44 protein-coding genes are annotated in these 40,505 nt (G+C 68.8%); 23 read left to right on the forward strand and 21 right to left on the reverse strand.

The annotated features are described in order from the left end of the window. The coding region (locus QM626_RS03895) for a Clp protease N-terminal domain-containing protein (RefSeq protein WP_415074177.1) at positions 1–546 on the reverse strand (546 nt) is incomplete at its 3' end. Positions 547–726: 180 nt separating this feature from the next. Between QM626_RS03895 and QM626_RS03900 the strand changes: the two genes are divergently transcribed. Continuing rightward, positions 727–882 (forward strand): hypothetical protein, encoded by a 156-nt coding sequence (locus tag QM626_RS03900; protein WP_415074179.1) that lies wholly within the window; start codon positions 727–729, stop codon positions 880–882. Positions 883–885: 3 nt separating this feature from the next. Here QM626_RS03900 and QM626_RS03905 read toward each other — a convergent pair whose 3' ends face one another. Beyond that, on the reverse strand, positions 886–1,341 hold the full coding sequence (locus QM626_RS03905; RefSeq protein WP_415074181.1) for a MarR family winged helix-turn-helix transcriptional regulator: 456 nt from the start codon (positions 1,339–1,341) through the stop codon (positions 886–888). A gap of 25 nt (positions 1,342–1,366) precedes the next feature. Further along, positions 1,367–3,352 carry an acetate--CoA ligase gene (gene acs, locus QM626_RS03910; RefSeq protein WP_415074183.1) on the reverse strand — a complete coding sequence of 662 codons (1,986 nt, stop codon included), beginning with the start codon at positions 3,350–3,352 and terminating at the stop codon, positions 1,367–1,369. Between the two features lie 70 nt (positions 3,353–3,422). On the opposite strand from acs, the gene QM626_RS03915 reads away from it, so the two are divergent. From QM626_RS03915 to QM626_RS03925, 3 genes are read left to right on the forward strand one after another with little or no spacing between them, the layout of a single operon-like run. Further along, entirely contained in the window at positions 3,423–4,703 is a 1,281-nt protein-coding gene (locus QM626_RS03915; RefSeq protein WP_415074185.1) for a DUF4921 family protein, read from the forward strand. Between the two features lie 15 nt (positions 4,704–4,718). Then, positions 4,719–4,871 carry a DUF4287 domain-containing protein gene (locus tag QM626_RS03920; RefSeq protein ID WP_415074187.1) on the forward strand — a complete coding sequence of 51 codons (153 nt, stop codon included), beginning with the start codon at positions 4,719–4,721 and terminating at the stop codon, positions 4,869–4,871. 50 nt (positions 4,872–4,921) lie between these two features. Beyond that, a complete protein-coding gene (locus QM626_RS03925; protein ID WP_415074189.1) occupies positions 4,922–6,058 on the forward strand; it encodes a class I SAM-dependent methyltransferase in 1,137 nt (378 codons plus the stop codon). 121 nt (positions 6,059–6,179) lie between these two features. On the opposite strand, the gene QM626_RS03930 is transcribed toward QM626_RS03925, so the two are convergent. Next, positions 6,180–6,923, reverse strand: coding sequence for a potassium channel family protein (locus tag QM626_RS03930; RefSeq protein WP_415074191.1), 744 nt, complete (start codon positions 6,921–6,923; stop codon positions 6,180–6,182). A gap of 55 nt (positions 6,924–6,978) precedes the next feature. Here QM626_RS03930 and QM626_RS03935 point away from each other — a divergent pair, with 55 nt between their 5' ends. After that, positions 6,979–7,587 carry a TetR/AcrR family transcriptional regulator gene (locus QM626_RS03935; RefSeq protein WP_415074193.1) on the forward strand — a complete coding sequence of 203 codons (609 nt, stop codon included), beginning with the start codon at positions 6,979–6,981 and terminating at the stop codon, positions 7,585–7,587. Positions 7,588–7,644: 57 nt separating this feature from the next. Here QM626_RS03935 and QM626_RS03940 read toward each other — a convergent pair whose 3' ends face one another. The 7 genes from QM626_RS03940 to nrdH all read right to left on the reverse strand — a co-directional run bounded on the left by QM626_RS03940 (position 7,645) and on the right by nrdH (position 14,412). Next, the gene (locus QM626_RS03940; protein ID WP_415074195.1) at positions 7,645–8,769 is read right to left on the reverse strand and encodes a Gfo/Idh/MocA family protein; all 1,125 of its coding nucleotides are present in this window, start codon (positions 8,767–8,769) and stop codon (positions 7,645–7,647) included. Then, on the reverse strand, positions 8,766–9,590 hold the full coding sequence (locus tag QM626_RS03945; RefSeq protein ID WP_415074197.1) for a sugar phosphate isomerase/epimerase family protein: 825 nt from the start codon (positions 9,588–9,590) through the stop codon (positions 8,766–8,768). The genes QM626_RS03940 and QM626_RS03945 overlap by 4 nt, the downstream gene beginning before the upstream one ends. Positions 9,591–9,779: 189 nt before the next feature. Beyond that, positions 9,780–10,754: a class 1b ribonucleoside-diphosphate reductase subunit beta gene (gene nrdF, locus QM626_RS03950; RefSeq protein WP_415074199.1), complete on the reverse strand. Its 975-nt coding sequence runs from the start codon at positions 10,752–10,754 to the stop codon at positions 9,780–9,782. Beyond that, the gene (locus QM626_RS03955) at positions 10,751–11,419 is read right to left on the reverse strand and encodes an NUMOD3 domain-containing DNA-binding protein (protein ID WP_415074201.1); all 669 of its coding nucleotides are present in this window, start codon (positions 11,417–11,419) and stop codon (positions 10,751–10,753) included. The genes nrdF and QM626_RS03955 overlap by 4 nt, the downstream gene beginning before the upstream one ends. 153 nt (positions 11,420–11,572) lie before the next feature. Then, positions 11,573–13,729 carry a class 1b ribonucleoside-diphosphate reductase subunit alpha gene (gene nrdE / locus QM626_RS03960; RefSeq protein WP_415074203.1) on the reverse strand — a complete coding sequence of 719 codons (2,157 nt, stop codon included), beginning with the start codon at positions 13,727–13,729 and terminating at the stop codon, positions 11,573–11,575. Then, positions 13,711–14,175 (reverse strand): class Ib ribonucleoside-diphosphate reductase assembly flavoprotein NrdI, encoded by a 465-nt coding sequence (nrdI, locus tag QM626_RS03965; RefSeq protein ID WP_415074205.1) that lies wholly within the window; start codon positions 14,173–14,175, stop codon positions 13,711–13,713. The genes nrdE and nrdI overlap by 19 nt, the downstream gene beginning before the upstream one ends. 3 nt (positions 14,176–14,178) lie before the next feature. After that, on the reverse strand, positions 14,179–14,412 hold the full coding sequence (nrdH, locus tag QM626_RS03970) for a glutaredoxin-like protein NrdH (protein ID WP_124293687.1): 234 nt from the start codon (positions 14,410–14,412) through the stop codon (positions 14,179–14,181). A 370-nt stretch (positions 14,413–14,782) separates the two neighbouring features. Here nrdH and QM626_RS03975 point away from each other — a divergent pair, with 370 nt between their 5' ends. From QM626_RS03975 to QM626_RS03995, 5 genes are read left to right on the forward strand one after another with little or no spacing between them, the layout of a single operon-like run. After that, positions 14,783–15,538 (forward strand): alpha/beta fold hydrolase, encoded by a 756-nt coding sequence (locus tag QM626_RS03975; RefSeq protein WP_415074208.1) that lies wholly within the window; start codon positions 14,783–14,785, stop codon positions 15,536–15,538. After that, entirely contained in the window at positions 15,535–16,695 is a 1,161-nt protein-coding gene (locus QM626_RS03980) for an acyl-CoA dehydrogenase family protein (RefSeq protein WP_415074210.1), read from the forward strand. Before QM626_RS03975 ends, QM626_RS03980 begins: the two co-directional genes overlap by 4 nt. 5 nt (positions 16,696–16,700) lie before the next feature. Further along, on the forward strand, positions 16,701–17,702 hold the full coding sequence (locus QM626_RS03985) for an aldo/keto reductase (protein WP_415074212.1): 1,002 nt from the start codon (positions 16,701–16,703) through the stop codon (positions 17,700–17,702). A 38-nt stretch (positions 17,703–17,740) separates the two neighbouring features. After that, positions 17,741–19,015 carry a DUF445 domain-containing protein gene (locus QM626_RS03990; RefSeq protein ID WP_415074214.1) on the forward strand — a complete coding sequence of 425 codons (1,275 nt, stop codon included), beginning with the start codon at positions 17,741–17,743 and terminating at the stop codon, positions 19,013–19,015. Positions 19,016–19,036: 21 nt separating this feature from the next. After that, positions 19,037–19,402 (forward strand): gamma-glutamylcyclotransferase family protein, encoded by a 366-nt coding sequence (locus tag QM626_RS03995; protein WP_415074216.1) that lies wholly within the window; start codon positions 19,037–19,039, stop codon positions 19,400–19,402. On the opposite strand, the gene QM626_RS04000 is transcribed toward QM626_RS03995, so the two are convergent. Beyond that, complete coding sequence (locus tag QM626_RS04000; RefSeq protein WP_415074218.1) at positions 19,399–20,400, reverse strand: LacI family DNA-binding transcriptional regulator; 1,002 nt, start codon at positions 20,398–20,400, stop codon at positions 19,399–19,401. The two genes, QM626_RS03995 and QM626_RS04000, sit on opposite strands and share 4 nt — an antisense overlap. Before the next feature lie 166 nt (positions 20,401–20,566). Between QM626_RS04000 and QM626_RS04005 the strand changes: the two genes are divergently transcribed. From QM626_RS04005 to QM626_RS04025, 5 genes are read left to right on the forward strand one after another with little or no spacing between them, the layout of a single operon-like run. Further along, complete coding sequence (locus QM626_RS04005) at positions 20,567–21,817, forward strand: sugar ABC transporter substrate-binding protein (RefSeq protein WP_415074220.1); 1,251 nt, start codon at positions 20,567–20,569, stop codon at positions 21,815–21,817. Between the two features lie 2 nt (positions 21,818–21,819). Next, entirely contained in the window at positions 21,820–22,899 is a 1,080-nt protein-coding gene (locus QM626_RS04010) for a carbohydrate ABC transporter permease (protein WP_415074222.1), read from the forward strand. Further along, positions 22,896–23,762, forward strand: a complete 867-nt coding sequence (locus QM626_RS04015) for a carbohydrate ABC transporter permease (RefSeq protein WP_415074224.1) — start codon at positions 22,896–22,898, stop codon at positions 23,760–23,762. Before QM626_RS04010 ends, QM626_RS04015 begins: the two co-directional genes overlap by 4 nt. Continuing rightward, entirely contained in the window at positions 23,759–24,478 is a 720-nt protein-coding gene (locus QM626_RS04020; RefSeq protein ID WP_415074226.1) for a Type 1 glutamine amidotransferase-like domain-containing protein, read from the forward strand. Before QM626_RS04015 ends, QM626_RS04020 begins: the two co-directional genes overlap by 4 nt. Positions 24,479–24,502: 24 nt before the next feature. Beyond that, positions 24,503–26,365: a glycogen debranching N-terminal domain-containing protein gene (locus QM626_RS04025; protein ID WP_415074228.1), complete on the forward strand. Its 1,863-nt coding sequence runs from the start codon at positions 24,503–24,505 to the stop codon at positions 26,363–26,365. A gap of 8 nt (positions 26,366–26,373) precedes the next feature. Here the strand turns inward: QM626_RS04025 and QM626_RS04030 are convergent, their stop codons facing one another. Further along, positions 26,374–26,871 carry a YbaK/EbsC family protein gene (locus QM626_RS04030; RefSeq protein WP_415074230.1) on the reverse strand — a complete coding sequence of 166 codons (498 nt, stop codon included), beginning with the start codon at positions 26,869–26,871 and terminating at the stop codon, positions 26,374–26,376. Between the two features lie 110 nt (positions 26,872–26,981). Between QM626_RS04030 and QM626_RS04035 the strand changes: the two genes are divergently transcribed. Beyond that, the gene (locus tag QM626_RS04035; protein WP_415074232.1) at positions 26,982–28,580 is read left to right on the forward strand and encodes an AMP-binding protein; all 1,599 of its coding nucleotides are present in this window, start codon (positions 26,982–26,984) and stop codon (positions 28,578–28,580) included. A gap of 3 nt (positions 28,581–28,583) precedes the next feature. On the opposite strand, the gene QM626_RS04040 is transcribed toward QM626_RS04035, so the two are convergent. Then, positions 28,584–29,465, reverse strand: a complete 882-nt coding sequence (locus QM626_RS04040; protein ID WP_415074234.1) for a LysR family transcriptional regulator — start codon at positions 29,463–29,465, stop codon at positions 28,584–28,586. A gap of 93 nt (positions 29,466–29,558) precedes the next feature. On the opposite strand from QM626_RS04040, the gene QM626_RS04045 reads away from it, so the two are divergent. Beyond that, positions 29,559–29,837: a nuclear transport factor 2 family protein gene (locus tag QM626_RS04045; RefSeq protein ID WP_415074236.1), complete on the forward strand. Its 279-nt coding sequence runs from the start codon at positions 29,559–29,561 to the stop codon at positions 29,835–29,837. Between the two features lie 83 nt (positions 29,838–29,920). Here QM626_RS04045 and QM626_RS04050 read toward each other — a convergent pair whose 3' ends face one another. Then, positions 29,921–31,165: a S8 family serine peptidase gene (locus QM626_RS04050; protein ID WP_415074238.1), complete on the reverse strand. Its 1,245-nt coding sequence runs from the start codon at positions 31,163–31,165 to the stop codon at positions 29,921–29,923. A gap of 290 nt (positions 31,166–31,455) precedes the next feature. After that, positions 31,456–31,884 (reverse strand): hypothetical protein, encoded by a 429-nt coding sequence (locus QM626_RS04055; protein WP_415074240.1) that lies wholly within the window; start codon positions 31,882–31,884, stop codon positions 31,456–31,458. A gap of 237 nt (positions 31,885–32,121) precedes the next feature. Here QM626_RS04055 and QM626_RS04060 point away from each other — a divergent pair, with 237 nt between their 5' ends. Then, the gene (locus tag QM626_RS04060) at positions 32,122–32,958 is read left to right on the forward strand and encodes a hypothetical protein (RefSeq protein ID WP_415074242.1); all 837 of its coding nucleotides are present in this window, start codon (positions 32,122–32,124) and stop codon (positions 32,956–32,958) included. Positions 32,959–33,146: 188 nt separating this feature from the next. Here the strand turns inward: QM626_RS04060 and QM626_RS04065 are convergent, their stop codons facing one another. After that, positions 33,147–33,341, reverse strand: coding sequence for an antitoxin VbhA family protein (locus QM626_RS04065; RefSeq protein WP_415074244.1), 195 nt, complete (start codon positions 33,339–33,341; stop codon positions 33,147–33,149). 183 nt (positions 33,342–33,524) lie between these two features. Here QM626_RS04065 and QM626_RS04070 point away from each other — a divergent pair, with 183 nt between their 5' ends. Both QM626_RS04070 and QM626_RS04075 read left to right on the forward strand, forming a co-directional pair. Next, positions 33,525–35,177: a recombinase family protein gene (locus QM626_RS04070; protein ID WP_415074246.1), complete on the forward strand. Its 1,653-nt coding sequence runs from the start codon at positions 33,525–33,527 to the stop codon at positions 35,175–35,177. A gap of 44 nt (positions 35,178–35,221) precedes the next feature. After that, complete coding sequence (locus QM626_RS04075; RefSeq protein WP_415074248.1) at positions 35,222–35,323, forward strand: helix-turn-helix domain-containing protein; 102 nt, start codon at positions 35,222–35,224, stop codon at positions 35,321–35,323. 6 nt (positions 35,324–35,329) lie between these two features. Here the strand turns inward: QM626_RS04075 and QM626_RS04080 are convergent, their stop codons facing one another. Both QM626_RS04080 and QM626_RS04085 read right to left on the reverse strand, forming a co-directional pair. Next, a complete protein-coding gene (locus tag QM626_RS04080; protein ID WP_415074250.1) occupies positions 35,330–36,424 on the reverse strand; it encodes a HigA family addiction module antitoxin in 1,095 nt (364 codons plus the stop codon). Between the two features lie 15 nt (positions 36,425–36,439). Further along, positions 36,440–36,739, reverse strand: coding sequence for a type II toxin-antitoxin system RelE/ParE family toxin (locus QM626_RS04085; protein ID WP_415074252.1), 300 nt, complete (start codon positions 36,737–36,739; stop codon positions 36,440–36,442). Positions 36,740–36,928: 189 nt separating this feature from the next. Here QM626_RS04085 and QM626_RS04090 point away from each other — a divergent pair, with 189 nt between their 5' ends. From QM626_RS04090 to QM626_RS04100, 3 genes are read left to right on the forward strand one after another with little or no spacing between them, the layout of a single operon-like run. Further along, entirely contained in the window at positions 36,929–37,924 is a 996-nt protein-coding gene (locus tag QM626_RS04090; RefSeq protein WP_415074254.1) for a hypothetical protein, read from the forward strand. Continuing rightward, on the forward strand, positions 37,878–38,816 hold the full coding sequence (locus tag QM626_RS04095; RefSeq protein ID WP_415074256.1) for a TIR domain-containing protein: 939 nt from the start codon (positions 37,878–37,880) through the stop codon (positions 38,814–38,816). The genes QM626_RS04090 and QM626_RS04095 overlap by 47 nt, the downstream gene beginning before the upstream one ends. 5 nt (positions 38,817–38,821) lie before the next feature. Beyond that, complete coding sequence (locus QM626_RS04100) at positions 38,822–39,289, forward strand: hypothetical protein (RefSeq protein ID WP_415074258.1); 468 nt, start codon at positions 38,822–38,824, stop codon at positions 39,287–39,289. Positions 39,290–39,342: 53 nt separating this feature from the next. Here the strand turns inward: QM626_RS04100 and QM626_RS04105 are convergent, their stop codons facing one another. Both QM626_RS04105 and QM626_RS04110 read right to left on the reverse strand, forming a co-directional pair. Further along, positions 39,343–39,813 (reverse strand): pyrimidine dimer DNA glycosylase/endonuclease V, encoded by a 471-nt coding sequence (locus QM626_RS04105; RefSeq protein ID WP_415074260.1) that lies wholly within the window; start codon positions 39,811–39,813, stop codon positions 39,343–39,345. Positions 39,814–40,099: 286 nt separating this feature from the next. Continuing rightward, positions 40,100–40,505: transposase (locus tag QM626_RS04110; RefSeq protein ID WP_415074262.1), on the reverse strand; the 406-nt coding region annotated here is incomplete at its 5' end.

The raw sequence follows: 40,505 nt of genomic DNA on the forward strand, positions 1-40,505 counted from the left end.
CCCGGCACCGGCCGGGACCGGCTCGCGCACGGCCGCGGCGAGCGCCTCCGCGGTGACGCCCGCGGCGGCGAGCACCTGGCCCGCGGGCGCGTCCTGGGCGAGCACGAGGGCGAAGAACAGGTGCTCGGGGTCGACATAGGTCGAGCCCGCGGACCGGGCGACCTGATAGGCGTGGAACAGCGAACGCTGCGCGGACGCCGTGATGACCGCGCCGTCGACGTCGGCACGCGCGCCGGCGGCGGGCAGCCGCCCCTCGGCCGCTTGTGCGATGCGGGACGGGTCCGCGCCGATACGGGTCACCGCGTCGCGGACGCCGTCGGCGCCCACCAGCTCGTGCAGGACGTGCAGGGCGTCCAGCTCCCGCTGCCCGCGGTCGAGCGCGTAGCGGCCGGCAGCCTGCAGGATCTCCTGCGTGCGGGCGCCGAGATACTGCGAGATGTCGATCGAACGCGCGGCGCGCGCCCGCTCGCCCTCGAGGTAGCGCGCGAGGAACTCGTCGAAGCTGCTCCGCGAGTCGGCGCCGTCGGGGGTGACGTCTTCGGGCATGGTCTCTCCTGGATCTGAGTCAAGTCCTGTCAAGTATAGGAACTTGACAAGATGCGTATCAAGTTGAACGCCAGATTCCGAGGACTATTCCCGGCCCCGTCTCGACATCAGCGGACTCCATTGGCACGGGCGGACGCCGACAGCCGATATCCTGTTCTGAGTCTTCGCCGAAGGAGTGCCATGCTGTACGTCATCTCACTGCTGCTGTTCCTGCTGGGGATCGCGGCGTTCGGCATCGCCTTCTCGCTCCCCGCCCTGCAGGGCGTGGTGTTCGTCGCCGGCATCCTGCTCATCGCCCTCGCGATGGCGCTGCCGATCCACCTCAAGGCGAAGTAACCTTCAGTATCCCTGAAGGTTTTCGCCGAACGGCTCCTCGTGAAGCCCTTCGAGCGCGGCCGACAGCTTCGGGATGCCCTCGGCGAAGATGCGGTCCAGCCGGGCCAGTTGCGCATCCGCCTCGTCAAGCGCCCGCGCTCCCCTCGCGGTCACGGTGAGATCGGATGCCGCGCCGGCGTGCGCGGTCGCGTCCTGCACGAGACCGTCGGCCACGAGCGACTTCACCGCGGTGTGCGCGGTCTGCACCGTGATCTGCGAGCGGCGGGCCAGCTCGGAGAACGAGATGCCCGGCGTCGCACGGATGTGGGCGAGCAGGCCGTACTTGCGGGTCGTGAGCCCCAGCTCGCGCAGCGCCGCGCCGAGCTGCCCGTCCCACACCGACGAGATCGTCAGCAGCGAGACGACAGGGCTGAACGGCGGCCGCCGCGCGGCGGGGGCGTCGTGCTCGGGAACCGGCATCCTCTCATCGTAGCCAGCACACAGGTCAGCGCCCCAGCGCGACCGTGACGACATGGGCGATCCGCGGCGGAACGGTCTCGTCCTGCAGCGAGGTGGTGTCGCCGAGGGGCCGGCCGTCGACGAGATCGACGAGCAGACGCCGCATGATCTTGCCGCTGCGGGTCTTGGGCAGGTCCGGCACGAGGAACACGTGCGTGGGCTGGGCGACGGGGCCGATGGCCTCGCGCACGTGCCGGCGCAGCGCATCCGGGTCGCCGTCGCCGGTGACGAATGCGGCGATCGCGTGCCCGGTCACCGGGTCGGCGACGCCGACGACGGCCGCCTCGCCGACGGCGGGATGAGCGACCAGGGCGGACTCGATCTCGATCGTCGACAGCCGGTGGCCGGAGACGTTGATGACGTCGTCGACCCGGCCGAGCACCCACAGGTGCCCGTCGGCGTCGAGCTTCGCGCCGTCGCCCGCGAGGAAGTAGCCCTGCGCGGCGAAGCGCTTCCAGTAGGAGTCGCGGTAGCGCTCCGGGTTCCCCCAGACCGTGCGCGCCATGCCGGGCCACGTGCCGTCGATCACCAGCAGCCCGCCCCCGCCCGGGCCGACCTCGCGGCCGTCGGCATCCACGACCCGTACGGCCAGCCCCGGCAGCGCCGTCAGCGCGGATCCGGGCTTGAGCGTCGCGACGCCCGGCAGCGGGGCGGCGATCGCACCGCCGGTCTCGGACTGCCACCAGGTGTCGACGATCGGCGTCTCGCCGCGGCCCAGATGGGTGTGGAACCACACCCACGCCTCGGGGTTGATCGCCTCGCCGACGGTGCCCAGCAGCCGCAGCGTCGACAGGTCGTACCGCGCCGGCGGCCCATCGGGGAACCGGCTCATGAGCGAGCGGATGAGGGTGGGCGCCGTGTAGTACGTCGTGACGCCGTAGCGCTCGATGACCTGGAAGTGCCGCTCCCAGCTCGGGGTGTCGGGCGTGCCCTCGTACAGCACGCTGGTCATGCCGTTCAGCAGTGGCGCGTAGGTCTCGTAGCTGTGCGCGGTGACCCAGGCCAGATCCGCGGTGCACCAGTAGACGTCCGTGTCGGGCTTGGCGTCGAAGACCGCCCAGAAGGTCCAGGCCACATGCGTGAGCCAGCCGCCGGTGGTGTGCACCAGTCCCTTGGGCCTGCCGGTGGTCCCGCTGGTGTAGATGATGAACAGCGGCGTCTCGGCGTCGAAGAACTCCGGATCGTGCACGTCGGATGCCGTGGCCACGGTGTCGTGCCACCAGACGTCGCGGCCCTCGGTCCAGGTGACCTCGGAGCCGGTGCGGCGCAGCACCAGCACGTGCTCCACGCTCGCCACGCCGGACACCGCGGCGTCCACGTTCTGCTTGACGGGCACGGCCGCGCCGCGGCGGAACTGCCCGTCGGTGGTCACCACGAGCTTCGCGCCGGTGTCCTCGACGCGGAAGCGCAGCGCATCGGCGGAGAACCCGCCGAACACGAGCGAGTGGACGGCGCCGATGCGGGCCACCGCGAGCTGGATCACGACGGTCTCGATCAGCACGGGCAGGTAGACCACGACGCGGTCGCCCTTCCCGATGCCGAGCGCGGTGAGCGCGTTGGCGGCCTTGGCGACCTCGCGCTGCAGCTCGGCATAGGTGATGGCGCGGCGGTCGCCGCCCTCGCCCTCGAAGTGGAACGCGACGCGCTCGCCGTGGCCGGCGGCGACGTGCCGGTCGACCGTGTTGACCGAGGCGTTCAGCGTCCCGCCGGCGAACCATTCGGCCGCCGGCAGGCTCTCGCCGTCGGTCGGTTCCCAGGAATGGGCCGTCTGCCACGGCTCGGCCCAGTCGAGCACCTCCGAGCGATGCGCCCAGAAGGTCTCGGGGTCCTCGCCGGCGCGCTCGACCCACTCGCGACGCAGCCACTCCTCGGTGACGTTGGCCTGCGCGGCGAACGAGGCCGGCGGCGGGAAGCTGCGACGTTCGTCGAGGAGGCTGCGGATGGTGTCGTCGTGCACGGGAAGGGTCGTCATGGCGCTTCCAGCATCCGCCCCCGATCCGGTCCGCGCCAAAACGGGTGACCGCGCGTGACACGATGTGAGGATGCCCGACATCCTGCCCCTCGTGCGCCTGGCCGACGGCACGGTCAAGCAGGTCGGGCCGCTGACGGGGACCCGGGTGTGGACGGTGCCGGGCCGGGCGAACCGGCCACTCGCGATCGACCGCGGACCGGCGCGTCGGCTGGAGCCGGGCGAGGAGACCCGGCTGTGCGCGTTCTGCGCCGCACGCTACCTCGAGACGACGCCGGAGAAGGAGCGTCTGGTCGGCCGTGACTTCGCCCGGGTGCGCCGTGTGCCCGCCGCGCGGCTGTTCGACACCGTCGCCGAGTTCCGCCGTTTCGGCAACCTGTTCGAGATCGTGTCGGCCGAGTACTGGCGCGACAACCACGGGTTCGCGCAGCCGCCATCGATCGTCGCCTGGGCACGCGCATACCTGGCCGATCCGGCGGGGCGGGCGCACGTCGAGCAGCTCGCGCACGTGCGTGCGGCCGCATCCGGGGTGGAGCAGAGCGTCGAGGCCGCGGCCCTGGATCTCGTCGGAGGCTCGCACGACGTGATCGTCGCCCGCCGTCACGTCACCGACGGCGCGGTCGCCGACGATGAGCTCGTCTCGTCCGGGGCACTCTCGGTCGCCGAGCACCACGCGTACATCCGGTTCACGGTCGACAGCCTGGCCGAGATCGCGGCCGGCCAGCCTCACGCTGCCTACGTGTCGGTGTTCCAGAACTGGCTGCGCCCGGCGGGCGCGTCGTTCGAGCATCTGCACAAGCAGCTCGTCGCGATCGACGAGTACGGTCCGCAGCTCGAGCAGGAGATGCGCCTGCTCGCCGCGGACCGGATGCTGTACCAGCGCGAGATCGCCGACGTCGCGGTGTCGCAGCGGCTCGTGGTGGCCGCCACGGACGGCGCGGTCGCGTTCGCCGGCATCGGCCACCGCTACCCGGCCTTCGAGGTGTTCTCCACGGCGACCGCGAACCGGCCGCACGAGCACTCGGATGCCGAGGTGGACGCCGTGTCCGATCTGCTGCACGCCCTGCACGCGGCGACGGGGACCCACGTGCCGACCAACGAGGAGTGGCACTATCGGCCGCCGGGGGCGCCGTGGCCCATGCCGTGGCGGATCCTGCTGAAGTGGCGCATCTCGAATCCGGCCGGGTTCGAAGGCGACACGAAGATCTACGTCAACACGATCGACCCGTGGACGCTGCACGCCCGTGCCGTCCGCTCGCTGGACGAGCTGCGCGCGCAGGGCCGCATCGCGCCGGGCATCCGCATCGGCGCGGAGTGCGGCGCCGCGGATGCGCATCTGCGATATGCCGACTGACCGCTAGCCTCGCCGGTGCAGGAGTGGCTCGATCTGGCGGTGGAGCATCTCGACGCCGGCGAGACGCACATGGCGGTCGTCGCGTGGCTGAAGGATGAGCACGGGCTCGGTCATGGGCATGCGAACGCGATCGTCGGCTACGCGAAGGCGGGGCTCGCGAAGGGCTGAGCTGTCCGCTCGACCGCGCCGAAGCATGGTTCGACGGCTACCGTGGGCGGGTGGACTTCCCGTTCGAGACGTTGCGCCGCGCGCCGGATGTCGAGGCGCCCGGGCTCGTGGCGGTCGACGCGGCCGATCGGCTCCTGCTCGACGAGTCGGCCGCAGTGCGGGCGGGTCTGTCGGGCGGCGGGCTGGTCGTCATCGGCGACACGCACGGAGCACTGACGCTCGCCGCGGCGCACGAGGGCGCCCGCGGCATCCGGGTGAACCAGGATGAGCTCACCGGCGAACGCGCGCTGGCGGCGAACGCCTCCCGGGCCGGCCTGGACCGCGCGTTCGCGTCGCTGCCGCTGACCCCCGATCTCGTGCGCGGAGCGCGGGTCGTGCTGCTGCGGCTGCCCCGCTCGCTCGACGCGCTCGACGATATCGCCGCGCTGGTCGCGGCGTACGCGGCGCCGGACGTGGTCGTGTTCGCCGGCGGCCGCATCAAGCACATGACGGTGTCGATGAACGAGGTGCTGGGCCGGCGGTTCGCCCGGCTGGACGTGAGCCATGCGCGACAGAAGTCACGGGTGCTCATCGCCCGCGACCCGCACGACGGGGCGGATCCGACCCCGCGCCATGCGCTGGTCCCCCTCCCCTCCCCCCTGCCGACGGGGGAGATCACCGTGTGCGCATACGGTGGAGCGTTCGCCGGCGCGACGCTCGACATCGGCACCCGGATGCTGTTGAGCCACCTGCCCGACACCGTCGCGCCCGACGGGCCGATCGTGGACTTCGCCTGCGGCACCGGGATCGTCGCGACGGCGCTGGCGCTGCGGCACCCGGATCGCCGGGTGCACGCCTCCGACGTCTCCGCCGCAGCGGTCGCGTCGGCTCGGGCGACCGTCGCGGCGAACGGCGTCGACGGACGGGTCGAGGTCGTGCAGGACGATCTGCTGCAGCAGCTGTCCGACGCCAGCACGGCGTTCGTGGTGCTGAATCCGCCGTTCCACTCCGGCGCGGCGGTCACCGCCGCGATCGCACCGCGGATGTTCGCGGATGCCGCCCGCGTGCTGCGCCCGGACGGCGAGCTGCGGGTGGTGTGGAACTCGCACCTGCGCTACCGATCAGCGTTGGACCGGCTGGTCGGCCCGACCCGTCAGCTCGCCCGCGACGCGACCTTCACCGTCACGGCATCCGTCCGGCGTGGCTGAGGCACGGTACCGCATCTACATGATCCTCGGGCTGGTCCTCGCGATCCTGCTCGCGCTGGCCGGCATCGTCGCGCTGGTGCGGCTGCGCCGCTCCTGACGGGGATGCGAGCCCGGCCACCGGTCAGGCGACCGGCCGGAGGTCCCGGATCATCTCCTTCATCTCGCTCAGCTCGCCCTTGAGCTCGCCGATCTCGGCTCGCAGCTGCGCCACCTGGGCCTCGCTCGCCACATCCGCGCTCTCGGTCTCGATCGAGACGCGCTGGACGATCCACGAGGCGATCGTGGCCGTGACCACACCGATCAGGGCGATGCCGCCGATCATGAGCGCCACCGCGACGATGCGCCCGGTGACGGTGACGGGGACGTAGTCGCCGTATCCGACCGTCGTGATCGTCACGAACGCCCACCACACGGCATCCCCGAAGCTCTGGATCGGGCCGCCGTTGCCCTCCTCCGCGTCGAGCACGGCCAGCCCCGCGACCACGATGGTGAGGATCGTCGCGCCGACCGTGTAGATCACGACCTTGCCGCGGAACCTGGCGCCGGCGCCCCGCTGGATGAGCGCGAGGATCGTCAGGAACCGCATGAGCCGCAGCGGGCGCAGGATCGGCAGCACGACGATCGCGAGATCGAGCAGATGACGAGAGAACCACCGCCATCGGTGCTCCGCGATCGTCAGGCGCACCGCGTAGTCCCCGAGGAACAGACCCCACGTCACCCAGATCACGCCCTCGGCGACCGCCTGCAGCACCCCGTCCGGATGCGCGAGGATCTGCGTCGCGTAGGCGATCAAGAACAGGCAGGCGGTCGCGACCAGCGGCCACTCGACAGCGCGCTCCCAGCGCGCGAGACGTTCCCCGTACATGGGGCCGATTATCCCCGGTCCGGATGCCGTCGCGGACGCTCGGTATCATCGGGGGATGGACGCCTCCGCCGATACGGCCCGGGGCGGAGGCCGCTATCCGAAGGGCATCGCCCGACGTCAGGAGATCCTGGACAAGGCGATCGAGGTCTTCGCCCGGCGCGGCTCGAAGAAGACGAGCCTGCGCGCGATCGCGCAGGAGGTCGGCGTGACCCACGCCGCGCTCACGCACTACTTCGGCTCCCTCGAGGAACTGCTCGTGGCGGTGTACCGCGAGTCGGAACGCAGGTCCGGTGAGGAGAAGCCGGTGCCCGCGGGCGCCAGTCCCGCGATGGTCATGCGCGTGTCCGCCGAGCGGAACCGCGACATCCCCGGCCTGGTGCAGCTGTATTCGACCCTCGTGGCCGCCGCGCTCGAAGAGGACCATCCGGCGGCGCAGCAGTTCGCCACCGAACGCTTCGCCCGGCTCCGTGGCGAGATGTCCGAGCAGATCCGTGAGCTGCAGTCGTCCGGCCGCCTGCGCGGGGATCTGGATCCTGCGCTCGTCGCAGCGCTCGTGATCGCGGCCTCCGACGGCCTGCAGACGCAATGGCTCCTCGACGCCGACGTCGATCACGGAGCGGCGCTGGAGATGCTCGACCGGATGCTCGCGGGAGAGCCCGCCTGATCCTGCCCCCGCGGACGCCGGGACCGTCCCGACTCGGGGGCGGTCCCGGCGTGCGCGTCAGAGCGTCGCGACGAAGGGGTCGAATCCTGCCGGCAGGAGCGGCACCGGTGCGACCGTGCTCTCGACGAGGACGGTCCGGCCGGTCGCCGCCGCGTCCTGCGCGGACAGCAGGATGTCGAGGACGTGGAAGCCGAGCTCGCCGGACGCCACGTGCGCCCGGCCCGCGTCGATCGCGCGGACCATGTCGAGCGCCCCGAGGCCACGGCCGACCTCGACGACGTCGTGCTCGATCTCGATCCACTCCTGCTCGAACGACATCCCGTCGCGGATGGTGCCCAGCGGTGTGACGTACGCGATGCGCCCGGTGAACTGGTTCGGGTCGGGGATCACGATGGTGCCCTCGGTGCCGTGGATCTCCACGACGCCGTGCCGTTCCAGCGCGGAGTCGAAGCTCAGCAGGCTCTGGGCCTGAGCGCCCGCCTCGAACGAGGTCACGATCTGGATCGTCGACGGCACCTCGACCGGGAACGTGGTCCCGACGTTCGGGCCGGTGTGGATCTGACGCTCCTCGCGTGCCTTCATGCCGACGGCCGCGACACGGTCGACGGGGCCGAGCAGGCTCACGAGGGCCGAGAAGTAATAGGGGCCCATGTCGAGCAGGGGCCCCGCGCCCTGGGCGAAGAGGAATGCGGGGTTCGGGTGCCAGAGGTCGGGACCCTGCGTCTGGAACACGGTCTGGGCGAACAGCGGCCGGCCGATGGTACCGGCCTCGATCGCACGCCTCGCCGCCTGGAACCCCGGTCCGAGAAGCGTGTCGGGCGCGCAGCCGACCCGCAGCCCCGCCGCCTCCGCCTCGCGCAGCAGCTCGGCCGCGGCCTCGCGGTCCAGCCCCAGCGGCTTCTCGGTCCACACGTGCTTGCCCGCGGCGATCGCGGCGCGCGAGACCTCGATGTGCGCCTCGGGCGTCGTCAGGTTCACGACGAGGGCGACGCCCGGATGGGCCAGGACGTCCTCGCCGGTGCCGGAAGCCGGCACCCCGTACTTCTCCGCCTGCGCCTGTGCGCGGTCCGGGAGCAGGTCGCCGACGGCCAGGACCTCCACATCGGGGAAGGCCGACAGGTTCGCGAGGTAGGTGTCGCTGATGACCCCGGCGCCGATGATGCCGATGCCGACGGCGCTCATCGGGCGAGACCGCCCTCGATGAGGAACGCGTAGCTCGCCGCGATGTCGGCGAAGACGTCGCCAGGGGCGTTGTCGTATTCGATGACGGCGTACGAGAGCCCGGATGCCGCGCGCAGCGCGTCCGCGAGCGGCACGTCGCCCTCGCCGGCGCGGCGCTGGTCGAGCGTCTCGGAGCCGAACGCGCCGGCGCCCGGGGCGAACGGGTTGGTCTCCGGCGCGACGCCGTCCTTGACGTGCGCCGCGACGAGACGGTCGCCGAGACGAGAGACGAGGCCCACGACGTCCTGCCCGCCCACGAGGGCCCAGTACAGGTCGAGCTCGAGGACGACGCGCGCATCCGTCGACGCGACGAAGCGCTCGTACGCGCTCTGACCGTCGAAGTCCGCGATGAACTCCTGCGCATGGTTGTGATAGCCGACTTCGAGGCCGAAGCCCGCGGCCGTGTCGACGAGCGCGTTCAGGCGGTCCGCGATGTCGGTGACGCCCTCGAGCGTGAGCCAGCGGTCGGGCGCCACGAAGGGATCGATGACGGTCTTCAGCCCGACCGTCGCAGCCGCCTCGAAGACGACCTCGGGCGCGGGCGTGGGGATGGCGCCGTCCGGCGTCCACAGCTCGTCGGACAGCAGCGGCGCATGCCCGGTCGGGGAGACGAGGCCCGAGGCGTCCAGCGCGGCCCGGATCTCGTCGGGGCGGCGCACGAAGTCGAACGCCTCCACATTGCGAAGACCGATCGCGGCGAGCTTGTCGAGCGATCCCTCCATGTCGGCGGAGAACTCCGTCGCGAGCGTGTACAGCTGAATCGAGGCTTCCGGCAGGGCCACGTCGACCTTCCTTCCTTGCAGGGTCAAAGGGCATCCGATGCTGCCCGCGGTCAGAATAGCAGAAACCTCCAAGTGGAGGTTATTGCTGGACGGCTGCGCCGCCACGAGCGGACGCACGAGAGAGGCCCGTAATCGCAGGCGCTTGCGATTACGGGCCTCTCTCCACTCGTCGTATGGAGCCGGACGGGGTCAGAAGTCCCAGTCCTCGTCCTCGGTGGCGACGGCCTTGCCGATGACATAGCTGGAGCCCGACCCGGAGAAGAAGTCGTGGTTCTCGTCCGCATTCGGCGAGAGCGCCGACAGGATCGCCGGGTTCACGTTCGTCACCGTCGAGGGGAACATCGCCTCGTAGCCCAGGTTCATGAGGGCCTTGTTGGCGTTGTAGTGCAGGAACTTCTTGACGTCCTCGGTCAGGCCGACGCCGTCGTAGAGGTCCTGCGTGTACTGCGCCTCGTTGTCGTAGAGCTCGTACAGCAACGAGAACGTGTAGTCCTTCAGCTCGTCGCGCTCGGCCTCGGTGACCTTCTCGAGCCCCTTCTGGAACTTGTAGCCGATGTAGTAGCCGTGCACGGCCTCGTCGCGGATGATGAGCCGGATGATGTCGGCCGTGTTCGTCAGCTTCGCCTTGGACGACCAGTACATCGGCAGATAGAAGCCGGAGTAGAACAGGAAGGACTCCAGCAGGGTCGAGGCGACCTTGCGCTTGAGCGGCTCGTCGCCCCGGTAGTAGTCGAGCACGATCTGCGCCTTGCGCTGCAGGTTCTCGTTCTCCACCGACCAGCGGAACGCGTCGTCGATCTCGCTCGTCGAGCACAGCGTCGAGAAGATCGACGAGTAGCTCTTGGCGTGCACCGACTCCATGAACGCGATGTTGGTGTACACCGCCTCCTCGTGCGGCGTGACGGCGTCCGGGATCAGCGACACCGCTCCGACCGTGCCCTGGATGGTGTCCAGCAGCGTGAGACCCGTGAACACCCGCATCGTGAGCTGCTGCTCCTCGGGGGTCAGCGTGTTCCACGACTGCACGTCGTTGGACAGCGGCACCTTCTCGGGCAGCCAGAAGTTGCCGGTGAGGCGGTTCCACACCTCGAGGTCCTTCTCGTCCTCGATGCGGTTCCAGTTGATCGCCTGGACGCGGTCCAGGAGCTTGAGTTTCTCCGTCATTCCCGTTCTCCTTCTGCGGCCAAGCGATCAGCTTGACAGTGTCTGCACGATTCTTTGAAGACGCCCTTATTGGTGTGGTGACGAGTGTGCGCGCTTCGAATACTGGAGGGCCTCGGACGCCCTTTGAGTTTCTCCGAGCGAACTCTCCTCTCCTCGTCGCTCATCACTTTGCCGAAGTTCGGATTGTTGCTCCCGCGCTTCTGCTCGGAGAGCCGGGCCTTGGTCTCCTCGGACAGTCGATGTCCGAACGACGGATGCTCCTGACCGAACTTGCCGAAATTCGGATTCGACGCACCAGTGATGCTGCCCCGTCGCTGTTCGGACCAACGCGCCTTCTGCTCATCGCTATGGATCGCCCGCCCCCAATTGGGTGAATCGGGACCTCGACGGGACACGCCAGTAGACCTACCTCGAGCACGAGAGGCCGCCGCATCCCGTTGGGGCTGCGTCCACACATAGCCGCGCGGGCCGAGACCGCCCTCCGTCAGATTCAGCAGTCGATGCCCGTCCTCACGCAAGGTCGTGATCCACCGCTGCTCAGCCCGCCCGAGATCCTCGAGATCATCGCTCATCACCAACTCGAGAGATTCGAAATACACACCTTCACGATCGGTGTGCTTTCGAAGCCAGTCGGCGAAAGGGGTCTTCTTCCCGTTCTGGGCCACCTTCCAGTGCTCCGATCGTCTCCGGAGAACGGTTTTCGTCGTCAGTCCTACATACCGATATTCGGACGAGCCCACCTCGCGAACACCGTATATCGACCCCGCGAAGGGCCAACTCGGGACATCACGCCGTGGATCGTCGAGCACGATCGACCCTCACAACTGACATGAAACGCAGCCGGCCAACTCGGTCCCCTCGAGGGCCATCTGGCGCAGGCGGATGTAGTAGATCGTCTTGATGCCCTTGCGCCAGGCGTAGATCTGCGCCTTGTTGATGTCGCGCGTGGTGGCGGTGTCCTTGAAGAACAGCGTCAGCGACAGCCCCTGGTCGACGTGCTGCGTCGCGGCGGCGTACGTGTCGATGACCTTCTCGTAGCCGATCTCGTAGGCGTCCTGGTAGTACTCCAGGTTCTCGTTCGACATGAACGGCGCCGGGTAGTAGACCCGGCCGATCTTGCCCTCCTTGCGGATCTCGATCTTCGAGGCGATCGGGTGGATCGAGCTCGTCGAGTTGTTGATGTACGAGATCGACCCGGTCGGCGGCACCGCCTGCAGGTTCTGGTTGTAGATGCCGTGCGCCTGGATGGACGCCTTCAGCTCGCGCCAGTCGTCCTGCGTCGGGATGTGGTGGCCCGCGAACAGCTCGCGCACCCGCTCGGTGGCAGGCGCCCACTCCGCCTCGATGTACTTGTCGAAGAACTCCCCCGACGCGTATGCCGAGTCGGCGAAGCCCTCGAACGCCTGCCCGCGCTCGATCGCGATCTTGTTCGAGGCGCGCAGAGCGTGGAACAGCACCGAGTAGAAGTAGATGTTCGTGAAGTCCAAGCCCTCTTCGGAGCCGTAGTGGATGTGCTCACGGGCGAGGAAGCCGTGCAGGTTCATCTGGCCCAGGCCGATGGCGTGCGAGCGGTCGTTGCCGTCCTCGATCGAGCGCACCGAGACGATGTGACTCTGGTCGCTGACCGCGGTCAGGGCCCGGATGCTGGTCTCCACCGTCTGGCCCAGGTCGCCGCCGTCCATCGCGAGCGCGATGTTGAGCGAGCCGAGGTTGCAGGAGATGTCCTTGCCGATCTCGGCGTAGGACAGGTCTTCGTTGTAGGTGGTCGGCGTGTTGACCTGCAGGATCTCGCTGCACAGGTTCGACATGTTGATCCGGCCCTTGATGGGGTTGGCCCGGTTCACCGTGTCCTCGAACATGATGTAGGGATAGCCCGACTCGAACTGGATCTCGGCCAGGGTCTGGAAGAACGCGCGCGCGTTGATCTTCGTCTTCTTGATGCGCGCGTCGTCGACCATCTCCCGGTACTTCTCGGTGACGGAGATGTCGCCGAAGGGCACGCCGTAGACGCGCTCCACGTCGTAGGGCGAGAACAGGTACATGTCCTCGTCGTTCTTCGCCAGCTCGAACGTGATGTCGGGCACCACGACGCCCAGCGACAGGGTCTTGATGCGGATCTTCTCGTCGGCGTTCTCCCGCTTGGTGTCGAGGAACCGCATGATGTCGGGGTGGTGGGCGGAGAGGTACACCGCGCCCGCGCCCTGACGCGCGCCGAGCTGGTTGGCGTAGCTGAAGCTGTCTTCGAGCAGCTTCATGACCGGGATGATGCCGCTGGACTGGTTCTCGATCTGCTTGATCGGGGCACCGGACTCGCGGATGTTCGAGAGCAGCAGCGCCACGCCGCCGCCGCGCTTGCTCAGCTGCAGCGAGGAGTTGATGCCGCGCGAGATCGACTCCATGTTGTCCTCGATGCGCAGCAGGAAGCAGGAGACGAGCTCGCCGCGCTGCGCCTTGCCGGTGTTGAGGAACGTCGGGGTCGCCGGCTGGAACCGGCCGGAGATGATCTCGTCGGTGAGGTCGCGTGCGAGCTTCTGGTCGCCGTCGGCGAGGCCGAGCGCGGTCATCACCACCCGGTCCTCGAACCGCTCGAGGAAACGCTTGCCGTCGAAGGTCTTGAGCGTGTAGCTCGTGTAGTACTTGAACGCGCCGAGGAACGTGTCGAAGCGGAACTTCGCCGCGTACGCCCGCTCGTGCAGCTCCTCGATGAAGGCGAACGGGTACTTCGCGAGCACCGCCGGCTCGTAGTACTGCTTGTCGACCAGGTAGTCGAGCCGCTCCTTGAGGGAGTGGAAGAACACGGTGTTCTGGTTGACGTGCTGCAGGAAGTACTCCCGCGCCGCGCGCTTGTCGGCGTCGAACTGGATGCGGCCCTGCTCGTCGTACAGGTTCAGCATCGCGTTGAGCGAGTGATAGTCCAGCCCGTCGTAGCGCGTGTCGGTCTTGAATCCCGTGTCGGTCAGTGCTGCGTCCACCATCGTTCCAATCCGACGCCGATGCGATCGACGTCCTCCGGCGTGCCGAACAGTTCGAACCGGTCCAAGTGCGGCACACGGCACTTGCGGCTGATGATGTCTCCGGCGACGCCGTACGCCTCGCCGAAATTGGTGTTGCCTGCGGAGATGACCCCGCGGATGAGGCTGCGGTTGCGCTCCTCGTTGAGGAACCGGATCACCTGCTTGGGCACCGCCCCCTTCTCCTCGCCCGCGCCCTGACCGCCCCCGTAGGTGGGGGTGATCAGGACGTAGGGCTCATCCACGATGAGCGGGAGATCGGTGGGATGCAGTGGGATGCGGCGCGCACGCATCCCGAGCTTCTCGACGAACCGGGCGGTGTTGCCCGACACGCTCGAGAAGTAGACCAGGAGCGGACTCGCGGTCTCGGGGTGACGGACCGCGCTGCCAGAAGCCGTCGCGGTCGTCATGGCTCAGGCCAGGCGCGAGGCGAGCTCGTCGATCTTGTCCGGCCGGAAACCGGACCAGTGGTCCTCATCGGTGATGACGACCGGCGCCTGCAGGTAGCCGAGCGCCTTGACCTGCTCCAGCGCGGCGGGGTCTTCGGAGAGGTCGTGGACCTCGTACTCGATGCCCTTGGAGTCCAGCGCACGGTAGGTCGCGGTGCACTGCACGCATGAAGGCTTCGTGTAGACGGTGATCGCCATGTTCGGGCCCTTTCCCTTCTTTTCTCCGAGTGTGTGCCGGCTCTCCGGTCGCCGGGATCTCAATACTACATATGGGGATGGACATCGGGAAGCACCACAACAGGTAGTAGTTACATCCGTGTAGTTTTTCCACCGTCCTCCCCAGGTACAACACACGTTCTCCCCCGTTTCATCCACAGACGGGCACTCCGTCGGAAGCCTGGAAAATGGCTGGACGCGGGCAGATTCCGCGCTCCGGACGCCGTCTCTCCACATGTGCGCAGGCTATTCCCGGCCGCCGACATCCACGGCCCACGCGAGCGGCGGCACCGGCGTGTCGCGGCGTGACCGCGCAGATCCGGTGCGGTCTGCGCCGCCGTAGGGTTGTCGCATGCCCACCTCCCTCGTGCTGCCGCGTCTGGAGTGGGGCTCCGCCACCGCCTCCCGGCACGCGCTCCTCGTCCACGGTCTCGGCTCGAACGGCGCCCTGATGTGGCGCTACGGCACCGCTCTGGCCGACGACGGCTGGCATGCCGTCGCCGTCGACCTGCGCGGACACGGCACCGCGCCGCGCGCCCTCGACTACTCGATCCCCGCCTACGCGGCCGACGTCGCCGCCGTGCGCGCCGCGACGGGCGCCTGGGACCTCGTCCTCGGCCACTCGCTCGGCGGCGCGGCGACGGCCGTCGCGGCATCCGACGACCCGGACTGGACGCGCCGGCTCGTGCTCATCGATCCCGCCCTGCACCTGCTGCCCGCCGACCGCGAGGCGGTGACCCGCAGCCAGGAGCAGACCTTCGCCGACACCTCCGTCGAGGCGATCCGCGCCGCGCACCCGGGCTGGCATCCGCACGACGTCGAGCTCAAGGCGCAGGCCGCCCGGCAGGCCAGCCGATGGGCGGTCGAGCAGACCGGCGTCCAGAACCCGGAATGGAACGTGGTGGATGCCCTCGCCCGGCTGCGCGTGCCGGTGCACGTCATCGCCTCCGACCCCGCGGTCGAGAGCATCTACGCCGGAAGGATCGACGCCGAGGTCCGAGCCGCCCTGCCGACGGTCACCGAGGCGATCGTCGCCGGCGCCGGCCACTCCCCCCACCGCGACGACCCGGACCAGACCATCCGACTGCTGCGAGAGGCCCTGGCATGACCGCTTTCGACCCGGCCCGGCATCTGCCCGACGATCTGCTGGAGCGCATCGGAGGACGGGCCGCCGGCTACGACGCCGACAACCGCTTCCCCGAGGACGACCTCGCCGAGCTGCGGGGTGCCGGGTACCTCGCGATCCTCGTGCCGGCCGACCGCGGCGGCGCGGGCCTGGGGCTGGCCGAGGCGTCCGTGCTGCAGCAGCGGCTCGCGTCCGCCGCCCCGGCGACGGCCCTGGCGGTCAACATGCACCTGGTGTGGACCGGCGTCGCGAAGGTGCTGCGCGACCGCGGCATCGACGACCTCGCCTTCGTGCAGACCGGGGCGGCCCAGGGCGAGCTGTTCGCGTTCGGCATCAGCGAGGCCGGCAACGACCTCGTGCTGTTCGGCAGCGACACCGTCGCCGAGCCGCAGCCGGACGGCGGCTACGCGTTCACCGGCACGAAGATCTTCACCTCGCTCGCCCCGGCATGGACCCAGCTGGGACTGCACGGCCTGGACACCATCTCGCCCGACGGGCCGAAGCTCGTCTACGCCTTCGTGCCGCGCACCGAGGCGGTCACGACCCGCGACGACTGGGACACCGTCGGGATGCGGGCCACGCAGTCGCGCACGACCGAGCTGCGCGGCGCCACCGCCCCCGCCGACCGCGTCGTGCGCCGGGTCGCACCGGGACCGAACCCCGATCCGATCGTGTTCGGCATCTTCAGCGTGTTCGAGCTGCTGCTCGCCTCGGTCTACACCGGCGTCGCACACCGTGCCCTCGATCTCGCCGTGGCCTCGGCCCGGCAGCGCACGTCCCGGCGCACCGGCACGACCTACGCGCAGGATCCCGACATCCGATGGCGCGTCGCCGAGATGGCCCTGGCCTACGACGCGCTCGGCCCGCAGCTGGCCGCGCTCGCCCGTGACGTCGATGAGCTGGCCGACCACGGGTCACGCTGGTTCTCGCTGCTGTCGGGCGTCAAGCACCGCGCCGTGACCGCCGCGAAGCAGATCGTCGACGAGGCGATGCTGGTCGCCGGCGGATCGTCGTACTTCGCCAGCGCCGAGCTCGGCCGGCTCTACCGCGACGTGCTCGCCGGCCTGTTCCACCCCTCCGACCCCGAATCCGCCCACGCCACCGTCGCCACGGCATGGCTCGGCCCGATCGAGAATTGAGACCCATGACCTCCCTGCCCTCCGTCGCACTCGGTGACGATCTGACCGTCAGCGCCCTCGGCTACGGCGCCATGAGCCTGTCCGACGTCTACGGTCCCGTCGACGACGACACCGCGCTGGCCACGCTCACCCACGCGGTGGACGCCGGTCTGACCTTCGTGGACACCGCGAACATCTACGGCGCCGGCCGCAGCGAACGGATCATCGCGCGGCTGGTGGCCACGCGCCGCGACGAGATCGTGCTGGCCAGCAAGTTCGGCATCGACGGCGGCGCGATCGGCTCCCGCGGCATCCGTGGCGACCGCGCCTACGTGCGCGAGCAGATCGAGCTGAGCCTGGCACGCCTGGGCACCGACCACCTCGACCTCTACTACCAGCACCGCGTCGACCCGAACGTCCCCATCGAGGAGACCGTCGGCGCCATGGCGGAGCTGGTCGCCGAGGGCAAGGTCCGTCACCTGGGGCTCTCGGAGGCGACCGCCGACGAGCTGCGCCGCGCGCACGCGGTGCACCCGATCGCCACGGTGCAGACCGAGTGGAGCGTCGTCAGCCGCGACGTCGAGTCCTCGGTCGTGCCCGCCGCGATCGAGCTGGGGGTCGGGTTCGTGCCGTACTCGCCGCTCAGCCGCGCCTGGCTGACCGACGGCTTCTCGCCCGCGCAGATCGGCGACGGGGACGGCCGGCCGAGGTTCCCGCGCTTCAGCCCCGACAACCTCGAGGCGAACGCGGGGCTGCGCGCCGAGTTCCTCGGGATCGCCGCGGACGCCGGGCTCACCGGCGCCCAGCTCGCCCTCGCCTGGCTGTTCGCCCGCGGCGACGAGCTCGGCATCCCGGTCGCCCCGATCCCGGGCTCCCGCTTCGCCCGCCATGTGGACGAGTGGCTGCCGGCGATCGACGCCCGCCCGGATGCCGCGACGCTCGGGCGACTGGACGGCTTCGCGGCCCGCATCCACGGCGACCGCAGCTTCAACCGCGGCTGGACGAGCCAGCGCGGCGAGGCCGCCTGAGGGGAGGGACGGGCCCATGCCCGTGCGAGGATGACCGCATGACCCGGACCCCTGCGGCGCTGCTCTCGCCGGCGGATCGCGAACGTCTGCGGGGTCTGCGCGTGATGAAGGGCATCGCCCTGGGCGCCCTGGCGGTGCTGGCGATCGTGTTCTGCGTCGCCTTCGCGCTGCAGGCCCGGTATCCGTGGCTGGGCTACGTGCGCGCCGCGGCCGAGGGCGGCATGGTCGGCGCCCTCGCCGACTGGTTCGCGGTCACCGCGCTGTTCCGCCGGCCGCTCGGCCTGCCGATCCCGCACACCGCGATCATCCCGCAGCGCAAGGACGAGATCGGCCGCTCCCTCGGGGAGTTCGTGGAGACCAACTTCCTGTCGGCCGAGATCGTGCGCGGCAAGCTCGCGGCGACCCCGATCGCCGCTCGCCTGGGCGAGTGGCTGCGTCAGCCCGCCCACGCCGGACGGGTCGCGTCGGAGGCGGCCGCCGCCGCGGGCGGCGTCCTGCGCGCCCTGAGCGACGACGACGTGCAGGATCTGCTCGCCGACCTCGCCCACGACCACCTCATCGCGCCGGAATGGGGCCCGCCGCTGGGAGGCTGGCTGCAGCGGCTCGTCGACACCGGTGCACACCATGAGGCGGTGGACCTGGCCGCGGACTCGCTCGCCACCTGGCTCGCGGCCAACCGGCGCTCGTTCTCGGGGCTGGTCTCACGGCGGCTGCCGTCGTGGGTGCCGTCGATGGTCAGCGGGATCATTGACGAGGCCGCGTACCACGAGGCGGTCAAGTTCGTGGACGCCGTGCGCGCCGACCCGCAGCATCCTGCCCGCGGCGCCATCGACGCCTACCTCGGCCGCCTCGCGGACAATCTGCAGCACGACCCCGCCACGATCACGCGCTTCGAGGGCGCGAAGACCGAGGTGTTCGACTCCCCGCGCGTGCGCGAGCTGGCCGGCGAGGCGTGGAACACCGCGAAGAACGGGCTGGTGCGCGCGCTCGCCGATCCCGACGGGCCGCTGCGCCAGCGCGCGGCGGAGGCGCTCGCGCAGATCGGCCAGCGCCTGGTGACGGATCCCGCCGTGCAGCACCGGGTCGATGTCTGGGTGACGGACGCGGCGGTCTTCCTCGTCGACCGGTACCGTCACGACATCGCGTCCGTGATCACCGAGACCGTGGAGCGCTGGGACGCCGACGAGACCACCCAGAAGATCGAGCTGATGGTCGGACGCGACCTGCAGTACATCCGGCTGAACGGCACCATCGTGGGGTCGCTGGCGGGTCTGGCGATATTCACGGTCGCCCACGCTGTGTTCGGGGCGTGAGCGGGCGCTACCCTGGGCGCCATGGGGCGAGCGGATCAGCTGCTGTTCACGTATGGCACGCTGCAGCATGCGGAGGTGCAGCTCGACACGTTCGGACGCCTTCTCGACGGGGAGGAGGACGTGCTGTCGGGCTATCGGCTGGAGTATGCGGAGATCGAGGACCCGTGGGTGGTCGATCTGTCGGGGCGGTCGGAGCACCCGATCCTGCGGCACACCGGCAACCCCCTCGACAAGGTCGTGGGGGTCGTTCTCGAGGTGACCGCGGACGAGGTCGACGCCGCGGACGAGTACGAGGTGTCGATCTACCGGCGCGCGGCGGTGACGCTCGACAGCGGCCGGACCGCGTGGGTGTACGTCGAGCGCAGCGGACCCGCCGGCGCCGACTAGGCGCGAGCGACCAGCCGGGGCGTGACCAGCACGTGCGCCGACCCCGCGGCCGCGCGACGCGGGGCGACGACGCTGCCCGCGCCCATGAGGAGCTCGAGCACGCCGTCGGCGACCTCCTCGGGCAGCTGCTCCACGCTGGACAGCCCCAGCGCCTCGGCGGCCGGCGTGTTGTCGAAGCCGATGACGAGCAGATCGTCTCTGCCCGCGGCCGCCGCGGCCAGTCGCGCCCCGATCGCCAGCGTGTCGCTGGCGCACACGATCGCGTCGATCGGCGTCTGCATCGAGAACGCGCTCGCGACGGCGCGTCGCGCCTCCTGCACGTCCTCCGTCGCCGTCAGCCGCACGGCATCCGGTCCCCCCGCCTCGCGCCAGCCGCGCTCCCGGTCGTCCCCGGTGCCCGATCCGGCCGGCCAGCCGAGGAACGCCACGCGGTCGCCCGCTCGCTCGCGGGCGAAGCGCGTCGCCGCACGCGTCCCGGCCGCGCCGTCGACGTCGACCCAGAGATGCTCCGGCGCGTCGACGTCGTCCGCGCCCCATGGGCGGCCGAACGAGACGAAGGGGACGTCGCGCTCGAGCAGCCACCGCGTGCGCGGGTCGCCGTGGAACGTGCCGGTGATGACGAACGCGTCGACCTCGCCGCCGTCCGTGAGCTCCCGCATCCGCTCGATCTCCTGCTGCGGATCACGGGCGGCATAGATGAGCACGCGCATCCTCCGTTCGCCGGCGCGGTCGGTCAGCGCGTGCACGAACCGATCCAGCACGACGCCCGAGATCCCGCCCGCGTACGGATCGAGGTGGACGCCGATGGTCGAGCTGCGCCGGGTGCGCAGTGCGCGTGCCGCGGTGTGCGGGCGGTAGCCGAGCTGGGCGATGGCCTGCTCGACCCGCTCGCGCGTGGCGGGTTTGACGATCTCCGGCGTGTTCAGGACGTTGGAGACGGTCTGTCGCGACACGGCGGCCACCCGGGCGACATCCTCGACGGTCGGCGCCTTCGCCACGGCCACTCCTGCCCCTGATCGGAAATGGGAACGTTCAAATCGTTATCTTAAGCGCCCGCCCACCCGGTTGACAGATACCTGTGCTGCTTCGTAGCGTGATGGATGGCGAGATATTTGATCGTTCAAATTCTCGACTCCAGACAGCCTCATCAAAGGAGAGAGACACATGTCCACACGCAGCACGCGCGTCTGGCTGGGAGCTTCAGCGCTCCTCGCGGTCGGCGCGCTCACCCTCACCGCCTGCGGCTCCGGGTTCAGCAGCGGGTCCTCCAGCTCGGGCGAGCTGACCTCGTCCGACGACGCGCTCACGGTGCTGATCGGATCCTCGGGCGACGCCGAGACCACCGCCGTGACCGACGCCGTCGCGGCGTGGTCGGCGCAGTCCGGCGTCGACGCGACCGTGACCGCGGCCAGCGACCTGAACCAGCAGCTGTCGCAGGGCTTCGCCTCCGGCAGCCCCGCCGACGTGTTCTATCTGTCCACCGACGCCCTCGCAGGGTACGCGTCGAACGGATCCCTGCTGGCCTACGGCGACCAGCTCTCGAACAAGGACGACTTCTATCCCAGCCTCGTGAGCTCCTTCACCTACGACGGTCAGTTCTATTGCGCGCCGAAGGACTTCTCCACCCTCCAGCTCGTCATCAACACCGACATGTGGGCGGCTGCGGGGCTCACGGACGCCGACATCCCGACGACCTGGGACGAGCTCACCGCCGTCGCGACGAAGCTGACGGACGCCGACCACGTCGGGCTCACGATGAGCGGGGAGTACGCACGCGTGGGCGCGTTCATGGTCGCCGCCGGCGGCAACCTCATGAACGACGACTCCTCCGAGGCCACCGCCGACAGCGACGCGAACGTCGAGGCGCTGACCTACCTCAAGGGGCTGCTGGGCGACGGCGTCATGAAGTTCGCCGCCGACCTCGGCGCCGGCTGGGGCGGCGAGGCGTTCGGCACCCAGAAGGCCGCGATGACCGTGGAGGGCAACTGGATCACCGGCGGCCTCGCCAGCGACTACCCCGACGTGAACTACGAGGTCGTCGAGCTGCCGGCGGGCCCCGCCGGCCAGGGCACCCTGCAGTTCACCAACTGCTGGGGCATCGCCGCCGACAGCCCGAACCAGCAGGCCGCGCTCGACCTGGTCGAGTACCTCACCAGCACCGACCAGCAGCTCGCGTTCTCGTCGGCCTTCGGCGTGATGCCCTCCATCCAGTCGGCCGCCGGCCAGTGGAGCCAGGACAACCCCGCGCTGGTGCCGTTCCTCAACGGCGCCGACTACGCGAAGGGCGTGCCGACCGCGAAGGACGCCGCCGACGTGGTGACCGACTTCAACGGGATGCTCGGCTCGCTCGCCACGAGCGATCCGGCGACGATCCTCGCGACCACCCAGAAGAACCTCGAAGCCCTGCTTCAGTGACCATGTCCACCGCTACCGGTCGGTCTCGTCGCGGCATCCGTCGCGGCGAGACCGCATCGGGGTGGCTGTTCACCGCCCCGATGCTCATCCTGCTGGGACTGTTCCTGGTCGTCCCGGTCCTCATGGCGCTCTGGGTGAGCGTCAGCGACTGGGGCGGCCGCGGCTCCCCCTTCTCCGGCTCGGTCAGCTTCGTCGGGCTCAAGAACTACGCGGCGCTCCTGCTCGGCGGCGGCCTGGCGGAGCAGGACTTCGGCATCAGCCTCAAGAACAACGCCTGGTACGTGATCCTGGTGGTGCCGTGCCAGACCGCGCTGAGCCTGCTGCTGGCGGTGCTGGTGAACCGTCAGATCCTGAAGGGACGCGGCGTGTTCCGCACCGCGTTCTACTTCCCCTCGGTGACCAGCTCGGTGGCGATCACCGTCCTGTTCCTGTTCCTGTTCTCCACCACCGGCGCGGTCAACGCGGCGCTGGGATGGCTCGGCATCAACGGACCGAACTGGTTGAACGACCCGAACGGCATCTTCCACTTCGGCGCGACGTCGGGGCCGGCCGCCCTGGAGCAGGGGACCGTGCTCGGCGTCTCGATCTGGGACTGGATCGGCGGACCGAGCGTCGCGATGTGCGTATACATCATCATGGCGATCTTCACGACCAGCGGCACGTTCATGCTGCTGTTCCTCGCCGCGCTGCAGAACATCTCCGGCGAGGTGCAGGAGGCAGCTCAGGTCGACGGCGCGAACGGCTGGCAGCGCTTCTGGCGGGTGACCCTCCCCCAGCTGCGCCCCACCCTGTTCACGGTCCTCACGCTGGGGCTGATCGGATGCTGGCAGATCTTCGACCAGATCTACACCGGCACCCGCGGCCAGCCGGCCAAGACCACCCTGACGCCCGCCTACCAGTCGTACCAGGCGTCCTTCATCAACCAGGAATGGGGCCAGGGCGCCGCGATCGCGTTCATCCTGTTCGTGATCATCATCGTCTTCACCCTCATCCAGCGCTGGGTGCTGCGCGAGCGCAAGGTGTCCAGGCGACGCATGCGGCCCTACCTTCAGGCCGCCGAGCGCGCCGGAGGTGCGCGATGAGCGCGGCGACGACAGCGCGCCCGGATCGCCGGCGCACGGCCCGCATGGCCACGACCTCGGTGTTCTACGCCCTGCTCGTCGCCCTCGCCGTCGTCTACATCTACCCGTTCCTCATCCAGGTGGTCACGAGCTTCAAGACCGACCCGGATGCGGCCGCGAACCCGCTCTCGCTGATCCCGCAGACGTTCACGACCGAGGCGTACACGCAGCTGTTCCTGAGCTCGGACTTCCCGACCTGGTTCGCCAACTCCGTCATCGTCACCGTCGTCGTCACCGTCGGCCGGGTGTTCTTCGTCTCGCTGGCGGGATATGCGCTGGCGCGACTGCACTTCCGCGGTCGCGGCGTCGTGTTCGCAGGCCTCGTCGCGGTGATGAGCGTGCCCACCGTGGTGCTGCTGATCCCGAAGTTCCTGGTCATCAACACGCTCGGCATCTACGACACCTACGCCGGCATGATCCTGCCGCTGCTCGTGGACGCGGCGGGGGTGTTCATCATGAAGAACTTCTTCGAATCGATCCCGGTCGCGGTCGAGGAGCAGGCGCGCATCGACGGCGCCGGGACGTTCCGCGTGTTCTGGTCGGTCGTGCTGCCGATGGCCCGACCCGCGCTGATCACGATCGTCATCCTGTCGTTCCAGGGCTCCTGGAACGAGCTGGCGCACTTCATCGTGTCGACGCAGTCGCCGGAGCTGACGACCCTCACCAAGGGCGTGGCGCAGCTCGCGAACGGGCAGCTCAGCCAGGGGCGTCAGTATCCGTTGAAGCTCGCCGCGGCGATCATCATGACGATCCCGGTCGCGGTCATGTTCTTCATCTTCCAGCGCCGCATCATGAACGCCAGCGAGGGGGCGGTGAAGGAATGACCGCCGATGCACCCACGATCCTCGCGACCTGCGGCGGGTTCGTCGACGGCGCCTGGGCGGACACGGCGTACGGACCGCTGCTGCGGTTCGCGATCGAGCTCGCCGGGGTGACCGGCCGTGCCCCGCGCGTCGCGCACGTCAACACCGCCGGCGGCGATCCGCGGTTCGTCGAGGGCGCGGAGCTCGAGGCGGCACACGCGGCGGGGGCGGAGGCCAGCCATGTGCGGCTGTTCCCGCATCCGAATCACGAACGCCTCGCCGAGCACCTGCTCACCCGGGACGTGATCTGGGTCAGCGGCGGCAGCGTCGTGAACCTGCTCGCGCTCTGGCGCGCGCACGGGCTCGACGACGTCATGCGTCGCGCCCGGGAGGCCGGGGTCGTCGTCGCCGGCGGGTCCGCCGGCGGCCTGTGCTGGCACCGTGGCGGGACGACGACCTCGTTCGGGCCGACGCCGACCGCCATCGCCGACGGGCTCGGCCTGCTGCCCGGATCGTTCAGCCCCCACCACGACTCGCAGCCGGCGCGTCGCGACGTGTTCCGCGACGCGATCCGGAGCGGGGCCCTCCCGCCCGGGCACGGCGTGGACGAGGGCGCCGGGCTGCTCTACCGCGGCGCCGAGCTCGCCGAGGTCGTCGCCGACCGACCCGATGCCACCGCCTGGGCGGTCGACGCCGACGGCTCCGAACGTCGTCTGCACGCCCGCCTCCTGCCCTGACCGCTCCCCACCCACGGATCCCCCATGCACCTGCAGCCCCTCCTCCATGATCAGCACGTCATCCTCCGCGCGCCCGTCCAGGCATGGCAGAGCACCGACGGGTCGATCGGCGACGCACCTGTCCAGGGCCTCTACCTGGGCGACACCCGCGCGCTCTCCGGCGTCCGGGTGACGATCGGCGACCGGCCGGGCGAGCCGATCGCGATGCTCGACGACGCGGTCGACCGCGCCGGCTTCGTGCGGCTGCTGCGCCACCTCGACGACGCCGACGCGGACCCGCATCTGCGGGCCGTCCACACCCGATCGGTCACCCCGGCCGGCGCGCACGAGACCGTCCGCATCGAATCGGCCTTGACGAGGCCGTTGACCACCACGGTGACGGCGCGGCTGCGCAGCGACCTGGCCGCCATGGACGCCGTCAAGTCCGGCCAGCGGGTGCCCCCGATCGCCGCCACGCGACACGACGACGGGAGCGCGTCGTGGGCACGGGGCGCGATCCGCGTCGACGTGCGCGCCGACGACGCCCGCACGCGCACGGACGGGGACGACCTGGTGCTCGAGTGGGACGTGGAGGTTCCCGCCGGCGGCGCCGCCGAGGTCGGCTGGTCGATCGCGGTCCATGACGAGCGCGCCGTCATGCACGCCCCGTCCGGTCCTGCGCCCTGGGCCGCGCCCCGCGCGGCGGGCGACGAGCGGCTGCGCCGCTGGGTCGACCGGGCGCTGGCCGACCTCGATGCGCTCCGGCTGGAGAGCGCACGGGTGCCGGGCGAGCAGTTCCTCGCCGCCGGCAGCCCGTGGTTCTTCACCCTGTTCGGGCGCGACTCGATCTGGGCCGCGCGCATGCTGCTGCCGCTGGGCGCGGGGATCGCCGCATCCACCCTGCGCGTGCTCGCCCGCCTGCAGGGCGGTGCATCCGTCGCCGCCACGGCGGAGCAGCCGGGCAAGATCATCCACGAGCTGCGCCAGGACGCGCTGGAGATCCCCGGCGAGGGGATCTCCCTGCCGCCGCTGTACTACGGCACGGTCGACGCGACCCCGCTGTGGGTGTGCCTGCTGCACGACGCGTGGCGGGCCGGGATGGCGGAGGACGAGGTCGCGGCGCTGGTGCCCGCGCTACGGGCGGCGCTCGCCTGGATGCGCGACTTCGGCGACAGCGACGGCGACGGCCTGCTCGAGTACGTCGACGAGAGCGGCCACGGGCTGTCGAACCAGGGATGGAAGGACTCCGGGGACAGTGTGCAGTGGCGGGACGGCACGCTCGCGGCGGGGCCGATCGCGCTGTGCGAGGTGCAGGCGTACGCGTACGAGGCGGCGATGCACGGGGCGGACCTGCTCGAGCACTTCGGCCAGGACGGGAGCGAGTGGCGCGACTGGGCGCAGCGGCTCCGCCGGCGGTTCCACGAGACGTTCTGGATCGAGGACGCGGCCGGCGCGTATCCGGCGATCGCGCTGGACGCCGCGAAGCGCCCGGTCGACTCGCTCACCTCCAACCTCGGGCACCTGCTCGGCACAGGCCTGCTCGACCATGACCAGGCCGCCCTGGTCGCCGCCCGGCTCCTGTCCCCCGGACTGGACTCCGGCTTCGGGCTGCGCACGCTGTCGACGGACGCCGCCGGCTACTGGCCGCTCGGCTATCACCGCGGATCGGTCTGGCCGCACGACACGGCGATCGCGGTCCGGGGGCTGGCGGCCGAGGGCTTCGACCCCGCCTCGCTGATCGAGGGGCTGCTGGCCGCGGCCGCGGCGTTCGACTACCGCATGCCCGAGCTGTACTCCGGGGATGCCGCATCCGTCGCGTCACGGCCGGTGCCCTACCCGGCGGCCTGCCGCCCGCAGGCCTGGTCCGCGGCCGCCGCGGTGTGCATCGGCGCGCTGTCGGGCACCTAGCGAGACGGTCAGTCGACCCGGTGCACCGTGCCGCCCGTCAGCGCCACGAGCTGGTCGAACGTGAGCGCGAACATCGTGTGCGGCGTGCCGGCGGCGGCCCACAGCAGAGGATGGACGGCGAGCGCCTCGTCGACGATCGTCTCGATCGGGGCCGGATGCCCGGTGGGGGCGACGCCGCCGATGACCTGTCCGGTGGCCGCGCGCACCTGCTCCGGGGTGGCGCGGCGGATGCGCCCGCGGCCGAGTCGTGCGGCGAGCGCCCCCGTATCGACCCGGTGGGCGCCGCTGGTCATCACCAGCAGCGGCTCTCCGTCGCCGTCGAAGACGAGGCTGTTGGCGATCGCGCCGACATCGGCGCCCAGGGCCGCGGCGGCCGCGGCCGCGGTGGCCGCCGCATCCGGCAGCACGATGATCTCGCTGTCGATGCCCGCCCGGCGCAGCGCCCGCTGCACCAGCAGGCTTCGCGCCGGCAGCTCCCCGGCGCTGTCGGTGCTCTCGTCCGTCATCCGGCCAGGTTAGCCGTCGGAAGACGTGCCGGGACGGGGGCGGTGGCATGATGACACCAGGACCGCCTGCACGGTCGCGGACACCGCACGACGTTTCAAAGGAGAAGCACGTGTTCCCCAGCCCGTTCGCCGACGTCGAGATCCCGGACGTCTCCGTCTACGACGACCTGTTCGCCTCCCTCGAGCCCGCGGACCTCGCCCGCACCGCGCTCATCGACCCGGCCACCGGCGCGGAGACGACCTACGGTGCGCTGCGCGCCCAGATCGACGCCTTCGCCGGAGCGCTGGCGACGCGCGGCGTCGGCACCGACACCGTCGTCGCCCTGCTGTGCCCGAACGTGCCGGCGTTCGCGACGGCGTTCCACGGGATCCTCCGCGCCGGCGCCACCGTCACCACGATCAACTCGCTCTACACCGCGCACGAGATCGAGACGCAGCTGACGGATGCGGCGGCCACGTGGCTCGTCACCGTCGGGCCGCTGCTCCCGCAGGCCGCGGCCGCAGCCGTGGCAGTCGGCATCCCTGCCGAGCGGCTCATCGTGCTCGACGGCGCGGACGGCCACCCGAGTCTGCGGGAGCTGCTGGGCGAGGGTCACCCCGCGCCGGAGGTGTCCTTCGACCCGGCGACCCACATCGCCGTCCTCCCCTACTCGTCGGGCACCACGGGCGTCCCGAAGGGCGTCATGCTCAGCCACCGCAACCTCGTGGCCAACGTCACCCAGTGCGTCGCGCACATGGACCTGACCGCCGAGGACCGCGTGCTCGCCGTGCTGCCGTTCTTCCACATCTACGGCATGACGGTGCTGCTCAACCTGGCCCTGCGCGTGCGGGCCAGCCTGGTCACGATGCCGAGGTTCGATCTCGTGGAGTTCCTCACGAACATCCAGAGATTCCGGTGCACCTACATCTACATCGCCCCGCCCATCGCGGTGGCGCTCGCCAAGCACCCGGTCGTCGACCAATTCGACATCTCGAGCGTGCGCACGGTCTTCTCCGGCGCCGCGCCGCTGGACGGCGACACCGGCCGCGCCGCCGGCGACCGCATCCACGCCCACATGCTGCAGGGCTACGGCATGAGCGAGCTCAGCCCGGTGTCGCATGCGATGTCTCCCGCGCCGGAGTACGCGGACGTGCCGCTCAGCTCGGTCGGCTTCGCGCTGCCGAACGTCAGCTGCAAGATCGTCGACGTCGAGACCGGCGAGGAGCACACCGAGTTCGACGAGAACGGCGAGACCGAGCCCGGCGAGCTGTGGGTCAAGGGCCCCAATGTCATGCTCGGCTACCTCGGCAAGCCCGAGGCGACCGCGCAGACGCTGGATGCCGACGGGTTCCTGCACACCGGCGACGTCGCGGTGTACAACCGGCGGGGCTGGTACACGATCGTCGACCGCGCCAAGGAGCTCATCAAGTACCACGGCTACCAGATCGCCCCGGCCGAGCTCGAGGCGTTGCTGCTGAGCCATCCGAAGGTGATGGACGCCGCCGTCATCGGCGTGCTCGACGAGGACAGGCAGGAGATCCCGAAGGCGTTCGTGGTCGCCGCGCCCGACTCGCAGCTGACCGCCGAGGAGGTCATCGCCTTCGTCGCCGGCAACGTGGCGCCGCACAAGAAGGTGCGACGCGTCGAGTTCATCGACGCGATCCCGAAGTCCACGTCCGGCAAGATCCTGCGCAAAGACCTCCGGGCACGGGAGGCCGTCAGCGCCTGACGCTCACGGCGAGTCGGCCTCCGGAGGCAGGATCTCCCGCAGCAGCGCGCGAGCGGCATCGCCGGGTCTGCGGCGCCACGCGACGCCGAGCCCCGACCGTGCCCGCCGGTCGGCGATCGGAAGCGCCGTCACCCCCGTCCAGCGATGCGCGGTGGTCTCGCTGACGACGCCGACGCCGATGCCGCGGCTGGCGAGCATCTGCACGTATGCGGGCGACGAGACCTCCCAGCGCGGCACCGCGGCCGAGCCGACACGTGCGAGCAGCGCGTCGAGCGCGGCGCGGGCACCGGTCCCCTCGGGGAGAGCGATGAGCTCTGCGTGCGCCAGCTCCGCGGGGCGGATGCGGACCCGCGCCGCCCAGGGGTGGTCGTCGGCGACGACCGCCACCAGCGCGTCGTCGAACACCGAGACGAACTCGATGTGGTCGGGCTCGCGATCCGACCACGCGGCGACCGCGACATCCGTGGCCCCGTCGCGCACCTCGGCGATGAGATCCTCGGAGGTGCCCTCGTGCAGGTGCAGCTCGATCCCGGGATGCGCGGCGTGGATCGCCCCCAGCCCGTCGAACAGCGGCGGCCAGACGAGACCGGTGACCGTCCCGATCCGCAGCGATCCGGTCACGAGCCCCCGGATGCCGGCGGCGGTGGCGGCGACCTCGTCGACGGCGGCGAGCACGGCCCGCGCCCGCGGGACCAGCTGCCGGCCGGCGGGCGTGAGCACGACCCGCCGCGTGGAGCGCTCCATGAGCGTCACGCCGAGCTCGTTCTCGAGCTTGCGGAGCTGGGTGCTGACACCGGACTGACTGACGTTCACGGCCGCCGCGGCCGCGGTGAACGTCCCCTCGTCGACGACCGCGAGGAAGTATCGCAGCTGATGCAGTTCCATCTTCAGAAAGCATAAGTGCGATGTCCGACCGATATTGGACAGATGATTCCATCCGGACGAGCCTGGAGACGTCACCGAACGAGAGGAGAGCACATGGATGCGACCGAGACCACGCGCGCAGCCGCCACCACCTATTTCGAGGCGTGGCGCGACCGTGACTTCGACCGGCTGCGCACGGTCCTCGCGCCGGAGGTCGAGTTCGCCGGGGTGCTGGGCACGGCCCATGGCGCCGACGAGTGCATCGCCGGCCTGCGCGGGATGGCGGAGTCGATCATGACCGACCTCACGCTGGACGCCCGGGTGGTGGAGGGACAGGACGCGATGACCTGGTTCGACCTGCACACGGCGACGACCCGCCGATCCCGACCGTGAACTGGAGCCATGTGGAGCACGGCCTCATCACTCGCATCCGGGTCACGTTCGACCCCCCGTCCGCTGTTCGCGGACCGCTCGGCCTAGGCGCGAACGGCCGCACGTCGGCGCTTGACGCGCAGGAGCACCACGACCGACGCCGCTCCGACGAGCAGGACCGGACCGCCGACCGCGAGGAGCCAGATCCACGGGGATGCGGTGTCGGAGATCGCTGCGGCGGTCTCGGCCGAGCGCTCACCGTCGTTCTGCTGCAGGGCCGCCGCGACGAAGTCCACCTGTTCCTGGGTGGGGGCGCTGCTCAGCACCTTGTCCGTCAGCGGGTTGACGTCGTCATACTGCGTGGGATCGTTCTGCAGCATGTGGGTCGCCGACGCGGCGCCGTATCCGTACTCGTCGTCGTGGGAGAGCTCGTGCTCCTCGGTCCCGGTGTTGCGGATCAGGGACTGGATGAGCTGGTTCCCGGTGGCGTCGGGATACTTCTGCGCGGTCAGGGCGATCATGCCGGTGACGATGGGGGTGGCATAGGAGGTGCCGTTCATGGACGGTGTGGCGTCCCAGTCCCCCTCCACGCCCACCGCAGCCATCCGGATGCCGGCGGCGACCACCGTGGTGTCGCGGTCGGTGCTGTCCGTGTTCCCGATCGAGGTCTTCTGGAAGTTGCCGTCGGCGTCGATCGCGTTCACCGAGACCACTCCCTGGTACGTGTACGGGAAGCCGGCGACCTCCCCGATCGGCTCGGCGGTGATGTCGTTGGTCATCGAGGCGACGATGACCACGCCACGCGCGATCGCCTCCGCGATCACCCATGAGTCGCCGTAGGTCGAGCCCGATGCCGCGGAGACGTTGATGATCTGTGCGCCGTCCTCGATCGCGCGCAGGATTCCGACGGCGGCCGCGGAGATGTCCAGCTCCTCCTGATCCGGTCCCGCCGTGACGGTGTCGACCGCGCCTGCGCAGTCCTCGTTGCCGTCGACCCCGTAGCCGTAGAAGGTGACCGAGGCATCCGGTGCGACGCCGTGGATGCCGCTGGGGCCGTCGCCGTTGCCGACCAGATATGACGTCACGGTCGTGCCGTGCACGCTCGTCACGGTCGGGTCGGTCTGGACCACCTGCTGGCCCGGGCACAGCGGATCGTCGTCCACGGTCACGTCCGCGCCGACCAGTCCCGGCGAGTCCGGGTCGATCTGCCCGTCGATCACCGCGATCCGCACTCCCTCACCGGTCCAGCCGGCGTCATGGGCGTCGCCGAGGTGATATGCGTCGTACCACCAGTTCGTGTCCTCCACGGCGCTCGCGCGATCGACGAATGCGCCGGAGAGGATCGACACCAGTGCGGCGGTCGCGACGACCAGCCAGGCAGTGCCGGGCCCGTTCCCAGCTCTGCCCGAGAATCGGGTCGAGCCGGGCCGCGCGCGTGACTTCGATGGAGACATAGGTGCTCCCGATTATGGCGTTCGAGCACCGCGCTGTAAACGCAGCACGGACCGGCACGAGGTCGCCCTCGATCGAGGTGCGGTTCACGCCGACGATCGCCGGAGACAGCTCACGGGTCCTCGCCCCTGACGATGACGCTTCAACGGCGTCGCCGCCGATGGCGTCCGCGTCAGGCTCGCAGCGGTCAGGGAACGTCGCTCCTGTTCCGGCGCTTTGGCCGGAGCAGAAGGGCGAGAGCGACCGACAGCACGACCTCCGCGAGGATCTGCGGCTTGAAGGTGGGCAGCCTGAAGAAGAGATAGCACTGCGCGCTCAACAGCACCACAACGATGACCCGCCCCCAGATGTTCGCCGGGCGAAAGCCCGCAACAGCCAAGATGGCAGCCGTGATGAGACTCGTGACCACCGCAGTGACCGCGAACACGACGCTTGAAATTGCCGCAGACGCGACCGTGAGCAGCACGAAGCCCCCAGGGCCCGCGATCGAGTCGAATGATTGATCGCTGACGCCGACGGCGATCGCGAAGAAGACCAGCACGGGACCGGCAACGCCGGCGACCACGGCGTTCCTCCAGGTGAGGAACGCCGCATCGCCGGTGAGGGGGTTACGCATGAGCGTTACTGCTGGTCCTTCACGATGTACGCCGACACGACAATCGTTGACCCGACACCGTCGATCTGGCCGGGGAGCGCGCTGAACTGCCTGAAGGTGTTGTGGCCGGGCACCCACCATTCGTATCCCATCGGGGCGGTGGAGGCGCCGTCTCCTCCGAGGGTGTCGCCGTAGGTACTCGCCGAGGCCGGGCGGGCGGGCCTTGCAAACGGCACCTCGCAGGCCGACACTGACACCGTGGGCGTGATCGGGACGGTGGCGATGTCGGCCGGCATAGCCGTGATGTCGCTGTGGTGGCCGAGCGTCCCCGTCGCAGACGGCGCTGTCGCAGCATCCGTCGTGTCCGCCGTGACGACCTGCCCGGCCGTGGCCGATGGGATCACGTCGCCCGAGGTGACGACGTCGTTCGCATGTCCGGTTGTCGACGACGCCGTCGCGCCGCTCGCGGTCGTTGCGGCGTTCGCGTGTGCGACCGGAGCATCTGAGATCGCCGCCGCGTGTGCTCAGGCTGCCGGTTTCGGAGAGCCGCGGCCTGTCTACTCGATCAGCCAGGCATATGTGGATGGCGCGAGCGAAAATCCGCTCGGAACACTCGACGGATGGATCGCAGTCGCGTACGACAGCGAGGGTGCGATCATCGGGACAACAGTCGCGGAGGAGCAGGGCGACCAATGGCGCCTGGCGGGATTGGATCCTCGAAAGGATGTCGCCGCAGGTGTCGCGGAGCACGCCCGCGATGTGTTCCTGCAGATCAACATGACCGGTGGGGCCTTCTACGGGTTCGACGGACTGAACCTGCTCGGACTCAACGAGCCAGCGCGGCAGATAGCTGCGCAGCCACGGTCAGCGATAGACGCCCGAGCTGACGTCATCGCTGCGTTCGATCGCTCCGACACCTCGAGCGTGGCGGCCGAGAACGGCTCGCCGGTCCTCGTCATCGTCATGGCGATGCTGGGCATCGGCGTGATCATCGCGTTCGCGCGCTTGGCGAGCGACCGTGAGGGTCGCGTGAGGACACGTGCCGCAGCGACGACGCGATCGTTCCCGCAACCAATCCGCTGTTCCCCTGACTAGGCTCCTGGCGCATGGAGGCAGGAATCGATGCACCCCGACCGCTGGGACGCGACGACCTGGGCCGATCGGTCCCAGAGTTCATCGTCGGCCGAAGAGCTATCGACGCCGCATCCAGCTCAGCCTGCGTGGCCGCGCCGACGAGGTTCTTCAGAATCCCCGTTGCCGGATCGAGGTAGGGGTCGACGAAGTCAGGCAATCCCGTAGCGGGCGCGCACCCGGGCCTCGAGCTCGGCGAGGTCGATCTCGCCGGCGACGTACTTGTCGGCGTCGGCCTTGGTCGCCTCACTGGTGGGCAGTCCTTCCATCTCACCGGAGTGGATGGCCTCGGCGACCTGACGCTCGCGCTCGGCACGCTGAGCGGTGGTGATGGTCGTGATCGACATGATGCGGCTCCTTCCGTCAGCGGTTTTCAGAAGTTTACCGGCCAGGCTCATGCGGCGGCCAGGTTTCCACAGCACTCATCGTGCTGAGCGTGCTCAATCCTTCAGACGATGTCCCTCCTCTCTTCCTTCGCGCCGTGTCCTACCTGCGCGTCTCCACACCACGCCAGGCTTCGAACGGCTTCGATGAGGAAGGGCACTCGATCCCGGCGCAACCGCGATGCGAACCGACGCCGCGCGCATGAACTCGGCGCGCTCGTCTCGGCGGAGTTCGTCGACCGCGGACGCTCCGGCCGCTCGACCGCGCGTCCCGAGCTGCAGCGCATGCTCGACTACATCCGCTCGCACGAGATCGACTACGTCATCGTGCACAAGGTCGATCGGCTCGCCCGGAACCGGGGCGACGACGCGCACCTGACGGATGAGATCCACGCGGCCGGCGCGAAGCTCGTCTCCACGACCGAGGCGATCAACGCCTCGCCGAGCGGCAGACTGCTGCATGGGATCATGGCGTCGATCGCGGAGTTCTACTCCCAGAATCTCGCCACCGAGGTGATGAAGGGGATGCGACAGAAAGCAGCGAATGGAGGAACCCCGGGCCGTGCACCGCTCGGGTACCTCAACGAGCGCCATTTCGACGATGACGGCCGGGAGATCCGCACGATCACCATCGACACTGACCGTGGCCCGCACATCACCTGGGCGTTCCGTGCCTACGCATCCGGGGAGTGGAGCATCACGCGGCTCGCCGCCGAGCTCAACGCGCGAGGGATGACGACCAAGCCTGGCCCGAACACTCCGGCGCAGCCGCTGACCGCTCGCAGCGTCCACCATCTGCTTCGCAACGTGTATTACCAGGGCACCGTCACCTTCAACGGCGTCGAGCATCCCGGCCGTCACGAGCCGCTCATCGATCCGGTGACCTGGGCGGCCGTGCAGGACATTCTGGCCGCCCGCCGCAACGGCGAGCGCTCGCGTATCCACGACCACTATCTGAAGGGCACGGTCTTCTGCTTCGAGTGCGGCCGGCGACTCATCGTGCAGAGCACGCAGACAAAGTCCGGTCGAACCTACGACTACTACGTCTGCCACCGCCGCCGCGACTCCACCTGCACGCAACGCAAAGCGCTGCCCATCGCGATCGTCGAACAGCGTGTCGAAGACCTGTATCGCTGGATCCAGCTGAGCCCGCAACAGCGAGAGCAGGTCGAGCAGGTCGCGCTGACGAGTCTCCGCCGACAGCAGGTCGTCAACGCCGAACGACTCGACGCCGTCGCCGAGCAAGCCGTAGCGAGCGAGACGAACCAGGCCAAGCTGCTCGACGTCTACTACGCCGAGGCGCTGCCCCGCGACCTCTTCCTCGCCGAACAGCGTCGCCTCAGAGCTGAGCGAGCGCGACTCGACCGCGAACGACGCCTTGCCGAGACCGACGGGGGCGAGCCTCGAAGCCCAGGTTCGGGACGCGCTCTACGTGCTCGAAGACGCCCACGCGACGTATGCGAATGCTCCGGAGACGGTGCGGAAGCAGTTGAACCGGACGATCTTCGCCGGTGTCTTCCTCGGCCCCGAACCGGCTCAGATCCGCTCCGAGCTCAACGAGCCATTCGCCGACCTCACCACCAATCCAGATTCGCCCGGAAACGACTGAGGCCGCCCGTCGGGGGCGGCCTCATGGAGCTGTCGTGTGCACTTTTGATAAAAGCACCTTGGTGGAGCGCGGCGGACTCCAATCACATGAGTGGAAGCGCGTCGAACGGCTGGAAACCGTGTGGGAACTGGCGAAGCGCGGGCTCGGGTCGTCGGGCGGCGTGGCTGATTCTGGGCTCGTCGGGGCGGTGACGGAACCAAAGAGACGGAGTCGAACGCCTCTGACGGCCAAACAGATGGACACGATTCAAACGGCCCGTGACAGCGGCGAGAGCGTCACGTCGATCGCGCGACGGTTCGAGGTGAGCCGGATGACGGTGTGGGAGAAGCCGAGGTGACGTCGTTCAGGCTGGGACGAGTGTCGTCCATCGTTCGAGCTGATTGGTAACGTTGGGCGCGTCGCGAACGAGGGTAGTTTTCCACGACAACAGGCCGTCATTTTGAAGCCTGCCGATCAGCGTGATCGGGTGCACACCCAATGCGTCCGCCTCCGTCTGCGCCCAGGTCGCGCTTGGCCGTTCGGGAACGACGGGAAGCGGCCCCGAGATAGCCAGTTCTCCAGCAAGCCGATCGGCTTCCGTTTCCTCGTCCTGACTCTCTTCAGATAGGTCATCAACGATGACTCCCCCGTCCTCTGAGACGTGGCCCAGCAGAACATGGGCGGTCTCATGAAGGATTGTGAAGAGCACTTTGTCTAGCCGCTTCCACCGACCGGAGATGCCGATCACGGGGGTTTCATCGACGATCAGTGCGCACCCATCGAGCTTCCCTCCGGGGAACGCTTCAACGTAGACCAGCTTCACTCCGACTTCCGCGAAAGACGCTTGGAAGGCGGCAAACTCCTCCGGATTGCGTGCCCTTTCCGAGAGTTGCTCGGCCAACTCTCGAAGTCGATCACGGGAGTATGGCGCAACCTGCAGCTCACGTGCACTGGCCTTGACGCACGCGACCCAGGCTTGCTGAAGCACTGTCACTGCCTCGTCCGTGTTGCTTCGCCTGGCGGCGAATCTGACCGTCAGCTCCTCATCAAGGCTCTGCATCCCAAAGAGGTGAAGGACCTCTTTCGACTGCCCGTCTGGATCAGACGCGGTGATGAAGCCACGCTTCCTCAGCAAGGCGACCGGTGCTAACTCACGCAACCTGGCGCGGGTCTTTACGGCGTCAAGGCTCTCCCTGGTGCGCGAATCCTGTGCTTGCTTCCAGAGGAGATAAGAGTCCTGAAGCTTGAGCCAGAACTCTGCGCTTGTTCCGAGCGCAGCCGCGATCTGCGCGGCGGACTCGCGAGTGATCTCCTTTTTGCCGGAGATGATCTCGGAGACGAACTGTGCCGGTCGTCCCAGAATCTCCGCAAAGTCGGCCTGAGTCCAGCCGCGCGCGTCGAGTTCGTCAGCCAGGTGTTCCCCGGCCGGGAACACCTCGGCAGCCATCGGCGTACTCATGATCGTCACTCTCCTTCAGTGGTAATCAACCATCTCGATGACGATGACCATCCGGCCGTCGTCATCCGTTTCGAACTTGATGATGAGCCTGAACTGGTCATTCAGGCGGATGGATGAGGTTCCGGCCCGGTTGCCCTTGAGCTGCTCCAACCGGAGGGAACGCATCGCATATAGGTCTCGTTCGTCAGTGGCCGCGCGCAGTACCTGGATCTTCTTCCGGTACGCCTTGATGATGTCTGCGCCCCAGCGCCGTGGCGCATAGGACACGTCTTCGGCCAGACGCCGAAGATCATCATCCTCGAAGACGACACGCAAGCGCTCCACCTCACCCAGAACAACATGGCCAGATTTACGCTATCGCATCCTCTTTATCGATCTACTCGTCATGGGTTCATCACCCTTTGCATGAATCATGCTACCCTAGTAGCATCGGTTCCGCAAGCGCAGTAGTGCACAGGACCGTCCGCCTCCAGTGGCGGCAACTTGAACCACGAGGAGGTTCAGATGCCCGGATATGCCAAGATCCCTAGCTTCATCAACGACTTGGTTGATCGTTGCTCGACGGACACCTTCTACGTGAGCAAGGCGCGGACATACTCGCTCTCGGACCTGGCGTCGGGTGCGCTTGAGCACCTTGGGATCACTTCAGACGGAGAATCTGTGCAACACGCTGAAGCCGTGGTGCCCGAAGCCACCAACGGCAGGTGGTCTCGGTACAACATCGACGGCAGGCTCTTCGTGCGCAAGGACCTCCCGAAGGTCGAGAAGGTTATTGGCGGATGGGAAGTTCCCAACTTCGGAGACTGGAAGCGCGGTAGCCATGTGCACTACTCCACGCGTGAGGTCTTCCGGAAGGACGTCTGGTACGCGAAGCAGCTGCCGATCCTTATCGACGTCGAGGACACAGCGGACGGACAGGTCACTATCGGCTTCCGCGTTGATCGCGTGTTCGAGCGCACGGAACTCGATGAGCGCGACCTTCACCTGGCAGCTTCACTCCTGAGGGAGAACCTCAACGCTCACGCTTCTATCGTTTCCTCGACGCTGTCGGTCGCTGATTGGCTGGACGACCAGCAAGTGACATGGGAGCTTCTCCCGAGGGGTGAAGCCAGCTTCACCAGGGTTCTGACGCGTTTGAAGCGCGCCCCAGGAAGTCCGCGCTTGAAGACCATGCAGAACAGATACGAAGCTGTGGAGGGGTTCCACCCGGGAGCGGTCATCGTAGGAGAAGGAGAATTCTCTCGCTACTTTGGATTCAAGTTTCGTGAGGACCTTGTCGTGCTGGAAAATCTCGACTACGGGAACGCCCTGTATGTGATGTACGAGGACTGGACCACGCTCAGCCGCCGCAGCCGAATCGACCTTCTCTCAGATCCAGAAGCTGACTACGACCGAATCATCCACAAAGAGGGATGGGAGAACCATCTCAAGGCCGTACTTACCCTCAAGGGTCATGACGTCACCGGCGGAGAGGAGGGCGGCCGTGGGCAGTCTGAGTGATAGGCGGTCCGTCTTTGTCGTACATGGCCGCAACGAGGCCCTTCGCAAGGCAATGTTCGACTTCCTCCGCAGTATCAACCTGTCGCCAATGGAGTGGACGACCGCCGTCGAACTAACAGGCGAGGGCTCGCCGTACATCGGGCAGGTGCTCGACGCTGCGTTCACGCACGCCACAGCCATCGTCGTGCTCATGACCCCAGACGAGGTCGCCTACCTGCAACCGCGCTACGGCCACGGTGAAGGTGATGTCGAGATCCAGCCTGCCGCGCAAGCTCGGCCCAATGTTCTCTTCGAGGCAGGGATGGCGCTCGGCCGAGATGCGAAGCGCACGGTGCTCGTCGAGGTCGGAGAGGTGCGCCCGTTCAGCGATGTGGCCGGTCGCCATTCGATCCGGCTGAGCAACTCTTCGGCCAGCCGCCAGGCGCTCGCAACCAGGCTCAAGACCGCGGGCTGCGACGTAGATCTGACTGGCACGGACTGGCACACCACGGGTGACTTTACTGCGCCGCCTCCGCCTGGCAACGGTCTTGCGCTCGGGCGGCGCCTGCCGAGCGCCGCGCCTGCGCGGAAGCCGATCGACTTTGACCTCAAGTACTTCAACAAGGGCGGGAACCGCATCGACAAGCTCCAGGTGATCAATCGGGGCACAGAAACGGCCTATGACGTCACACTTACGGTTCCGGAGAAAGCGGGCATCGACCTGCGATCCACTGGACTTCCGGTGATTCCTAAAGTCCCTGGCGGTGGGCGCTCGGTCACCATCGATGTGATGACATCGCGCATGGTCTTTGGCGGCGCGGGGATGGACGACGCTTTCGACGTCACGATCACTGCTCGCACTGATGGCGGCGAGCAACACACGCAGGACGTGTTCCTTGACATGAACGGATGACGACAATGGACGATGAGATCCGAATTTCAGTGAGCCTTCCCCTCGACAGCGACGGCTTCCTCCGACGTGAATGCCCAACCTGCGAACGCGAGTTCAAGTGGTTCAGCCACGACGAAGGCGATCCGAACGCCGAGCCAGCCACCCAGTACTTCTGCCCGCTCTGCGGCGAACCTTCCGGCCTCGACTCCTGGTGGACGCCAGCCCAACTTGAGTATGGTTACGGCAGTGCCGGAGACGCCATTGACCAGGTCATCAAGGACTCAATGGCGGACATGTTCAAGGGCCTGCAGGGCTTCACCTACAAGCCCAACCCGTCATTCAGTCTCGATATCGAAACCCCTGATCCACTGACGGAGCCGGATGACATGGTGATGGTTGAGCCGCCGTGCCACTCTAACGAACCGCTGAAGGTTCCCGAAGAGGCGACCCGCCGCATCTTCTGTCTTGTGTGCGGGACCGCCTTTTCGGCCTGACCTCATCCACAAAGCGATGTTGCCACGCGTCTTGCAGATGAGGCGGCGGCTGTTCACGCGCCGCTGTCGAGGGACCTGGGCTGCGCTGAGCTTGGGGTTGGCCGTTCCCAGTCCTCGACGGGGCCGGGGACGACATGGAACAGCGGGTGCGACTCAGGTGCGGCACCATGCCACCGCGCGGCTATCTGCGGGCTCCGTTCGGCCAGTTTCGCCTGGAGGTGCGCCCACTCGTAGGCAAGCTGCCCATCCGTAACCGCGATCAACCCGTTCCTCGTGCCGGATCGGTCGATCCGGGTTCGATCGAAGCGGAAGCCCCGTAGATCGGCCGCGTCCGCCAGCCCGACCAGGTAGGCGTCGACGGAGCGGAGCGGATCGTCCTGTGCCCGGAAGCGGACCAGCTGCGGATGCCGGGTGTAGCCGCGTGTGCGTCCCGCCAGCACGGCCTGGGCGAGCAGCGTCTCCCGCCAGCAGGCCACGAGACCCTTGCCATCCAGGAAGCGGGGATGCAGCGACCAGACCCGCATGACTCGACGCCCTCCGCTTGCTGAACACCGCGTTCACCGATTCGCGGGTGCGCCCGAATCAGCGCTATCAGCTCACGGTAACGCGGACGAACGGGCCGCCGGCGGCGTTCACGACGGGGTCGCCGCGAGCAGCTCGACAGGGGACGTCGGGTCGACGGTGCGCAGTTCGGGCGGGATCGGGAACGCCACCGCGTACTCGATCAGCGGGATGTCGATCGCGCCCCAGTCGTCGCGCTTGACCCGGATGGAGCCTGACCTGCTTTCCCGGACGGGTTGTATGTGTTGATCATGCCGCTTCTGCGGTGGTGGTGTGAAGTCGTTCGAACTCCACAGGACTGAGGTTGCCGAGGGCGGTGTGGCGGCGGGTGGGGTTGTAGAACGCTTCGATCCACTCGAACATTGCCGACGACAGCTCGGCTCGCGAGGTCCAGACGGAGCGGTCCAGGAGCTCGCGTTGCATCGTCGACCAGAAGCTCTCGATGAGGGCGTTGTCGACGCTGGAGGCGACTCTGCCCATCGATCCGAGGAGCCCGGCTTGGCGCAGCCGGTGTCCGAAGAGCCACGAGGTGTACTGCGCTCCTCGATCCGCGTGAACGACGGTGCCGGGTTCGGGGCGACGTCGCCAGCGGGCCATCTCGAGCGCGTCCACGACGATCTCCGCGGTGATCCGGTCGCTGATTGACCACCCCACG

It is taken from the genome of Microbacterium sp. (assembly GCF_047606385.1).
Lineage (GTDB): Bacteria > Actinomycetota > Actinomycetes > Actinomycetales > Microbacteriaceae > Microbacterium.

Bases quoted from the DNA above. Each gene is read 5' to 3' on its own strand.
- QM626_RS04010 (WP_415074222.1), top strand. From the start codon at position 21,820: ATGTCCACCGCTACCGGTCGGTCTCGTCGCGGCATCCGTCGCGGCGAG.
- QM626_RS04030 (WP_415074230.1), bottom strand. From the start codon at position 26,871: ATGACGGACGAGAGCACCGACAGCGCCGGGGAGCTGCCGGCGCGAAGC.
- QM626_RS03990 (WP_415074214.1), top strand. From the start codon at position 17,741: ATGACCCGGACCCCTGCGGCGCTGCTCTCGCCGGCGGATCGCGAACGT.
- QM626_RS04070 (WP_415074246.1), top strand. From the start codon at position 33,525: ATGAGGAAGGGCACTCGATCCCGGCGCAACCGCGATGCGAACCGACGC.
- nrdI (WP_415074205.1), bottom strand. From the start codon at position 14,175: ATGACGACCGCGACGGCTTCTGGCAGCGCGGTCCGTCACCCCGAGACC.
- QM626_RS03930 (WP_415074191.1), bottom strand. From the start codon at position 6,923: ATGTACGGGGAACGTCTCGCGCGCTGGGAGCGCGCTGTCGAGTGGCCG.
- QM626_RS04075 (WP_415074248.1), top strand. From the start codon at position 35,222: ATGGACACGATTCAAACGGCCCGTGACAGCGGCGAGAGCGTCACGTCG.
- QM626_RS04040 (WP_415074234.1), bottom strand. From the start codon at position 29,465: ATGGAACTGCATCAGCTGCGATACTTCCTCGCGGTCGTCGACGAGGGG.
- QM626_RS03975 (WP_415074208.1), top strand. From the start codon at position 14,783: ATGCCCACCTCCCTCGTGCTGCCGCGTCTGGAGTGGGGCTCCGCCACC.
- QM626_RS03905 (WP_415074181.1), bottom strand. From the start codon at position 1,341: ATGCCGGTTCCCGAGCACGACGCCCCCGCCGCGCGGCGGCCGCCGTTC.
- QM626_RS04080 (WP_415074250.1), bottom strand. From the start codon at position 36,424: ATGAGTACGCCGATGGCTGCCGAGGTGTTCCCGGCCGGGGAACACCTG.
- QM626_RS04100 (WP_415074258.1), top strand. From the start codon at position 38,822: ATGGACGATGAGATCCGAATTTCAGTGAGCCTTCCCCTCGACAGCGAC.
- nrdE (WP_415074203.1), bottom strand. From the start codon at position 13,729: ATGGTGGACGCAGCACTGACCGACACGGGATTCAAGACCGACACGCGC.
- QM626_RS04025 (WP_415074228.1), top strand. From the start codon at position 24,503: ATGCACCTGCAGCCCCTCCTCCATGATCAGCACGTCATCCTCCGCGCG.
- QM626_RS03985 (WP_415074212.1), top strand. From the start codon at position 16,701: ATGACCTCCCTGCCCTCCGTCGCACTCGGTGACGATCTGACCGTCAGC.
- QM626_RS03980 (WP_415074210.1), top strand. From the start codon at position 15,535: ATGACCGCTTTCGACCCGGCCCGGCATCTGCCCGACGATCTGCTGGAG.
- acs (WP_415074183.1), bottom strand. From the start codon at position 3,352: ATGACGACCCTTCCCGTGCACGACGACACCATCCGCAGCCTCCTCGAC.
- QM626_RS04095 (WP_415074256.1), top strand. From the start codon at position 37,878: ATGACGTCACCGGCGGAGAGGAGGGCGGCCGTGGGCAGTCTGAGTGAT.
- QM626_RS04045 (WP_415074236.1), top strand. From the start codon at position 29,559: ATGGATGCGACCGAGACCACGCGCGCAGCCGCCACCACCTATTTCGAG.
- QM626_RS03900 (WP_415074179.1), top strand. From the start codon at position 727: ATGCTGTACGTCATCTCACTGCTGCTGTTCCTGCTGGGGATCGCGGCG.
- QM626_RS04015 (WP_415074224.1), top strand. From the start codon at position 22,896: ATGAGCGCGGCGACGACAGCGCGCCCGGATCGCCGGCGCACGGCCCGC.
- QM626_RS03940 (WP_415074195.1), bottom strand. From the start codon at position 8,769: ATGAGCGCCGTCGGCATCGGCATCATCGGCGCCGGGGTCATCAGCGAC.
- QM626_RS03995 (WP_415074216.1), top strand. From the start codon at position 19,037: ATGGGGCGAGCGGATCAGCTGCTGTTCACGTATGGCACGCTGCAGCAT.
- QM626_RS03935 (WP_415074193.1), top strand. From the start codon at position 6,979: ATGGACGCCTCCGCCGATACGGCCCGGGGCGGAGGCCGCTATCCGAAG.
- QM626_RS04055 (WP_415074240.1), bottom strand. From the start codon at position 31,884: ATGCGTAACCCCCTCACCGGCGATGCGGCGTTCCTCACCTGGAGGAAC.
- QM626_RS04090 (WP_415074254.1), top strand. From the start codon at position 36,929: ATGCCCGGATATGCCAAGATCCCTAGCTTCATCAACGACTTGGTTGAT.
- nrdH (WP_124293687.1), bottom strand. From the start codon at position 14,412: ATGGCGATCACCGTCTACACGAAGCCTTCATGCGTGCAGTGCACCGCG.
- QM626_RS03915 (WP_415074185.1), top strand. From the start codon at position 3,423: ATGCCCGACATCCTGCCCCTCGTGCGCCTGGCCGACGGCACGGTCAAG.
- QM626_RS04105 (WP_415074260.1), bottom strand. From the start codon at position 39,813: ATGCGGGTCTGGTCGCTGCATCCCCGCTTCCTGGATGGCAAGGGTCTC.
- nrdF (WP_415074199.1), bottom strand. From the start codon at position 10,754: ATGACGGAGAAACTCAAGCTCCTGGACCGCGTCCAGGCGATCAACTGG.
- QM626_RS04005 (WP_415074220.1), top strand. From the start codon at position 20,567: ATGTCCACACGCAGCACGCGCGTCTGGCTGGGAGCTTCAGCGCTCCTC.
- QM626_RS04065 (WP_415074244.1), bottom strand. From the start codon at position 33,341: ATGTCGATCACGACCATCACCACCGCTCAGCGTGCCGAGCGCGAGCGT.
- QM626_RS04020 (WP_415074226.1), top strand. From the start codon at position 23,759: ATGACCGCCGATGCACCCACGATCCTCGCGACCTGCGGCGGGTTCGTC.